The sequence below is a fragment of the Sphingobium sp. AP49 genome (assembly GCF_000281715.2).
In the GTDB taxonomy this organism is placed as follows: Bacteria; Pseudomonadota; Alphaproteobacteria; order Sphingomonadales; family Sphingomonadaceae; genus Sphingobium.
The window spans coordinates 4,461,286-4,506,188 of sequence record NZ_CP124576.1; the positions used below are offsets into that span (position 1 = coordinate 4,461,286).

Below are 44,903 nucleotides of genomic sequence, written 5' to 3' on the forward strand. Positions count from 1 at the left end.
CGAAACGCGCCAGCAATTCGTCGCCCCGGCTGGTGCCGACGCGCCAGCGCTGGATCGCCTCGTCCCATTTCAAGGATGTGATGAGGGTATGGAACAGCGCCTTGTCGGCAAAGTTGAACTTTTCCGCGATCTGGCGGCAATAGGCCTGGATTTCCGCGCCGTCGGCGAACTTCTTCGACGGCATGAAGCCGGTCTCTTCCAGCAGCGGCAGATAGCAATAGGCGTCATTGTCGCACTGGATGCCGGGATAGCGATTCCAGTACCAGACGCCGCCAAAATCGCCGCCATGGTCGATATTGCGGAAATTGGTGACGCCCTGCTTGGTCAGATGATAGCCGGCGAGCAGGCCGGCAAAGCCCGCGCCCAGCACCACAACGTCCAGTTCCTCGACGATCGGGTCGCGCGCGACGACCGGCATGTGCGGGTCGACGTCATAGCTGTGCGTCGTATCGTCGGTCGTGGGCTGATATTGCCCTTCCCGGTCGGCGCGCATCCGCTTGTCGCGCTCGGCGCGATATTTCTCGCGCAGGGTCGGGATATCGAATGTGTCAGCCGCAGGCGTCTGCGTCGGCTTGCAGGTCATGACCTCTCCTAGGGATCGCTGTTCTCGCCATTTTGTTAATCAACAGACCTGTTGACTTGCAATGGCGGAGCGACGGCCCGGCGCTGTTAGCGCCGTGGCGATCCCTTGGCGGCGTCTGCGGCCGCGACGAGAGAGGTAGATCAGTCGGTAAGCAGCGCGCCGATCAGGCGGCGCGGGCCAGCTTCTGTTCCTGGGCAACCGGGAAGGTCACGACATCGGCCGATGCAGGGGCGGCGGCGGGCGTCAGGCCGGCGATGTAGCGCTCGGCGGTGACGACATCCCGGCGATAGGAAAAATAGAGCGCGATAAGCGAGAACATGATGAACCTCTGAGAAAGCTATTTGCTGCGTCGCAGCATCGAGCTTCATCTGGTCTTCCCCGGCTTTTTTCGCAAATGCAAAGGCGCCAAGGCCAGTTGCACGAAACGACATGGACCGGTTGCGCACGTTGCAAACGCAACCGGTCCTAGAATGTCAGACCCGGCCGGTGACCGGGATCAGCGCGCCGGTGATCGGCGCGGCGGCGGGCGACAGCAGGAAGGCGATCACCCCGCCCAGCGCCTCGGGCGAGACCCAGCGGCTGGAATCTGCGTCGGGCATGTCGGCGCGATTGGCCGGCGTGTCGATGATGCTGGGCAGCACCGCATTCACGCGCACGCCTTCATCCTTCAGTTCCTCGGCCAGCGCCTCGGTCAGGCGCGCGACGCCCGCCTTCGACGCCGCATAGGCGCCCATGCCGGCGGCCGCCTTCACCGATGCGGCTGCACCGATATTGACGATCGCGCCGCCGCCATCGCGCAGCAGTGGCAGCAAGGCGCGAGTCGCGATCAGCGCGGTGCGGACATTCATGCCATAGAGCCGGTCCCAGGTGGCGACCGACCCGTCGCTCACCGTTTCCCAGCTGAAGCCGCCGGCGATGTTGACCAGTGCGTCCAGTCCACCCAGCGCCTCGCCGATCTTGTCCGCCGCGCCGGCCACCGCCTGTTCGTCGGACAGATCGACTCCGCCCAGCGCCAGGTCGACGCTGCCGGCCGGCACATCACCCAGGTCGATGCCCGCCACCGTCCAACCGGCCGCACGCAGCACCTGCACCGCCGCCCGGCCCAGCGCACCGGCCGCACCGGTTACCGCCACCACTCCCGCCATCATCATCCCCTTTCGATATCCTTGCGTCAGATCCCGGACATGCAGAGATATTTGATCTCGACATAGTCCTCGATGCCATGGCGCGATCCTTCGCGGCCCATGCCCGATTCCTTGATACCGCCAAACGGCGCGACCTCGGTCGAAATGAGGCCGGTGTTGATGCCCACCATGCCGACCTCCAGCGCCTCGCCCACGCGCCAGGCGCGCGCCAGGTCCCGGGTGTAGAAATAGCCCGCGAGGCCCACCTCGGTTGCATTGGCGAGCGCCACCGCCTCCTCTTCCGAGTCGAACAGGAAGATCGAAGCCAGCGGCCCGAACGTTTCCTCGTCGGCCAGCTTCATGTCCGGCGTGCAGCCACTGATGATGGTCGGCTCGAAGAAGCTGTGGCCCAGTGCATGGCGATGCCCGCCGCTCACCAGCGTGCCGCCCTTGGCCAGCGCATCGGCGACATGCTCCTCGACCTTCTCGACCGCCTTCTCGTCGATCAGCGGCCCCTGGGTCACGCCCGCCTCCGTGCCCGGCCCGACCTTCAGCTTGGCGACGGCGGCCTTCAGCTTTTCGGCAAAGGCCGGCGCAACATCGCGCTGCACCAGGATGCGGTTGACGCAGACGCAGGTCTGGCCGCTGTTGCGATATTTGGACGCGATCGCGCCTTCGACCGCCGCATCCAGATCGGCATCGGCAAAGACGATGAAGGGGGCATTGCCGCCCAGCTCCATCGACAATTTTTTCATCGTCGGCGCGCATTGCGCCATCAGCGTCTTGCCGACCTCGGTCGATCCGGTGAAGCTCAATTTGCGCACCAGCGGGTTGCCGGTCAGTTCCGCGCCGATCACCCGCGACGATCCGGTGACGACGTTGAACACGCCCTTGGGCACGCCCGCCCGTTCGGCCAGCACGGCGAGCGCCAGCGCGGTCAGCGGCGTCTGGGTCGCGGGCTTCAGCACCATGGTGCAGCCCGCCGCCAGCGCCGGCGCCGCCTTGCGCGTGATCATCGCTGCCGGAAAATTCCACGGCGTGATCGCCGCGACCACGCCGACCGGCTGCTTGATGACGACGATGCGGCTGTCGGCGCGATGGCTGGGAATGATCTCGCCATAGATGCGCTTGGCCTCTTCCCCGAACCATTCGATGAAGCTCGCCGCATAGGCGATCTCGCCCTTGGCCTCGGTCAGCGCCTTGCCCTGCTCACGAGTCAGGATCATGGCCAGATCGTCCTGATGCTCGATCAGCAGCTCGAACCAGCGGCGCAGGATGCGCGATCGCTCGCCCGCGGTCTTCGCCTTCCAGGCCGGCAGCGCCGCCTCGGCTGCCTCGATCGCCGCGCGCGTGCCCGCCTCGTCGATCGCGGGAATGCCGGCCAGCCGCTCGTCCGTCGCCGGGTCGGTCACGTCGATGCTGGCGGTGCCGATCCACTGGCCGTCGACATAGCATTGTTCGCGCAGCAGGCTGGGGTCGGCAAGGGCTATGGTCATCGGATCACCTTCTTCGGCAGGATGCGGGGCTACAGGCGCAGGGCGCGCCCGCCGCTGCGTCCAACGCAGCATGGCCCCATTTCGATGCGAAGGTGGGATGCGGGGCAGGCGGCGTCAACGTGGACGAAATGTCCCCGACCAAGGATCGACCCCGCGATGCGCCCTAATCCGGGATGCGCGGTTCCCGGCGGTTGACCAATGGCCTCAGATAGGAGGGATCGCTGGCGTCCCGCGCGGGGGCGCCATTGGCATTCAGGTCCGGCACATCGCCAAAGGGCAAGGGCAGGGTCGGCACCAGCCCGGACCATTCGATCATGTTGGTGCGCAGCGCGATCTTCCACTGCCCGCCCCGCCGTTCCAGCCGGTCGATATAGCGGCCACCGGCGATCCAGTTGCTCTCGTCCCGGTTGCGGCCGACGAACAGATAATAGGTTTCGGCATGGGCGCTGTCGCCGTCGATATCGATCGTCATGTTGAGCAGATTATGATGCGTCGCCACCTGTCCGCCTTCATGCAGGGCAGAGGCCCACGCATAGAGCGCATCGGGCGCGCCGACGAAGCTGCCCGCCGCGACGGTGGCATCGTCATGAAAGGCGGACAGGAACAGGGCGCGGTCGAACCGGTCCATGCCCCGGCTGAACCGGGTCAGGCAGTCGACAATGTCCTGCCGGTCGAGCAGCGCATCCATCCGCGCCTGGCGATCCGCGTCCATCCTATGCCTCCGTCCGCGGGGCGATCGGCTGCCAGATCGGCGCGCCACGCTCGGCCCGCAGCGACGGGATGGTCTTCCCGTCGACATCGGTGATGCCATAATCCTGCGCCAGCTCCGCCGTGATGAAGGTGCCGCCCGATCGCGCCATGATCGCCGGATCGGCCAGCAGCGCGGCGATCACCCGGCCGGGAAATTCGGGCGAGCAGCCGACCAGCGGATTGGTCACGGTCAGCGCCTTCATCGCCGGATTGGCGGCGATGTTGCGCTGTGCCCGCTCGGTCATGGTCAGCCCCTGCCACAGCGAGAGCGAGGCGACGCCATGGGGCTGCAATTCGATCGCCATGTCCCGCGCCATCCGGTCGACCGCCGACTTGCACGTGCCGAACACCACGCCATAGGTATAGGTGACCCCGACATAGCCCGATATCGCGACGATCAGGCCCGATCCCTGCGGCACCATCATCTGGGCGGCATGGCGCGCAGCGACGAAGTTGGATCGCACGCCGACATCGACCATGTCCCAGTTGGACAGCGGCTTTTCCCAGAAGCTGCCCGGCACGGTCAGATCCTCGGGGATGGCAAAGGCGTTGTTGACCAGCAGGTCGAGCCGCCCCTGTTCGCGCTGCACCTGGTCGAACAAAGCGGCGACCTGCGCATCGTCGCCATGATCGACCTGCACGGCAATGCCCCGGCCGCCGCGCGCATCGCATTGCGCCGCCGTCTCGCCGACCGTGCCGGGCAATTCATGATCGCCCGCATTGACCGTGCGCCCGGTGACATAGACGGTCGCGCCCTGCTCGGCGAGCGCCAGCGCCATCCCCTTGCCGATCCCCCGGCTTGCGCCGGTCACGATCGCGACCTTGCCGTCCAGCGGTTTCATGATCCTCTCCCTCAGTCGGTTTCGCGCGCGAAGAAGCGCACGCTATGATCGCCGTTCGCGCGACCGGTGAAATGCGGGGCGCTGAACGCCATGCCCATCACCCCCTGGCTCCAGTCGGCCGACAGGCCGATATCCTGCACCCAGTCATAGAGCATGGTGCGCCGCGCGATCCGCCACTGGCCCTCGCGCCGTTCGAAAATGTCGAGATAGCGGCCGCCGATCATGACGTCGCGTTGCGCGTCGCCCATGTCGATACGATGATAGGATTGGACCTGCGTCTCGACCCGCGCCGCGTCGCCCTCCAGGTCGATGAAGCTCTGCCCCAGCAGATGCTGGGTGCACAGGATCGCGTCGGCGCCGGGCACCACCCAGGCGAGATAGGCATCGAAATCGCCGGCGAACACGCCATAGTCGGTGCTGCCGTCAGGCCAGCAGCTTGCCCGGATCAGGTCGGCGTCGCGTCGGTCCTCACCACGCGCCAGCCGGGCGAGACAATCGCGGATCGCCTCCCGGTCCAGAATCGCCTGCAATGGCGTGGTGGCATTCTCCATCCGGCCCTCTCCTTCCCGCCCGTCGCTGCGGGTCGTGTGTCCATGGCCCGGTCATAGGCGCGCGCCATGGCGCACCGCTTGACCAATTCGGACAGGAGAAAGCCGGGCAGCCTCAGCCGCGCGGAGCGAGGCCGGCGATTAGCAGGTCGACCTGTGCCGCTGCTATCGCCTCCGCGCTCATCGCCCCTTGCGGATCGCGCCAGCGCGCCGCCCAGTTGAGCGCGCCAGCCAGGGTGAAGCCGGCCAGCTTGACGTCAACCGGGGCGATCGATCCGTCCGCCACGGCGTCGGCGATCAGCCCGCGCATGGCAAGGTCGATGTCGCGTTTGCGCGATCGGAACAGGATAGCCCCCTCTGCCGACAGGCATTCGTCACCCGTCCGCACCACGCAGGCGCCGAAATCATCCATGATCACCGCGCCATAGCGTCGCAGAAAATAGGCAAGCCGCGCCCGGCCATCGCCGCTGCCCGCCCGCGCCTCGGCGGCCGCCGCACTCAGCATCTCCAGGCCACGGGTGACGCATTCGATCAGCACCTGCTCCTTATTGCCCAGATAATGATAGATGGTCGGCTTGCTGACCCCAAGGCTGGCGGCAACATCGTCCAGCGACGTCGCGTGGAAGCCGCGCGCATTGAACATGCGCACCGCTGCAAGCAGCACCGCTTCCCGTTTTTCCGCCCGCTCCCGCACCTTTTCCTCCGCCGTGCGGAAGGGGGACGGGATCGCCGCTGCGCTTTTTACCGACACCTGTTGATCCTTCATGGCGCCTGTTGACAAGAAATCCGAACAGGCGCAACCTACTCATGAGTATAGGAGAGACGCAAGCGTTTATGCTGACCGAAATCCAGAGCGCCATTCGCGATACCGTAAGGGATTTCGCGCAAGCCACGATCCGCCCGCATTCGGCCCGGTTCGAGGCGGAAGGCGGCTATCCCCGCACGCTGTTCGAGGAGATGGCCGGCCTTGGCCTGTGGGGCATGACCGCGCCCGAAGTCTTTGGCGGGGCGGAGGCCGACTCGGTCTCCTACGCCCTCGCTCTGATGGAACTGGCCGCCGCCGACGGCGCGCTCTCCACCATCGTCTCGATCCAGAATTCGATCCTCGTCTCGGGCCTGCTCAAGGATGGCAGCGAGGCACAGAAGGCCCGCTTCCTGCCGGACCTGATCGGCGGCCGCACGATCGGCGCCTTTGCGCTCACGGAAAGCGACGCCGGCTCCGACGCTTCGGCCGTGCGCACCCGCGCTATCAAGGTCGACGGCGGCTGGCGCATAACCGGCGCCAAGCAGTTCATCACCTCGGGCAAGATTGGCGGGGTGGTGATGATCGTCGCCGTGACCGATCCCGACGCGGGCAAGAAGGGCCTGTCGGTCTTCCTCGTGCCCACCGACCGTCCCGGCTATTTCGTCGACAAGGTCGAGCACAAGATGGGCCAGGGCGCGTCGGACACCTGCGCGCTGCGGTTCGAGGATATGTTTGTCGAGGATGATCTGCTGATCGGCCAGCCAGGCCAGGGCTATCGCATCGCGCTCGCCAATCTGGAGACCGGCCGCATCGGTATCGCCGCCCAGTGCGTCGGCATGGCGCAGGCCGCGCTGGAGATCGCCGTCGCCTATGCCAAAGACCGCAAGAGCTTCGGCAAGCCGATCATCGATCATCAGGCGGTCGGCTTCCGCCTCGCCGACCTCGCCACCCGACTGGAGGCCGCGCGCCAGCTCGTCCTGTCCGCCGCCGCGATGAAGGATGCCGGCCAGCCCGCCTTGACCCAGGCGTCGATGGCCAAGCTGTTCGCCTCCGAAACCGCCGAAGCGGTGGTGTCGGGCGCGATGCAGACTCTGGGTGGCTATGGCTATCTTGAAGAATTCGGAATTGCGAAAATCTATCGCGATGTCCGGGTGTGCCAGATTTACGAGGGCACGTCGGACATCCAGCGCATGGTCATTGCGCGCAGCCTTTAAAAGGAGAATTTGGATGCAGGATGATCCGGTAGTCATTGCGAGCTATGCCCGCACCCCGATGGGCGGTTTTCAGGGCGCGCTGTCGGCACTGAAATCGACTGACCTTGGCGCCACCGCCGTCAAGGCCGCGGTCGAGCGGGCCGGCGTCGCCACCGACGCCATCGATCGCATCTATATGGGCTGCGTGCTGCCTGCCGGCCTCGGCCAGGCGCCCGCGCGCCAGGCGGCGCTCGGCGCGGGCCTTGGCCTCAATACCGAGGCAACGACCGTCAACAAGATGTGCGGTTCGGGCATGCAGGCGGCGATCATGGCGCATGAGGCGCTGGCATCGGGCGCGGCCGACATCGTCATCGCCGGCGGCATGGAGAGCATGACCAACGCGCCCTATGCCCTGCCCAAGCATCGCAGCGGCGCCCGCATCGGCCATGACCGCATCATCGACACGATGATGATGGATGGCCTGGAGGACGCATACGAACCCGGCAAGGCGATGGGTGTGTTCGCCGAAGAGGCGGTGCGCGACTATCAGTTCACCCGCCAGGACCAGGACGATTATGCCATCCGCTCGCTCGACCGTGCCAATGCGGCGATCGGCAGCGGCGCCTTCGTCCGCGAAATCACCCCGGTCATCGTTTCGGGCCGGGGCGGCGACACAATCATCGACACCGACGAACAGCCCGGCAAGGCCCGGCCGGAAAAGATCCCCGGCCTCAAGCCCGCCTTCGTCAAGGATGGCACCATCACCGCCGCCAATGCCTCGTCCATTTCGGATGGCGCCGCCGCGCTGGTGATGACCCGCCAGAGCGTCGCGGAAAAGCAGGGCCTGAAGATCGTGGCCAAGGTCGTCGCCACCGCCGGCCATGCGCATGAGCCCGCCAAGTTCACCACCGCGCCGGTGCCCGCCATGCGCAAGCTGCTGGAAAAGGCCGGCTGGTCGGTAGAGGATGTCGACTTGTTCGAGGTCAACGAAGCCTTTGCCGTGGTCGCGATGATCGCCGCCAAGGAACTGGGCATCCCGGCCGACAAGCTCAACGTCAATGGCGGTGCCACCGCGCTCGGCCATCCGATCGGCGCATCGGGCGCGCGCATCGTCGCCACCCTGCTCGGCGCGCTGGAAACGCGCGGCCTCAAGCGCGGCGTCGCCAGCCTCTGCATCGGCGGCGGCGAAGCGACCGCCATGGCCGTCGAACTCGTATAATTCTGCCGGGAGAGGACAGATAATGGATATCAAGGGACTGGCCGCCATCGTCACCGGTGGCGCCTCCGGCCTGGGCCGTGCCACCGCGACCATGCTCGCCGCGCAGGGCGCCAAGGTCGCGATCTTCGATCTCAATGAAGACGCCGGCAAGGCGGTCGCCGCCGAGATTGGCGGGCTTTATGTCGGCGTCAATGTTGCCGACGATGCCAGCGTCACCGCCGGGCTCGACACGGCGGAAGCCGCCCATGGCACTGCCCGCATCCTCGTCAACTGTGCCGGCATCGCTCCGGCCGTGAAGACGGTGGGCAAGGAAAATGTGCCCCACCCGCTCGACAGCTTCGCCAAGACGGTGACCGTCAACCTGATCGGCACCTTCAACATGATCTCCAAATTCGCCGCCCGCGCGGCAGCGGCCGAGGAGATTGACGGTGAGCGCGGCGTCATCGTCAACACCGCCTCGGTCGCGGCCTATGACGGCCAGATCGGCCAGGCGGCCTATTCCGCGTCGAAGGGCGGCGTGGTCGGCATGACCCTGCCAATCGCCCGTGATCTGGCCCAGCACAAGATTCGCGTCATGACGATCGCGCCGGGCATCTTCCTGACGCCGATGCTGGAGGCCTTCCCCCAGCATGTGCAGGATGCGCTGGGCGCGCAGGTGCCCCACCCCAGCCGCCTCGGCAAGCCGGCCGAATATGCCCAGTTGGTCGAATCGATCGTCCGCAACCCGATGCTGAACGGCGAGGTGATCCGCCTCGACGGCGCCATCCGCATGGCGCCACGCTGATGAGCGGGTCGGGCAGCGGCGTGACTTTGGCGATCGCCGACGGCATCGCCCGGATCACGCTGGATCGTCCGGCGGTCGGCAATGCAATCGACCTGCCGCTCGCCCGCGCGCTGCTCGACGCCGCCATCCGCTGCGAGGGCGATACGGCGGTCCGCTGCGTCGTCCTCACCGGCAATGGCAAGCTGTTCTGCGCCGGCGGCGATGTCGGCCTGATGGGCGGCGCGGGGGCACAACTCCCCACCGTCCTCACCGAACTCATCGCCACCTTCCACGCCGCCGTCACCCGTCTCGCCCGCATGGCCAAGCCGCTGGTGACTTTGGTCAACGGTCCGGCGGCGGGCGCAGGCTTCAGCCTGGCCATCCTCGGCGATGTCGTGCTGTCGGCCCGCTCCGCCCATTATACCGCCGCTTACGGCGCGATCGGCCTCACCGCCGATGGCGGGCTCAGCTGGCTGCTGCCGCGCCTCGTCGGCCTGCGCCGCGCGCAGGAAATCATCCTCACCAACCGCCGCATCAAGGGCGAAGAAGCCGAAGCGATCGGCCTTGTCACCCGGCTGGTCGATGACGATGCGCTGAAGGCCGAAGGGCTGGTGCTCGCCGCCCGCCTCGCCGACGCCCCGACCGCCGCCTATGGCGCCGCCCGCACCCTGCTGCACGACAGTTTCGACACCGGTTTCGAGACCCAACTCGACCGCGAACTCCGATCGATGGCGGTCGCCGGCGCCGGCGAGGCACAGGAAGGGCTCGCCGCCCTGCTCGCCAAGCGCACCCCGAATTTCAGAGGAGCCTGACCCATGGCACAAGCTTATATTGTCGAAGCCGTCCGCACCGCGGGCGGCCGCGCCCGCAAGGGCGGGCTGATCGACGTCCACCCCGCCGATCTGGGCGCCACCATTCTCAACGCGCTGGTCGACCGCACCGGCATCGATCCCGCCGCTATCGAGGACGTCATCGTCGGCTGCGTCAGCCAGGCGGGCGAACAGAGCTTCGCTTTTGGCCGCAACCTCGTCCTCGCCTCCAAGCTGCCCGACAGCGTGCCCGCCGTGACGATCGACCGTCAGTGCGGTTCGTCGCAGCAGGCGCTGCATTTCGCGGCGCAGGCGATCATGTCCGGCACCCAGGATCTGGTGATCGCGGCCGGCGCCGAAAGCATGACCCGCGTGCCGATGGGGTCCAACTTCCAGCTTCACGCCGCCGCCGGCCTGGGCGATGGTCCCTGGCCCAAGAGCATCCAGAAACGCTATGGCGTCGCCGAATTCAGCCAGTTCCATGGCGCCCAGGCGATCGCCAACAAATATGGCTTCACCCGCGAGGATATGGATGCCTATGCGCTCGCCAGCCATGCCAAGGCGGCGGCCGCGATCGACAGCGGCGCCTTCAAGGCGGAGATCGTCCCCGTCCTGACGCCCGAAGGCCTGTTCGACACCGATGACGGCGTGCGCCGCGGCGGCACGATGGAGGCGATGGCCAGCGTCAAGACGCTGGAGGAGGGCGGCACCATCACCGCCGCCAATGCCAGCCAGATGACCGACGGCGCGTCGGGCGTGCTGGTGGCGAGCGAAGCGGCGATCAAGCGCTTCGGCCTCACTCCGCTCGCCCGCATCGTCAACCTGACCGTCACCGCCGGCGATCCGGTCATCATGCTGGAAGAGCCGATCCCCGCCACGCAAAAGGCGTTCGCGCGCTCGGGCCTCAAGCTCGACGATATCGACCTGTTCGAGGTGAACGAGGCCTTCGCTTCCATCCCCATGGCCTGGCTCAAGGCGATCGGCGCCGATCCGGCCAAGCTCAATGTGAATGGCGGCGCCATCGCGCTCGGCCACCCGCTCGGCGCATCGGGCACCAAGCTGATGAGCACCTTGATCCATGCGCTCAAGGCCCGGGGCAAGCGCTATGGCCTGCAGACCATGTGCGAAGGCGGCGGCATCGCCAATGTGACGATCGTGGAGGCACTCTAATGGCTTTGAAGACGCGTTTCACCGAGCTGTGCGGCATCGAACATCCGATCGTGCAGGGGGGCATGATGTGGGTCGGCCGCGCCGAACTGGCCGCCGCCGTCTCCAATGCCGGGGGCCTGGGCATCCTGACCGCCCTGACCCAGCCGACGCCGGACGACTTGCGCCGCGAAATCGATCGCTGCCGGACGATGACCGAAAAGCCGTTCGGCGTGAACCTCACCATCCTGCCCTCGGTCAATCCGCCACCCTATGCGGAATATCGCCAGGCGATCATCGACAGCGGCGTGAAGATCGTCGAGACCGCCGGCCACAAGCCGCAGGAACATGTCGACGATTTCAAGGCGCATGGCATCATCGTCGTCCATAAATGCACCGCCGTCCGCCACGCTTTGTCGGCCGAGCGGATGGGCGTCGACGCCATCTCGATCGACGGCTTTGAATGCGCCGGCCATCCAGGCGAGGATGATATTCCCGGCCTCATCCTGATCCCGGCGGCGGCCGACAAGCTCAGCATCCCGATGATCGCCAGCGGCGGCTTCGGCGACGGGCGCGGCCTCGCCGCCGCGCTGGCGCTGGGCGCGGAAGGCATCAATATGGGCACCCGCTTCTGCGCCACGGTCGAGGCGCCGATCCACCAGAATGTGAAGCAGTTTCTGGTCGACAATGACGAACGCGGCACCAACCTCATCTTCCGCAAGTTCAAGAATACCGGCCGTGTCGCCAAGAACAGCGTGTCGGACGAAGTGGTCGAAATCTCGCTGCGCGAAGGATCGGTCTTCCCCGACATCCAGCCGCTGGTGTCGGGCGCCAAGGGCCGGGTCGCACTCGAAACCGGCAATCTCGACGCGGGCCTGATCTGGGCCGGGCAGATTCAGGGCCTGATCCACGATATCCCGACCTGCCAGGATCTCATCACCCGCATCGTCGACGACGCCACCGCCATCATCCAACGCCGCCTCGCCGGCTTCGTCACGCCGGAACTGGCAGCGGTGGGCTGAGACACCCATCTCTGTCTCACGTCATGCCGGGCTTGACCCGGCATCCCGCTTCCTTCCGCTAGCAAGGCCGGTATGACGAGGGAGACTTCGCCGCGCCAGCCCTAATCCTGTGCCAGCAGCAGCGCCGCATAAGGTGGCAAGTCCATCCCCGGCGTGGCATCGCCGATCGCCGCAATGATCTCGCCGCGCCCTTCCACTTCCTCTGGCCAGGGCGCGGGCGTCGGCGACAGGTTGAAGATGCAGGTCAGCGCCTGATCCTCTGCCACCCGGCGGAAGGCCAGGCACTGGTCATCCGCGCGCATGATGTCGAGCCGCCCATGGCGCAACGCCGGATTCGCCTTGCGCAGCGCGATCATCGCGCGGGTGAAGTGGAGCAGCGAGGCGGGGTCCCCCTCCTGCGCCGCCACCGCCCGCGCCACATTCTCCGCGCCCAGCGGCAACCAGGGCTCGCCATCGGTGAAGCCCGCCTCCGCCGCATCGACCGACCAGGGCAGCGGCGTGCGCGCACCGTCGCGCGACAGGGTCAGCGGCCAGTTGGCGATCGCCTCGGGGTCTTGCAGCTTCTCGAACGGGATATCGACCTGGGTGATGCCCAGTTCCTCGCCCTGATAGAGGATGACATTGCCGCGCAGCGCCATCAGCAGCAGCATCTTCACCCGCGCGAAGGCCGCCTGATCCTGCGGCGCACACCAGCGCGACAAGGCGCGCGGCGCATCATGATTCTCGAACGCCCAGCTCGGCCAGCCCATGCCCGGTTCGTCCGGCCAGCGCGCCAGCGTGTCGGCGATCAGGCCGGGGGTCAGCGCCGGGGCATAGAGAAAGTTGAAGCCATAGGCGCTGTTGAGATGATCCTCCCCAGCCGTATAAGCCTTCATCTCCTGCTCGGCGAGGTCGCCGCCCACCTCCGCCACGGTGAAGATCGCGCCATAGCGGTCGGTGAGGTCGCGTATGCGCGCGACGAAATCGACCACGCCGGGATGCGACTGGCTGTAACGGCGAATCTGATAGTCGAACGGCCGGGTGCGCGGCCCTTCCCCCTCGGGCGCGGGTGGATTGTCGCGCAATTCCGGGTCGTGCATCGCATGGTTGAGCGCATCGAGGCGAAAGCCGTCGACGCCCCGGTCCAGCCAGAATTGCATCGCCGCCAGCAGCGCATCCTGCACCGCGCCATTATGGACGTTGAGCTGCGGCTGGCTGGTCAGGAACTGGTGCATATAATATTGCCGCCGCCGCGCGTCCCAGGTCCAGGCCGGGCCGCCGAACACCGATTGCCAGTTGTTGGGCGGGGTGCCGTCGGCCCTGGGATCGGCCCAGACGAACCAGTCCGCCTTGGCATTGCCCCGGTCCTGCCGGCTTTCCGTAAACCAGGGATGCAGGTCGGAACTATGGGCATAGACCTGGTCGATCGTCACCTTGAGCCCTAGTGCATGCGCGCGCGCCACCAGCGCGTCGAAATCGGCAAGCGTGCCGAAGATCGGGTCCACCCCGCAATAATCGGCAATATCATAGCCGAAGTCGCGCATCGGCGAGGGGAAGAAGGGCGAAATCCAGATTGCGTCCACGCCCAGCCGGGCGACATGCTCCAGCCGTGCGGTGATGCCCGGCAGGTCGCCGATGCCATCGCCGTTCGAATCCTGAAAGCTGCGCGGATAGATTTGATAGAGGACCGCGCCCTTCCACCAGGGCCGATCGCCTGCATTACGACCGTCGGGAGCCATCTGCGCCACCCCATGTCCCAAGCCTGCGGCGCATCATGCCGCAACGCCAGTCTACACGGCAGACCCCGCAGGTGAAGAACTATGTTGCAGATGCGAAGAAATTAGGGCGTATGCCGGGATCGCGCCACGCTGGAGATCAGCTGGTTGATGACACACTCGTCCTGCGCGGCGGATGCACAAATGCCGCACAGCCAGTCCAGACACCGAGCCAGAAATGCCATGGCCCTCTCCTTCTTCTTTATGCGCGCAGAATAGCAGGATTCGCGGGCCTAGAAAAGCGGGAGAAGAGGGGGATCAGCGCCTATTGGTCGGCGCCGATCACCCGGTAGAGCAGGATGCGATTCTGCACCGCCGCCAGCTCAGTCGCGATCGCCGACTGCTGCGCGCTGTAGAGCGAGCGCTGGCTGGTCAGCGAATTGAGGAAGGTGTCGATGCCAGCCCGATAACGCTGGTCGGCCAGCGCATAATAACGTTGGTTCGCCGTCACCAGCGCCTGCTGCGCCGTCTGTTGCCGGTCGATCGTGCCGGCCCGCGCCAGCCCGTCCGACACTTCCTGGAAGGCGGTCTGGATCGCCTTTTCATATTGCGCGACATAGAGGTCGCGCTGCGCCTTGCTGTAATCCAGATTGCCGCGCGCCGCGCCGCCGAAGATCGGCATGCTGGCGGACGGTGCCCCCGACCAGGCAAAACCACCATCGCTGAATAGCGAAGACAGGGCAGAGCTGGCCACGCCGATCGCCGTGGTCAGGCTGATCTTGGGGAACATCGCCGCTCGCGCCGCGCCGATATCGGCATTGGCAGCCTTCAACTGATGCTCCGCCTGCAACACATCGGGCCGCTGCAACAGCACGTCGGAGGAGAGGCCGGCGGGCACCTTCGCGGTCGATTGCAACAGGCTGTCGAGCGATTGCGGCAACAGCGCCTCCTCGACCGGCGCACCGACCAGCAGTTCCAGCGCGTTGCGGTCCTGCGCCACCTGGGTGACATTCGCCTCTATGTCCGAGCGCGCCTGCTCGACCGTCGTCTCGGCCTGATGCACGTCCAGCTTGCCGGCGAGGCCCGATGAATTGAGCATCTGCGTCAGTTTCAGGCTGCGCTCGGCGCTCGCCAGCGTCTGGCGCGATAGGGTCAGCAATTCCTGGTCCGCCGCCATCGTCGCATAGGCGTTCGCCGTCTCGGCGATCAGGGTGATGCGGGTCGACCGCATCCCTTCCTGCGTCGCCAGATAGGATTCGAGCGCCGATCGGGTCAGATTCTTGACCCGGCCGAACAGATCGATCTCGAACGCGCTGAAGCCGATATCGGCGCTATAATTATTCTGCCGATTGTCATTCTGGCGACTGAAGCTCGCCGCCGCATCGCCGGTGATCGTCGGCAACTGCGCTGCCCGCTCGACCTTATATTGCGCCCGTGCCGACTGGACATTGGCCAGCGCCACGCGCAGGTCGCGATTATTGGCCAGCGCCCGCTCGATCACGGTCTTGAGCCGGGTATCGCCGATCAACGCGGTCCAGGGCAGGCCCGCAGGCTCGGCACTGGCCGCGGCATAGGCCTCACCCGTGGGGAAGGCCGGCGCCACCGGCGTTTGCGGCCGGACATATTTGGGCGCCATGTCGCACCCGGCCAGCACCAGCGTCGACAGCGGCATCATCATCCATGCAGCGCGGGTCATGCGGGCACTCCGTCCACGGGCGCGTCCTGGGCCGGCGGCTCGCCGCCCGGCTTCTTCTTGTCCATGCCGAACAGGCGGGCGATCGAGACGAAGAAGAGCGGCACATAGAAGATCGCCAGTACCGTCGCCGTCACCATGCCGCCGACCACCGCCGTGCCGATCGCGACGCGGCTCTGCGCGCCCGCGCCGGTGGCGATGGCGAGCGGAATGACGCCCGCGATAAAGGCCAGGCTGGTCATCAGGATCGGACGGAAGCGCAGCCGGGCAGCCTCCAGCGCCGCTTCCAGCGCATTGCGACCGTTACGATGCGCCAGCTCGGCAAACTCGACGATCAGGATCGCATTCTTTGCCGCCAGGCCCATGGTCGTCAGCAGACCCACCTGGAAGTAGATATTATTCTCCAGCCCGCGCGCCCACACCGCGACCACCGCGCCGATCAGGCCGAGCGGGATGACCAGCAGCACCGCGAGCGGGATCGACCAGCTTTCATACAGCGCGGCCAGGCACAAAAACACGACCAGCACCGACAGCCCATAGAGCAGCGGCGCCTGCCCACCCGACAGTTGCTCCTGATAGCTGAGGCCGCTCCAGGCATAGCTGGTCCCCGCCGGCAACTGCTTTTGCAGCTCCACCATCCGGTCCATTGCCGCACCCGAGCTGGAACCGGATGCCGGCTCGCCCTGAATTTCGTAGGAGGACTGACCGTTGAAGCGCGCGACCGTGGTCGGCCCCATGGTCCAATGGGTTGAGGCAAAGGCGGAGAAGGGCACCATCTCGCCCGTGCTGCTGGAGCGCACCTGCCAGTTCTGGATATCGGTGGGCAGCGCGCGATAGGGGGCGTCTGCCTGCATATAGACGCGCTTCACCCGACCGCGATCGATGAAATCGTTGACATAGGTGCTACCCCAGGCCGAGCTCAGCACATCGTCGACGTCGCTCTGGGTCAGCCCCAGTACGGCCAGCTTCTCGGTATCGATATCGACCTTGAGTTGCGGCGTATCCTCCAGCGTCGCGGCGCGCACGCCCGACAGGCTGGGGTCGGCATTCGCCGCCTTGAGCAACTGGTTACGCAGTTCCAGGAAGTGCGCACGGCTGAGACCGCCCGTGTTCAACAGCTCGAAGGTGAAACCGTTGGACTGGCCAAGGCCGCGGATCGATGGTGGCGTCAACGCCAGCACCTTGGCATCGCGAATCGCCGACAACTGCTTGTTGGCACGCATGGCGATGCCACCGGCGCTGTTCGCCCTGCCATTGCGGTCGTCCCAGGGCGCAAGGTTGATGAAGCCCTGCGCCGTATTTTCGCCCTGCCCCTGGAAGCTGAAGCCCGAGATGATGAAGGCGAAGGCGGTATTGTCCTTCTCGTCGTTCAGGAAATAGCTCTGCACCCGCTCCACCGCATTGGCGGTGCGCGACGATTTGGCGCCGGCCGGCAGGGTGATCTGCACCATGACCTGGCCCTGGTCCTCGACCGGCAGGAAGCTGGTGGGCAAGCGCACGAACAGCAGCCACAGCAGACCCAGCACCACGACATAGCCACCCCAGAACAGCAGCCGCCGGTTGATGACCGCGCCAACCCGGCGCACATAGCCATGGGTCATCCGCTCGAACCAGCGGTTGAACTTGCCGGCGATACCGCGTTCGCGCTTTTCCTTGTCGATCGGCTTCAGGATGGTGGCGCACAGTGCGGGCGACAGCACCAACGCGACCAGCACCGACAGCAGCATCGACGAGACGATGGTGATCGAAAACTGGCGATAGATGACGCCGGTCGATCCGCCGAAGAAGGCCATCGGCAGCAGGACCGCCGACAGGACCAGTGCGATGCCGACCAGGGCGCTGCCAATTTCCAGCATCGACTTGATCGTCGCGTCGCGGGGCGACAGCCCCTCCTCCTCCATGATGCGTTCGACATTCTCGACCACGACGATCGCGTCATCGACCAGCAAGCCGATCGACAGCACCATGCCGAACAGGGTCAGCGTATTGATCGAATAGCCGAACAGCGCGAGCACGCCGAAGGTGCCCAGCAACACGACCGGCACGGCGATCGCGGGAATCAGCGTGGCGCGCCAGCTCTGCAGGAAGACGAACATCACCACGACGACCAGCAGCACCGCCTCGATCAGCGTCTGGATGACCTCGTTCACCGACAGCTTGATGAAGGGCGTGGTGTCGCGGGGGAAGGCGATGGTATAGCCGTGCGGCAGGTTCGACGACAGCTCGGCGACCTTGGTCTTCACCAGTTCGGCGGTCTTGAGCGCGTCGGCGCCGGGCGCGAGTTGCAGCGCCATGCCCGATGCGGGGTGACCGTTCATCAGCGCGGTGGTGGTATAGCTTTCATTGCCCAGTTCGACCCGCGCAACATCGGACAGATGCACCACCGAACCGTCGGTCCGGGTCTTCACCACGATGTTGCGGAACTGGTCCGGCGTCTGCAGGCGTGCGCGCGCGGTGACCGTGGCGTTGAGCTGCTGCCCCACCGGCGCGGGATCGGCACCGATCTGGCCGGCTGACACTTCGACATTCTGTGCCCTGATCGCCGTCTCGACGTCGGACGGCATCAGCTTGACGGTCGCCAGCTTGTAAGGATCGAGCCAGATCCGCATCGCATATTGCGAACCGAAGATTTGCGTCGCGCCGATGCCGTCGATGCGGGCGATCGGATCCTGGAAATTATTGACCAGATAATCGGCGATGTCGGACTGGGTCGCCTTGTCGGTGCGATCGTAGAGGCCGACCACCATCAGGAAGTCGGTCTGCGATTTGGTGACGGTCAGGCCCTGCTGCTGCACCGCGCTGGGCAGACGGCTCAGCGCCTGTTGCACCTTGTTCTGTACCTGCACCTGCGCGGTGTCAGGATCGGTGCCCTTCTTGAAGGTGACGGTGATGCGCGATTGCCCCGTCGCGGTCGACGAGGAGGAGAAATACATGAGGCCGTCGATGCCGGTCAGCTGCTGCTCGATCACCTGGGTGACGCTGGCCTCCACCGTCTCGGCCGACGCGCCCGGATAGGTGGCGCTGATACCGACGGACGGCGGCGCGATATCGGGATATTGCGCGATCGGCAGGCTCAGCATGGCCCCCAGGCCGGCCATCATGATACCGATGGCGATGACCCAGGCGAAAATCGGGCGGTCGATGAAAAAACGGCTCAGCACGCGGCGCTCCTACTTCGCGGCCTGGGTGGCGGGCACCGGCTTGACCTTGTCGTCGGGCTGCACCTTGTCGGTACCCTCGACGATCAGGCGGTCGCCCGCCTTCAGCCCCGACGTAATCAGCCATTTGTCGCCGATCGCCTGCGCCGCGACGACCGACCGGCGCTCGACCTTGTTGTCCTTCGTCACCACCAGCGCGGTGGCATCGCCCTTGGCATCACGGCTGATGCCCTGCTGCGGCGCCAGAATGGCATTGGGCACCACCGACTGGGGCGCGACCACGCGCACGAACATGCCGGGCAGCAGCAGACCGTCGGGATTGGGGAAGCGGGCGCGCAGGGTGATGGTGCCGCTGTCGGGATCGACGATCGGCTCGGCAAATTCGATCCGCCCCGCCTGGGGATAGGTGGAGCCATCGTCCAGCTTCAACCGAACGGTAGCACTGGCCGGCAGCGTCTGGCCCGACGCCAGCGACCGGCGCAGCGCGAGCAACTGCGCGCTCGACTGGGTGATATCGACGAAAATCGGGTCAAGCTGCTGGATCGTCGCCAGCGGATCGGTTTGACTCGCGGTGATGAGCGCGCCCGGAGTAAAGGCCGACCGGCCGATCCGGCCGCTGATCGGCGCACGGACCTGGGTGAAGGTCAGATTGACATTGGCGGTGTCGAGCGAGGCACGGGCCTGGCCGACGGCCGCCGCCGCCTGACGCGAGGTCGCGATCACATCATCGCGATCCTGCGCGCTCACCGCTTCGGTATCACCCAGCCCGCGATAGCGCTGCGCCTTGGCCTGTGCCGCCACAGCCGTCGCCTGCGCGCTCACCAGTGCCGCCTGGGCCTCGTCGCGCGATGCACGATAGAGACGCTCGTCAATCTGGTAGAGCGGCTGGCCCGCCGTGACCATCGACCCTTCGGTGAACAGCCGCTTCTGGATCACGCCAGTGATCTGCGGCCGGACCTCGGACTGCATCGTCGACACGGTACGCGCCGGCAATTCCGAAGACACCGTCACATTCTGGGCCGTCAATGTCACCACGCCCACTTCCGCAGGCCCCTTTTTGGGTGCCTTTTCCTGTCCGCAAGCGGTGATCAGGATGCATAATGCAATCGGTGCGACCCGGAGGCTCCGGCGCTCTGCGAAAATGGGCATGGCTTCACATCGTTACCGCCGGCAGGCAGCGCCGACGATCGCCTGATCGCGATTTGCGCGACAGCGTGCTAGACCAAGTTGATATCCTGACGCATCAACATGTCGCGCGATATCCGGTCGCGTATCGCTTTGTATCGCCCTGTATCAGCCCCAGGAGAGGCACAGACTTTTGCAATATTCGCCGCTAGAAGCGCAGCATGGCTGACCTATCCGATCCCCGCCGCAACACCGTCGTCGTCGTCGATGACGATGCGGACATTCGCGGCCTGATCGTCGACCAGTTGCGCCAGGAAAATTACGACCTGTTTTCTGCCTCTAACCTCGCTGAACTGCGCCAGACCCTGCACGACCAAACGGTCGACCTGATCGTCCTCGACCTCAATCTGCCCGACGGCGATGGCCTGTCGCTGTGCCGCGAGCTGCGCGCCGAGGGGTCGGGTATCCAAATCATCATGGTCACCGCGCGCGGCAGCGCGATCGACCGGGTACTCGGCCTGGAACTGGGTGCCGACGACTATCTGACCAAGCCATTCGAGCCACGCGAACTGCTGGTACGCATCCGCAATTTGCTGCGCCGTCCGCGCATGGAAGCGCCGCCACCGGCGGCCCAGTCGCGCTACGCTGTTTTCGGCCCCTGGCGGCTCGATCTGCTGCAACGTCGGCTGATCGCCCCGGACGACCGGCTTGTCATGCTCTCCTCCGCCGAATTCCGCCTGCTCTCCCATTTCATCGAAGAGCCCAATGTCGTCCTGGCCCGCGAAGCATTGCTGCCTGAACGGCGTGCCACCGCAGCCTTCGACCGCACCATCGACCTGCAGGTCAGCCGCCTGCGTCAGAAATTGGCCGGTGTCGCCGGCGGCGGCGAGCTGATCCTGACCGTCCGTGGCGAAGGCTATGTCCTTGCCAGCCCGGTGCGCTACGAATGATCGGCCAACCGGTGCAGCGGGTGCGCAATTTCTTCCGCTCGATGGCGGGCCATATCTTCGTGCTGCTGACCGTCGGCATCTCGCTTTCGGCCCTGCTTGCACTGGCCGTTTCGGAACAGGGCCGCCGCCATGATTTCGAGCGCGTCCGCCGCCAGCGCGTGCTGGCCAGCGCCTTCGACGTCGCCGACCGCCTGCGTCGCGATCCGGTCCGTGTCCAGAAGATGCTGGAGGACCGCGGCATCGTGGGCGCCTATATCGTGCCCGATGGCATTGCGATCAACGAACCGGATGCCGACCTGCAGGCCGCGCTGATCCAGCGTTTCGGCCCGCATTCGCAGCCGGAGGCCGGCCAGGTGCCCTTCGGCCTGTGCTTTCCCGACAAGGATGCCGGGCGCAGTCGGGCCGCCGGTCTGATCGACGCACCGCGCCCTGATTGCTGGATCGTCCGCCTGACCGATGCCGCCGGCCAGCGCCGGGCCATGGCGCTCACCTTCCCGCGCCTGGCCCGACCGCCCAGTTCGCTGTTCAGCCCGGATTATCTGGTCGTCATCCTGTTGTCCGCCGCCGGCCTCTCCATCCTGATCGGCCGGATCGCCGCCAAGCCGCTGCGTCGGCTGTCCCAGGCAGCCGAGGCCTTTTCCGTGTCGCGCGACCCGGAGGAGATTCCCGAACGCGGGCCAGAAGAGGTGCGCGCCGCCCTTTCCACCTTCAACCTGATGCAGCGTCGGGTGCGCGCCGGTTTCACCGAGCGGACGCAGTTGCTGGCCGCGATCAGCCATGATCTCCAGACCCCGCTCACCCGGTTGCGGCTGCGGCTGGAACTGGTCGAGAATGAGGAATTACGCGCCCGCCTGCTACAGGATCATGAGGCGATGCAGCGACTGGTGCGCGAAGGGCTGGACCTTGCCGCCAGTACCGAGACGCACGAGGAATGGTCGGTGATCGACCTCGATTCCCTGCTCGCCAGCATGGCCGAGGATGCCCAGGAACTGGACGCCCCGGTCCAGTTCGCCGCCGGCTGCGGCGCGTCCGTCCGCGCCAAGCCCAATGCGCTGACCCGCTGCATGAGCAATCTGGTCGACAATGCCGTCAAATATGGCGGTTGCGCGGAAATCAGCTGCATCCGCACGCCCGGCCATGTGACGATCGAGATTCGCGACCATGGCCCCGGCATCCCGCCGCAGGATCTCGACCAGATGTTCGAGCCCTTCACCCGCGGCGCCAGCAGCCAGCCGGGCGGCCGGCACGGCACCGGCATCGGCCTCACCATCGCCCGCTCGTTGGGCCTCAGCTTCGGTGCGATCGTCGCGCTGCGCAATGCGCCCGATGGCGGGCTGATCGCCAGTATCGAGATGAAGTCTGCCTAAACGGCGCCAACGACCATCAGCGCCAATGCCACCAGCAACCCACCCCGCGCCAGCCGGGGGCCATAGGTCAGCGCCAGCAGCACGGCACCCGCCAGCAGCGGCAGCAGGCCGCACCAGGTGACGATGCCGATCCCGTCTGCGTCGGCCAGAATCGCGCAGAACAACGACAGGCCGATGGCGCTCCAGCCAATCAGTGGCAGATGCCGGGCCAGCCCATGGCGCTGCCAGGGGCCGAGCAATACCGGTCCATGCCGCGTCATCGCTGCCGCCAGCGCGAAGAAGCCGATATAGAGCAGGCCCGCGACGATCATGCCGGCTGTTCCCGTATCCGCCGTCGCGCCGGCTTCGGCGCATGCCGCCGTCGCATCTGCTGCCGGACGACCAGCGCCAGCGCGCCGGCCATCACCAGGAACAGAAGATTGCCGGTCAGCAGAACCGGTTCGATCGACCAGATCGGGCCTAGCACCGCCGCCAAAACACAGGCAAAGGCGAATAATCCCATCATCAGTGGCCAGCCGATGGCCGGTCGCAGCGCCAACCCGGCCATCACGGCCGCCGCTGCCGTCCACAACGCCACCGACACCTCGGCCTCGGGCCGCCCCGCCATGCCGATCGGCAACAGGCGATTGGCGATGAAATAGGCGACCGCGCCCAGCGGCACCCCGGTGATCACGCCGACATTCAGCCGTTCGAGGATGCGATTGCCGATCGACAGCGGCGCCCGCTCGCGCCGCTTGGCGATCCACAACACCATGCCGGTGGAGATCGCCAGCGTCAGCATCGCCCCACCCAGGACATAGAGCCAGCGCGTCGCCATCGGTGCGAAGCGGGCCATGTGCAGGCCATAGGCGACCTGATAGATACGCATCGCCGGACGCCGCTCTACCCAGCTCTTGAGCGGCTTGCCCGTGGTCCCGTCGAAACTTGCCTGGCCCCGCATATAACCGATCGTGTCGGCATCCGACTGGTAGATGGTGACGACCGATGCCGCGTCGCCCGGATTGAACACATAGACCCGGCCGATATGGCCGCCGCCAAATGCGCGCTCGGCCGCTGTCATCATCGGTGCGATCGGCGCCAGCGTCCCAGGCTTGCCGACCGCCGGGCGAGTCACCGCGCCGGGTGCCAGCGCCTCGTACATCTCCATCACGTTCGCGCCATAGCCTGCGCTGATCGGCCAGGGCATGTTGAGCGATGCCAGGGTCAGCAGGCCGGTGAAGGTGATCATCAGATGGAAGGGCATGGCCAGCACGCCGGTCGCATTATGCCCGTCGAGCCAGGATCGCTGGCCCTTGGCCGGGCGGAAGGTGAAGAAGTCCTTGAAGATGCGCTTGTGCGCGATGATGCCGGTGACCAATGCGACCAGCATGACCATCGCCGCCAGCGAGGCGAGCAGCCGGCCCCAGGGATAGGGAATTTCCAGCTCGAAATGGAGGCGGTAGAAAAACTCCCCGCCCAGTGTCTCGCGCGCGACTGGCGCGCCGGTCACCGGATCGAGCGCGCGATAGAGATAGTCCGTGCCCTGATCGTAGGACGCCTCGACCGTATTGGCCCGGCCATCGGGCGCGGTCAGATACCAGCCGGTGGAACCGGACGCATTTTTCGACAGCCAGCCGGTCGCCGCGACAATGGCGCTCTTGCTGTCCGCCTGCACCGTGACCTCGGGCCGCATCCACCGGCCGATCTCCGGCTTGAAGACGCTGAGCGTTCCGGCCAGGCACATGACGAACAGCACATAGCCTAGCAGCAGCCCGGTCCAGCCATGTAGCCAGGCCATGGCCTGCCGGGCGCCATCCCGGACCATCGCCGAAGCCCGGCTCATGCAAAGCCCCCGTTGGTCCAGACCAGCCCGGCCAGTGCGGCAGACAGCAGCACAACGCCGCCCAGCGCGAGAAAAGGCCCGCGCGCCAGAAAGGCCCAGACACTGACCGCTGGTGCGAACAGATAGGAGAACATGGTCGCCACCGTCACCGCTTCCAGCCGGCCCATCGGCAGGGTACGGGCCAGCAGCATCGCCGCCAGCGCCGCAACCGCATAGGCGCCGACCGTGCCCGCCAGGGTGCGCAGCGCGACATTGCCGCGATAGCGCCAGCCGCTACGGGCGCGCAGAGCCGCCGCTTTCGTCAATAATCGACGCTCAGCGTGAACACCGCCGTGCGCGGCGCGGCGTAGAAGGCCTGGCCCCACATCAGGCTGCCCAGATACTTCTTGTCGGTGACATTCTTCACGTTCACGCTCGCCCGCAGATGATCGACCAGCCGGATGCCCGCCATCAGGTCGAGCACGGCATAGCTCTTCTGCTTAACGACCACATCGCCTGTGTAAACTTCGCCGTCATAAACGTCGGTCAACGTCGTGTTGATCGCATTCTGCCAGCGCATCTGTGCGCCCAGCTTCAGGTCGTTGAGCTGTGGCACCTGATAGGTGGTGGCCAGTTTCAATGACTTGGTCGGCAGCCAGGTGCGGGTGTCGTTGCCCTCGTCATCCTCGATATCATATTGGGTATAGCCGCCGCTCAGCGTCCACTGGTCGGTGATCTTGCCCGCCACTTCCAGCTCGAAACCGGTCGAGGTGGTGTCGACGCCGGCATAATAGCTACCGCCGGCCTTGCCCGGTCCATCCTCGCCAAAGGTACCGGCATAGTCGGCCAGCCCCTTCTGCTTGGCGCGGAACACGGTGGCCGTGGCATAGAGGCGATCGCCGAACCAGCTGCTCTTGATGCCGCCCTCGATGCTGGTGCCCTTGGCCGGGTCCAGCTTGCGATTGGTCGCGTCGACCTCCGCCTGCGGATTATAGATGTCGGTATAGCTGGCATAGAGGGTGACATTGGGCGTCACGTCATAGAGCAGGCCGAGATAGGGGCTGATCTTGTGGTCGTCGCGCGCCTGGTCGGTGCCATAGGAAGTGCCGGACGACTTGATCCACATCGCGCTGGCGCCAACCACACCCTTCAGCTGGTCGGTGAAGTTGAGATGCGCTGCGCCATAGAGGCGGGTCAGTTCGTCGCTATATTTGGCGGCCAGATACTCGCCCGGATAGTCCGGCTCGGTCACCTGCGCGCTGCCCCAGTCATAGACAGACGGATAGACCAGTGCCGTGTCCTCGGCGAAATTCTCCCATTCCTTGGCATTGGACTTGGCGTAGGACAGGCCCAGGACCAGCTTGTGCTCGCGGCCCAGCAGGCTGAACGGTCCAGACGCGCTAAAATCGCCCAGATATTGCTTATAGTCGGACGGGTAGATCCCCGCCATGCCATAGACGCCCTCGCCGGTCTCCTTGTCGGGATAGCCATAGGCATAGAGCAGCTTCGCATTCTCCTGGAAGCGCTTGTAGGTGAACATGCCGCTCAGCGTCCATTGGCCCATCGTATAGACCAGTTCGCCAAAGCTGTTCTGGTCCTTGGTGTTCCAATAGGTCCAGTCGGCCGAGGTCGTCGCCGAGCGCGGATAGTCGATCCGGGTGCCGTCGGTGAAGACCAGCGGCATCGCCCCCCACAGCACGCCGTCGGCGTCATTTTCCTGGCGGGTATAACCGACCGTCGCCTTGAGATCGGGCGTCACCTGCCAGGCGATGATCGCGCCATAAACATCCCGATTGATATGGTTATAGTCCAGATGGGTGTCGCGATCCTCATGCGCATAGATGAAGCGCGCCGACACCGTATCGGTCACCGGTACATTGACGTCGCCTTCGACCCGCCACAGGTCGCGCGATCCGAGCTGGGCCGTACCCTTGGCCTGGAAGGTGTCGAGCGGCCGCTTGCGGACATAGTTGATCGTCGCCGATGGGTTGCCGATGCCGGTCATGATCGCATTGGCGCCACGCACCGCCTCGACATTCTCGAACAGCGCGGTGTCGAGATCGCCGAACTGGATGCCCCAGGCCAGCGGCAGGCCGACGCCATCGACCTGGAAATTGGACACATCGAAACCGCGCGAGTTGAAATAGGTGCGGTCCGTCTCGACGCGCTCGACATTGATGCCGATCGTCTGGTCGAGCAGGTCGTTGACGTTGGTGATCGCGAAATCCTCGATCCGCTCGCGATTGATGATCGTCACCGACTGCGGCGTCTCGCGCACCGACAGCGACAGCGCGGTCGCGGAACTGGACGGCTGGTTGGCGGCGGTCACGACGATGCGCGATGCCTCGTCCGCCGCCGTGTCGGCCTCGGCTGCCTGGGCCGTGGCACAAGGCAAAGCGACAAGGGCCATGCTGCTGCCGAGCAGGACGTGGCGGAAGGACAGGCGCATTTCATTTCCCCAAATTCGTCTCTATCAGCGCGGCCGGTAGGCATCTCCAGAATGCGAGTCAATCGCATTAGCATTGCATCGGCGCTACAATCGCGCAACAAAGATGAAATTTTGTTCATGTCCGGAACGAAGCTGGTCGGTTTCTCCTTTGTAAACTGGCACCTGCCCGTGCCTCCTGACCAGGGAGTATCCGACCATGACCAACACACCACCCCGCCGATCGATCGCCGCCCTGATATTGGGCATCGTCTTCGGCCTCATCGGGCTGGTGCTGACCGGCGGCGGTGCCTGGTTGCTGATCTCGGGCGGCTCGCCTTATTATCTCGTAACGGGCATCGCCCTCATCGTTTCAGGCGTGCTGCTGGCGCGCGGGCGCAAGGCCGGCGGCTGGCTCTACATTGTCATCTTCGCTGTCACTTTACTCTGGGCCTATTGGGAAGTGGGCCTCAATCCATGGGCGCTGGTGCCCCGCGTCGTCGCGCCGCTGGTCCTCCTGATCGCGCTGCAACTGGTCTGGCCGACGCTCGACCGCAGCGCCAGCCGCTGGCGCCGCGCATGGGTCGGTGTGGCTGTCACCTTCGTTGTCGCCATCGGCTTTTTCTGGAGCATCGCTAGCAACTTCATCCCGCCGGTGATGCTGGGGCTGCCCGACGCCCGCTATGCGATGACCGATCCCTCGATCGACACCACCGGCGCCGACTGGCCGGCCTATGGCGGCACCAACAGCGCCCGGCGCTATTCGCCGCTCGCCCAGATCACACCGGCCAATGTCGACAATCTCAAGCGCGCCTGGCTGATCCACACCGGAGACCTGCCGGCGTCGGCCCAGATCCGCAACACCTATGGCGCGGAAAACACCCCGCTCAAGATCGGCGACACCCTCTATGTCTGCACGCCCAAGAACATGGTGATCGCGCTCGATCCCGCCACCGGCAAGCAGAAATGGCGCTTCGATCCCAAGGTGTCGGACGATGCCATTCCCTATACCGCCGCCTGTCGCGGGGTCAGCTATTATGCCGTGCCCGGCGCAGCGGCCGACGCGCCCTGCGCCCAGCGCATCATCCTGGGCACGCTCGACGCGCGGATCATGGCGCTTGATGCCCGCACCGGCCAGCAGTGCCGCGACTTCGGCAGCAATGGCCAGGTCCGCATCACCGACGGCATGGGCAGCGTCCCTCCGGGCTATGTCTCCATCACCTCGCCGCCGACCATCGTGCGCGGTGTGATCGTCACCGGTCATCAGGTGCTGGACGGACAGGATCGTTGGGCGCCGTCCGGCGTGATCCAGGCCTATGACGCCGTGACCGGCAAGATGCGCTGGGCCTGGGACATGATGCACCCGGAACGCAGCGGTCCGCCGCCCGCCGGCCAAACCTATGCGCGCGGCACGCCGAACATGTGGACGATCGCCTCGGGCGACGAACAGCTTGGTCTCGTTTATCTGCCGATGGGCAACAGCGCCGCCGATTATTACAGCAGCCTGCGCCGGCCGGAGGAAAATCGCTACGCCACCTCGCTGGTCGCGATCGACGTGATGACCGGCAAGCCACGCTGGAATTTCCAGGCGGTGCGCAAGGATGTGTGGGACTATGATTTCGGCGCCCAGGCGACCCTGATCGACTTCCCCACGGCGCGCGGCCCGGTGCCGGCCATGCTGCTGCCCAGCAAGCAGGGCGACATCTATGTGCTCGACCGCCGCACCGGCCGGCCGCTGACCCCGATCGGCGATATCAGGGCACCACAGACCGGCGTCGAGCCGCAGCAGCGCGCCGCCACCCAGCGCATCTCGCTCTACCACACACTGCGCAAGCCCGACCTCACCGAAAAGGATATGTGGGGCATGTCGCCGATCGATCAGATGATCTGCCGCATCCAGTTCCGCCGGGCGAGCTACAAGGGCTTCTTCACCCCGCCCGAGGCCGACAAGCGCTCGATCGAATATCCCGGTTATAATGGCGGTACCGACTGGGGCGGCATCGCCGTCGATCCGGCGCGCGGGGTGATCGTCGCCAATTATAACGATATGCCCAACTATGTCCGGCTGGTGCCCCGCAAGGAGGCCAACAAGAAGGGCTGGGCACCGCGCGACCAGGCCCGGGGCGCAATTGGCGGGGCGGAGGGCGCGGGCGATCCGCAGGCACACACCCCCTATGCGATCGACGTCAATGCCGGCTGGCGCCTGCCCCTCACCGGCCTGCTGTGCAAGCAGCCCCCCTATGGCGGGATCCGCGCGATCGACATCGCCACCGGCAAGACGATCTGGGATCGCCCCTTCGGCACCGCGCGGACCAACGGGCCGTTCGGCATCCCCTCCATGCTGCCACTGACCATCGGCACGCCCAATAATGGCGGGTCGGTGGTGACGGCGGGCGGACTGATCTTCGTCGCCGCGGCGACCGACAATCTGATCCGCGCGATCGACCTCAAGACCGGCAAGACGCTGTGGCAGGATGTGCTGCCCGCCGGTGGTCAGGCGACGCCAATGACCTACAGTCAAAATGGCAAGCAATATCTGGTCATCATGGCCGGCGGCCACCATTTCATGCAGACCCCGGTGGGTGATGAATTGATCGCTTATGCCCTGAACTGACGGGCCTTGCCGCCGCTCCTGCCTACAGGGCGAGAGCGGCGGTCAGCATCAGTGCCTGCGCCTGATCCTCCGGCCGTGCTGCGCCAGAGGCTTCGGTGCGTATCAGCCGGCTGCTCGCCAGCCGGTCGGGATCGGTCAGGTGCAGGCCGATGCGCATCGGCCGACGCACGGCCAACACATAATCGATCCCGGCCTCCAGCCGCATTCCATCATCTTCCGGCATCAGCGCCGGCGCGCTGCTCTGCGCCGCCGCGATCCGACAGCGCCATGGTCCCTTCGCCCACATTCCTTCCAGCATCAGTTGCTGTTCCTGCACACGGCCGACCTGATCTTGGCGCAGCTGGGCCAGATGATAGCGTGCTGACAGGCGCAGCGCCGGTGTCAGTTGATGCTCGGCCCGCATCGCCAGACCCCGTACATGCGCCGACCCGCGATTGACCGGCAGATAGCCGTTTTCGACAAAGGCCAGCCGATCCTCGACATCGCCGTCAAAGGCATCGACCGCCAGCGTCAGGGCGGGCGCCACCGCCCAGTCGCCCCCCAGCCGGACACGGCGGTCCCGTTCCGGCCTGAGGTCCGCCTGCAACGACCGGAACCCCTCCCGCGTCAGCCCCAGCGCGCCCGACAGGCCGATCCCGGCATAGGCCTGGATCGTCTCGCGATAGTCCGCCCGCAGGGTGATGCCCGGCGCGGCGTCATAGGCCAGCCGCCCCGTCGGCAGGAACAGATCGCGGCTCTTGATCTCGTCACTGCCATAGAGCGCCGTGACATTGGCGCCGCGATTGTTGAGCTTGGCCCCCTGCCAGCCCAGCTCGGCCTGCAAACCGTCCGCCAGCGGCAAACTGCCATGGGCGTCGACCAGCATCAGACTGCTGCGCGGCTGGGCATCGCCGGACAGGTCGGTGGGCAGGGGCACCGTACCGATCCGACGAGCGGGCAGCGCCATCATCCGGTTGCGCTTGCGTTGGACGGCGATGCCGATCGCCGCAGGTTCGGCCGGAGAAGGCGCCAGTTCGACCGCATAAATGCGCGCCGATTTCGGTGTGCCCCCCACCAGTGCGGGCAGCAGCGAGAAACGCAGCGGCCGCTTCAGCATGAAACTGCCATGGTCGGGAGCGATCGTCTGCGCCGATACCGGGATGGCAAGTGCTGCCAGCGGCATCAACATCCAGCGGATCAGCGCCATGACGCCACGGCCTCCCGACTGGCCAATTGGACTTTGTCACCGTCCGGCGCATAGGCGATCATGTAACCGAAATGGTCGGACAGCGGCGCGCCCTCCGCCTCCGTGCCGAAGGGCACGGCGGCATGGACGACGGACATCGGCCGACCGCCGCCGTCGCGGGCAAAGAGCCAGTCCTTGCCGCGCGCGCTCGCCTGTTCCAGATCGGCATGATTGCCGACATCGGTCAGGACGCGATCGGCAAGCGCCCTTCGCGCACCGCCCAGATGCGCCGCGACAAAACCCATACCCACCCGCGCCCATCGCGCGAAGAAGGCCTGGAAGCGGTTGCTGTCGCCGCCGATATTGAGGTCGCCGCCCAGGATCATCGGTTGTCCGGCAAGCACATGGGCACGCACGAAATCGGCCAACAACCCGGCCTGTCGATCGAACGCCTGTTGCGACCGGGCGATCGCCACGCCCGCCGCCTTGCGTGCGTTGAGATGGGTGTTGACGATGCTGACCGGCCGATCGAAGCCGGGCACCGCCAGATGGGCGATCAGCACCCCTTTGTTCGCCAGGCAATCGAAGCCGGCGCAGGCGAAATCGGGATAGGCCATGCGATCGATGCCAACGATCGGATAGTCGGACAGGATCAAAAGGCCGCTGTTCAACTGCTTGGGTGCCGTCTCGCCCCGGTCCCAGCGCGCCGCCTGCAGAAAATTGCGGTCGTCCGTCCTCGCCGCAATCGCCGTGCGCAAGCCGCTGTCCGGCCCGATCGCCACATGCGCATAGCCGGCACGACGCGCCAGTTGCACGGCCTCCGGCGAAAAAGCCTCCTGCAGCAAAACGATGTGCGGCTGGCGCCCGGCCCGCCGCAACGCCGCCAGCCGTTCGGCGATGCGGCCCAGCGCCTCGTCCCGGCCAAAGGCGACCGGCCAGGGCAGGCCCATCACATTATAGGTCATCACCGACAAGGGCATGTCCGGCTGCGGCGCGGTCACCGCCGGTCCGGCAGCGTCGCTCTGCCGGCTTTCACCCTGCGATCCCGTGGCGGCCAATACCGCCAGGCTCGCGACCAATATGGCACGCAAAGGCTTCGCCATCCCTCATTCCCCTGCGCCCGTCATAACGAGCGGATGAGTCATGCCGGTGTCGTTCGCGCGGCAGCCGGGTTAAACTTTGAAGGCGGCAATGGTCATCGGAGCGACGCGGGACTGTCATCTTCGCTGTCGGCTTGCCGCCCACAGGATCCTGCTGATAGGGCGAAGGTCCACCCGTTCAGACGGTAATGAAGAGGATCCTATGGCCTATTTCCGGCGTGTTGACGCCCGGCACTTCACCCCGACCGAACTGGTCGGCGGCGCCTGGAACGTGACGGAACAACATGTTGCCCCTGCGATCGGTCTGCTGGCCCATGCGATCGAGGTGGATGCCAAGGCGCGTCGACCCGATCCACTGCAACTGGGTCGCCTATCCTATGACATATTGGGCACCATCCCGCTCGACACGGTCGAGATCGACGTCACCGTCATCCGCCCCGGCCGCACCATCGAACTGGTCGAGGCACGGCTCAGTCACAACGGCCGAACGGCGATCCTGCTGCATGCCTGGCTGGCCCAGGCCTATGATACCAGCGCCATCGCCGGCGGCGGCTTTGCGTCGATTCCCGGCCCCGAGACCATGGCGCCGTGGAACGGCACCGGCGAATGGCCCGGCGGCTTCATCGCCAGCATCGATGCCCGCCGCCAGCCTGTCGCGCCGGGTCGCGCCATTGGCTGGATCCGCACACCCCATGCGTTGATCGAGGATGAAGCGGTATCGTCGCTCGCCCGTGCCATGGGACTGGTCGATACCGCCAATGGTCTCGCGCCACTGGTGTCGACCGCCGACGCGGCCTTCCCCAATCTCGATCTTACCGCCCATATCTTCCGTGCGCCGGTCGGCGAATGGCTGGGCTGCGACGTCACCGTCTCGTTCGGCGCCCACGGCATCGGCCTGACCCACAGCATCCTACATGACCGTGAGGGTGCGATCGGCACTGTCTCGCAATGGCTAACGATCCGCCCGCGCTGATCAGCCGGCAAACAGCCCGGCGTCGAATGCCGCGCGTTCCAGTTGCTCACGGAAATCGGGATGGGCGATGGCGATCAGCGCCCTGGCCCGCTCGCCCACCGACTTGCCCTTGAGGTCGGCCAGGCCATATTCGGTGACGATCAGATGCGTGTCCATGCGCGGCGTCGTCACCGGCCCGTCGAGACGCGGGGTGATCCGGGAAATCGTGCCCTTGGCCGCGGTCGAATGGCAGGCGATGATCGATCGGCCGCCGCGCGAAGCATAGGCGCCGCGCACGAAATCCACCTGTCCGCCTGTGCCGCTGAACTGCCGCCCGTTGACGAATTCGGAATTGCAGGCGCCGTGGAAGTCGACCTGCAGCGTCGCGTTCACCGAGACCATATTGTCGTTGCGCGCGATCAGGAACGGGTTGTTCACATAATCGACCGGATGCGCCTCGACGGCCGGATTGTCGTGCAGAAAGTCGTACAGCGCCTGATCGCCGAGCGCGAACGTGTAGATCGCCTTGCCGGCATGGATCTGCTTGCGGCTATTGTCGACCACGCCCGACTGCATCAGCCCGGCCAGGCCCGTGGTCATCATCTCGGTATGGATGCCCAGATGACGATGGCTCGCAAGGCCGGCGCACACTGCCTCTGGCAGCGCACCGATCCCCATCTGCAGGCAGTCGCCATCGCGGATCAGACCGGCGACGGTAGCACCAATCGCGTCATCGACCGCCGTGCGGGTGATGGCCGGCAGAGTCGGCAGCGCGACATCATGCTCGACCAGCGCGGTCACCGCCGACAGGGGGATCATGCAGTCACCCCGTACATAGGGCATATGCGCATTCACCTCCAGGATGATCCGGGTGCCCGGTTTGCGCGCCACCGCCAGCGCATAGTCGACATCGGTTCCCAGGCTGAAATGGCCGTCCGCATCCATCGGCGCGACCGTCGCGATCAGCGTGTCGACGCCGACATGCTCGACCATGGCGCGCGGCACCTGGCTGAAATGGCAGGGCAGGAAATCGACCATCGGCAGATGCGCCTCGCCATGCTGGCGATCCAGCGCCCGTTCGACGCCGCTGTGAAACAGGCTCATCGGCGCGATCCGGTCGCGTAGCGCGAAGTCGAACACACTGGCCCCGGCAATCCCGGTGCAGAGCATATAATAAATGCGCAGGTTGGCGACCGAACCGGACTGGGCGCGTTCGGCCAGGGCGGTGAGCAGGGCGGGCGGCTGGCCGGTCCCCAACGCCATGCAGATTTTGGCGCCCGACGGGATCAGCGCCGCCGCTTCCTGCGCCGAACGCCGTTTCTGCCCATATAATGCCTGGTCGCCCTTTGGGGTCATGGATCGCCTCTCTCCTGTGGTCGATCCACGCCTTATAGCCCGCCGCCATCGCCGTGCCAGTTTTTCGCCCGGACGGCACAGGGGCAGGTCCGGTCGCCCGGCCTGCCCCCGTCATCCTCCCCCCGAAGGAAATGTCAGCCCATGGTCGGGATGACGAAACTCTGATCCAGCACCGCGCCGCCGCTCGGCCAACGCTGGGTCACGGTCTTGACCCGCGTGTAGAAGCGCACGCCATCCATGCCATATTGGTTCATGTCGCCAAAGCCCGAACGCTTCCAGCCGCCGAAGCTGTGATAGCTGACCGGCACCGGGATCGGCACGTTGATGCCGACCATGCCGACCTCAACATTGGCGCAGAAGCGGCGGGCGAAATCGCCATTGCGGGTAAAGAGCGCGACGCCATTGCCATATTGATGCTTCGTCGGGTAGCTCAGCGCTTCCTCGAAACTTTCGGCGCGAACCATCTGCAGGACGGGGCCGAAAATCTCCTCATTATAGCTCTTCATGTCAGGCTTCACATGATCCAGCAGGGTCGGCGCCAGGAAGAAGCCATCCTCATAACCCTGCAGCGCGAAGCCACGGCCGTCGATCACCAGCTCGGAGCCTTCATCGACCGCCATCTGAATATAATTTTCGATCCGCGCCTTGTGCGCGGCGCTCACCACCGGGCCATAATGGGCGTCGGGATCGCTCGGCACGCCGACGCGCAGCCCGGCGATGCCCGCCTCCAGCTTGGCGCGCAGCGCCACCGCCGTCTGCTCACCCACCGGCACCACCACTGGCAGCGCCATGCAGCGTTCGCCCGCCGAACCATAGGCCGCGCCCAATATGTCGGCGACCGCCTGGTCCAGATCGGCGTCGGGCATGACGATGCCGTGATTCTTGGCCCCGCCCATGCACTGCATCCGCTTGCCGTTCGATGCGCCACGGCCATAGACATATTGGGCGATGTCGGAGGAGCCGACGAAGCTGACCGCCTTGATCGCGGGATGGTCGAGGATCGCATCCACCACCTGCTTGTCGCCATGCACGACGTTGAGGATACCGGCCGGCAGTCCCGCCTCCATCGCCAGTTCCGCCAGGCGCACCGGGACCGAGGGATTGCGCTCGCTGGGCTTGAGGATGAAGGCATTGCCGCAGGCGATCGCCGGGGCGAACATCCACATCGGGATCATCGCCGGGAAGTTGAACGGCGTAATACCCGCCGCGATGCCGATCGGTTGGCGCAGCGAATAGACGTCGATGCCCGGCCCCGCCCCTTCGGTATACTCGCCCTTCAGCAGATGCGGGATGCCGCAGGCGAATTCGACCACGTCCAGGCCGCGCTGGATATCGCCCTTGGCATCGGAATGGACCTTGCCATGCTCGACCGACAGCAGTTCGGCCAGTTCATTCATATGCTGTTCGATCAGCGCCTTGAGATTGAACATCACGCGGGCGCGGCGCTGCGGGTTCATCGCCGCCCAGGCGGGTTGGGCGGCCTGGGCATTGGCAACCGCTTCATCCAGCTCGCTCGGTGCTGACAGGCGGACCTGCGCCTGCACCTGGCCGGTGGCGGGATTGAAGATGTCGCCCAGGCGCGTCGACGCCGATGCGCGATGCTGCCCCCCGATGAAATTGTCGACTATGCGCATACTGCCCTCTCGAAACGGATCGCCCCGGCCATAAAGGAGGATCGGAAGGGCCGGAACCGGCTGGCCGATTTGATCGCGGGGACGGTGGATCGGCGCTGCGCTTGCCCGGTCGGCGCTTCTTTCGCATGGCTCATGGATCGACAGCGGAGCGAGCATGGCCGGGACAGGAGCAGGACGGCGGATCACCGCCGCAGGATGGGACATACGCTGGGACGCCGATCAGGCGGCGCAGGCCTATGCCGATGGCTGGTGGCGATCGGACACCGCTGCCGATGCGCTGGCGAACGCTGCCCGCGACACGCCCGATCGCATCCTGCTGATCGACGGCGACCATTGCCTGACCGCCGCCGGCCTGCACGATCAGGCCCAGCGACTGGCGCAGGCCTTGCTGGCGCGCTTTCCGGTCGGCAGTGTCATCTCCTTCATGCTGCCCAACTGGCAGGAGGCGGCGGTCATCTATATGGGCGCGACCCTGGCCGGCATGGTCGCCAACCCGATCCTGCCGTCGCTGCGCGACCATGACCTGCGTTTCATCCTGGCGGATGTGGACAGCCGGATGATCTTCGTACCGCAAAGCTTCCGCGGCCATGATTATGGCGCGATGCTGGAACGGGTCGCGGGGGAGATGGAAAGGCCGCCGGAGATCGTAATCGTTCGGGCGGAAGGCAGCAAAGCTAGTGCATATGACGCGCTGCTGACTTCGGCTCCGACCGGCCGGCCTCTGCCTGTGCTGGACGCCGACGAGGTGCGGATGGTCATGTATACCAGCGGCACCACCGGCCGGCCCAAGGGGGTGATGCACAGCCATAATTCGATCAATGCGCTGATCCGCCAGATCGGCCGCCACTGGCTGGTCGCACCGGGCGATCGCTTCCTGGTGCCGTCCCCCATCAGCCATATTGGCGGGTCTATCTACGCATTCGAAACACCGCTGCTGCTGGGCGCGACGGCGATCCTGATGGAACAGTGGAACCCGGAGGATGCGGTGCGGATCATGGCCGAGGCCGACTGCACCCATATGGCGGGCGCCACCCCCTTCCTGCAGCATCTGCTGGCGGCGGCGCGCACGGCGGGCACGCGGCTGCCGGCACTCAAATTGTTCATCTGCGGCGGGGCGTCGGTGCCACCGGCGCTGATCCGCGAAGCCGCCGCCTATTTCGAGCGCGCCGTGGTCAGCCGCGTCTATGGATCAACCGAATTGCCGGTTACCACGGTGGGCGTGATCGACCGGGCCGATATCATTCATGCCGCCGAGACCGACGGCCGCCCCGCCATCGCCACCGTCCGCATCGCCGAAGATGGCGAGATCCGCGCGCGCGGGCCACAGATGATGGTCGGCTATATCCACAAGGAGGATGAGGCCGCCAGCTTCGACGCGGAGGGCTATTATCGCAGCGGCGACCAGGGCGCCTGGATCGATGGCGACCATCTGGTGGTGACCGGCCGGATCAAGGACCTCATCATCCGCAATGGCGAGAATATCGCGCCCAAGGAGATCGAGGATCTGCTGGTCGGCCATGATGCCATTGCCGAAATCGCGATCGTCGGCATACCCGATCCACGCACCGGCGAGCGGGCCGTGGCGGTGATCGTGCCGCGCTCCGGCGCCAGGCCCGACGTTGCCACGCTGGCCGACCATCTGGCCGGTCATGGTGTTGCCCGCTTCAAATATCCCGAGGCGGTGGCGCTATGGGATGCGCTGCCCAAGAATGACGCCGGCAAGGTGCTGAAGCAGCAGATCCGCGCCCGGCTGGTGGCAGAAGCTACGCCGGCGGCGTCGTAGGACAATTGGTCCGCTGGCCGCACCGGGCGCTATCGGGCATGGCCGCCGCCATGTTGCGCCAAGCCTCTGCTGTCCTGCTGCTGACCCTCAGCCTGATCGGCTGTGCCGACGATCACCGCGCCGAGCGGCTGAAGGCGGCCGGCCCCAATCCGACGCTGGAAAAGCTGATGACGGTGGCCGATGCCAAGGCGGGTGCGCGACTGTTCGGTCCCTGTGCCGCCTGTCACACCACCAGTACTGGCGGCCCTGATACCGGCGGCCCCAATCTGCATGGCATTTACGGCCAACCGATCGGCCAGCACAGCGCCTGCTTCAGCTATACCGCCGCACTCCGCGCCAAGGGCGGCCATTGGGACGACAAGGCGCTCGACGCCTGGATCGCCAATCCGCAACAGTTTGTGCCTGGCACCAAGATGCAGTTCAGCGGCATCCCCGACCCGCTCGCGCGCGCCGACCTGATCGCCTATCTGCGCAGCCTGTCGGATTAAGCGGGCCAGCCAAGCTACGAATTTTTTGGGGTAGCTGGCGCCCCCGGGGCTTCGTACACCTGCCCCCATGAACAGCGGGATGACAGACGGCGTCCAGGCGCTGACCGAGAAGGAAAAGCAGACGCTGCGCCTGATGGTCCGGGGCCATGACGCGAAATCGATCGCGCGCAGCCTGGACCTGTCGGTCCATACCATCAACGAACGGCTGCGCGATGCGCGACGCAAGATGGCGGTGTCGAGCAGCCGGGAGGCCGCCCGCATCCTGATGGAGGTCGAGGGAGAGCCCGACATTTCGTCCCCCGATTTTCTGGGGGACAGAGAAATCGGGGCAGACGCCGTCCCGGCCGAAGCGGATCAGGTCGGGGCGCCGATCGTCGGCGTGGGGCCGGCCGGTCGCCGGCCCTTGATCCTGTTCGGAGTGTTGCTCATGACGCTTGTCCTTGGCCTGCTGGCGCTGGCCGCCCTGCCCGATGCCTCCCCCGCCCCGCAATCGCCCCCGGCCGCTGCCCAAGCCCACAATATGGAGGTCGTCGATGCAGCGCGCCAATGGTTGGCACTGATCGATCAGGACAAATGGGAAGAAAGCTATCGTGGTACCGGCAGCGCCTTCCAGAAGCTCAACACGGTGCAGGTCTGGACCGAGGTTTCGCAAAAGATGCGGGGCAGGTTCGGCGCGCCCATGTCACGCAGCCTGCTCAGCCAGGAAGAGTTGCCCGCCCCGCCGCATGGCTATGAAGTGGTGAAGTTCCGCGCCAGCTACGCCAAGCAGGCCCAAGCAATCGAGACGGTGACGCTGGATCGCGAGGATGGTGCTTGGCGCATCGTCGGGGTGACGATCGAATAGGGATGGTGGCGGGGCGCACACAGGGCGCGCCCTGTGCGCTTATTCCCCCGCGACCGCGCGGCCGAAGCTGTAGCGGATATGATCGACATGACCCTCCAGCCCGAAGACCAGCGGATCCTGACTGTCCATGATTGCGTCGATCCGGGCGCCGATATCCTCCGGCGTCCAGCTGGGCTGATAGACGCCCTTGCTTTCGGCGATGAAGGCGCGGGCGACGCGGCCGGCGATCGACACCAGCATCTCGCCGGTGACCGAGCAGCTTTCATGCGCCAGCCAGGCGACGACCGGCGATACCAGTTCCGGCCCCATCGGCGGATATTGGGTGATGTCGAGCCCTTCGGCCATACGAGTGACGGCGCCAGGCACGATGATGTTGGATTTGACCCCTTCGGCCTCCCCCTCCAGCGCCAGCACATTGTTGAGGCCGATCATGCCCGATTTGGACATGCCATAATTGACGCAATCCCTGTTGCCATACAGGCCGCCGATCGAGCTGGTGAGGACGATGCGGCCATAGCGCGCCTTGCACATGTGCGGGAAGGCGGCGCGGGCGACGTGGAAGGCACCGCGCAGATGGACGTCGAGCACGGCGTCGAAATCCTCCTGGCTGAGGTCCTGCATCGACCCGTAGCGGACATTGCCGGCATTGTGGATCAGCCCGTCGATCCGGCCATAATGGTCGAGCGCCGCCTCTATGATGGCGCGGCCGCCCTCCGGCGTGGCGACGCTGTCGGTCGAGGCGATCGCGTCGCCGCCCTGCGCCTTGATCGCAGCCACCACTTCGGCCGCCGGGCCGGCATCGATCCCCTCGCCGCGCACCGCGCTGCCCGGATCATTGACCACGACCCTGGCGCCACGCGCGCCGAGCAGCTCCGCATAGGCGCGGCCAAGCCCCCGCCCGGCACCGGTGATGACGATGACGCGATCGTCGTAGCGCAGTTCGGACATGAGCGGGCCTTTCGCTTGATTATGCAGATGATGGCGCAGGGGTGACGCGACGCGCGCGCGGGTTCAAGCCAAGGCGGTGAGGCATCGCCACGGCGGTTCGCCGATGCCCGGCGAAGCGGATAAGAGCGGGGCAGGACAGGCTAGAGGACAAGACGGATGCAGGTAGCGATCATCACCGGTGCGGGCAGCGGCATCGGGCTGTGCACGGCGAAGATGCTGCATGACGCCGGCATGGCGATCGTCGGCGTCGGCCGCGATCCGGCTAAGCTCGCGACGCTGGAGAGCGAAATCGGTGATCCGGCGCGGGTCGCGACCCTGTCGATCGACGTCACCGCTAACGATGCCCCGGCGCGGATCGTGCAGTTGGCACTCGATCGCTTCGGTCGCATCGACTTCCTGGTCAACAACGCCGGCGCCGGTAGCCCCAAGCCGCTGCACGAAACCGACGACGCGACGCTGGACGGGTTCCTGGACCTGATGCTGCGCGCGCCCTTCCGCCTTGCGCGCGAGGCGATCGTCCATATGGGCGAGGGCTGTGGCATCGTGAACGTCACCTCTACCTATGCGGTGATCGGCGGGCGGCGCGGCGGCGCCTATTCGGCGGCCAAGGGCGGCCTGGACGCGCTGACCAAGCATATCGCCTGCGATTACGGCCCGCAGGGCATCCGGGCCAATTGCGTCGCGCCCGGCGTCACCATGACCGATATGGTGCGCCACCGGTTCGAGGACGAAATGTTCAAGCGGGTGAATGTGGAGACCACCCCCTTTCCCCGGCTGGGAGAGGTGGAAGATGTGGCCAGCACCATCGCCTTCCTCTGCTCGCCAGGCGCCGCCTTCATCAACGGCCAGACTATCGTGGTGGATGGCGGCTGGACCTCGACCAAATATCTCTCGCCGCGCGCACTGACGACGAAATGGGTCGAGGCGGAGTAAGACTACTCTTTGGCTGACCGCTCGGTTAGGGCGGGGCATGGCCGATAGCCCAATCCTCTATTCCTTTCGCCGCTGCCCCTATGCGATGCGGGCACGGCTGGCGCTGCTGGCGAGTGGGCAGGCGGTCCAGCATCGCGAAATCCTGTTACGCGCCAAACCCGCCGCGATGCTGGCAGCCTCCCCCAAGGGCACGGTACCGGTGCTGATCCTGCCCGATGGTCGGGTGATCGACGAAAGCCTGGAGATCATGCGTTGGGCGCTGGGTCGGCATGATCCCGAAGCCTGGCTGAACGGCGACGATGCGGCACTGATCGCGATCAATGACGGGCCGTTCAAACGGCATCTGGATCGCTACAAATATACCGAGCGCCATGGCAGCGACCCGATCGCGCATCGGACCGAGGCGGCGGGACTGCTGGATGCGCTGGACGCGCGGTTGCGGAAACAGGCCCAACTCTGTGGCGCGCGGCGCGGCATGGCCGACATGGCGATCTTTCCCTTCGTGCGGCAATTCGCGGCGGTCGAGCCGGAGTGGTTTGCCGCGCGACCCTGGGCCGCGTTGCGGAACTGGCTGGCCGGGCATTTGGGGTCCGACCTGTTCGCCCGCGCGATGGTGAGACATCCGTTATGGGTGGAGACGGAGACCGGCTAGGCCGGGCCGCAACAGGCGTCGAGGCAGATCTGGCGCAGCAGGGCGATGACGTCGCCGCATCGTTCGGCGGGGATGGACCGGCCGATCCGTGCCTCATGTGCATCGAACGCCGCGCAGACCCTGCCGTGCAGCGCCAGGCCCTCTACGGTCAGCGACAACGGGATCGCGCGGCCCTTGCCTGCCCCCTTCTCCAATATGCCGGACAGCACCAGCTTGTTGATGAGCGGCACCAAATTGGTCGGCTGGGCGCGCAGTGCGCGGGCAATGTCGCTCTGGCTGCAGCCCGGATTGGCGCCGATCAGCCGCAGCAAAGTCGCCTCGCCCGGATTGAGGCCAAGCGGCGCCAGCGCCTCGCCCAGTGCGCCGGTAACCGCCGCCGCGGTGCGGCGCAAATGGAAGCCCAGCATCCGGTCGAGCGGGTCGGCAAAGGCGCTGTCGGGATCGATCATCACTGCGCCGGTCTAGCCCTCTTGCCGTGCCGGCTCAAGTCGATATGTTATGCACCATAATATAAGATGGAGAGGAGCGACAGTCATGACGATACGATTTGCCTTGCCGTTTGTCCTGCTGGCCCTGGCCGGTACGGCACCGGCCCAGACGCCGCCCAATAGTCCTGCCGCCTCCGGCACGATCGATCCGGATGGCACGGTCAACGTCCCCGCCTTCCGCCTGCCGCCCTCCATCTATCTGAGCGAGGCGGCCAAGAAGGCGCTACCGCGCACGCCGACCGATCCGGAAGAACCAATGATGCGCGCAGTCGCCGCCGGGCAGGCCGGCGCGCTGCGCCAGCGCATGCCGCAACTGGTCGCGCCGCGCATCGATGCGCTGAAAGCGATGTACAAGGTGACGATACGCGACGAGCAGATCGCCGGTATTTCGGCCGTGCGCGCGACCCCGGCAGCCGGCGTCGCGCCGGGCAACCGCAGGAAGATATTGCTCAACCTGCCGGGCGGCGGCTTCATCATGGGGGTAGCCGGCGGCACCGGCATGATGGAATCGATCCCGCTCGCAGGCCTGGCCGGGGTGGATATTATCTCCATCACCTATCGCCAGGCGCCGGAAACCACCTGGCCTGCAGCGACCGAGGATGTGACCAAAGTCTATCGCGAACTGCTCAAAGCCTACAAGCCGCAGGATATCGGCATCTTCGGCTGTTCGGCCGGCGGATTGCTGACGGCCGAGGCGGTCGCCTGGTTCATCCATGAGAAGCTGCCGCTGCCCGGTGCAATCGGCATTTTCTGTGCTTCGGGCGATGCGCGCTGGGGCGGCGACAGCCGCGCTTTCGGCCGACCTTTTCAGGCACTGCCGCCGCGCGACGATGTTCGCGCCTATTTTCAAGGGGCTGACCTTACCAATCCACTGGTATCCCCGATATTGGCACCCGCGATGCTCAAGCTGTTCCCGCCGACGCTGCTGATCACCGGCACCCGAGCCTTCGAGATGAGCGCAGCGGTCAACACCCATCGCGAGCTGGTGAAGGCCGGGGTCGATGCCGACCTGCATATGTGGGATGGCCTGGGCCATGCCTTTTTCTACGACCCTACCCTACCGGAATCGCGCGAGGCCTTCGACGTCATGACCGCCTTCTTCCGCGACCGGCTGAAGCTGGCGCGCTAGGCTGCGATCGCCCGTCGGCAAAATTCCCAGATCTCGGCCGCCAGCGCCTCGCGATGCTGGCGGTCGGGTGTGGCGGCCTCCTCGGCCAGCAACTGGCTGTGCACCGTGGTTGAAACGAGATTATAGACCAGCAGTGCCATCCAGGGGGCCGGCCCCTGCCGCACTTGCCCCTGCGCCATGCCTTGCGACAGGATCGTGGCGATCAGGTCGATGAGCGGGCTTACCGCCTTTTGCAGTTCAACCGGGCGCGCTTCGGCCAGGCGCAGATGCTCGCGGCTGAGCGCGGCGCCCCGGCGCTGGCCCACCTGCCATTCCCCGCCCATCGCCGCCCGGCCGATGACGATGCCCGCCACGATATGATGCAAACGCGCGAGCGGATCAGGCAGGTCACGCACCTGGTCACCAAACTGCTCGGCCGCGCGGCGCAGCGTATGGGCGAACACCGCCAGGACCAGATCATCCTTGCCCGCGAATCGATCATAAAGGGCGCGCCGCGCAAGCCCGGTCCGCTGCAACACGGCGCGGATCGTCAGCCCCTCCAGCCCCTCCTCGTCAAGCAAGTCATAGGCGGCCGCCACGATCTGCTGGTTGCGATCATCCAGTTCCATGATCGCGTGGTCCGCCTGCGACGCCCGGTACATCCTCGTCGATCCTCTTTGCATTAATCGCTTTCCATCTAGCAGGCCGCAGCTATAGTGCCAGCATTGAGAACGCTGTTCTCTTCGCGATTAAAATTATGGGAGAGTGAAATGGCGACGGTCCTCTTTGTCGAGGCCAGCGGCGCGGAACATCGGATCGATGTGCCGACGGGCGAGAATCTGATGCGCGCGGCGCTCAATGAGGGGTTGGATGGCATGGTCGGCGAATGCGGCGGCGGGCTCGCCTGCGCGACCTGCCATTGCTATGTCGATGACGACTGGGCCGACCGGTTGCCCCCGCCCGCACAGACCGAGCAGGATATGCTCGAATGCACGGCCAGCGAACGCCGCCCCAGCAGCCGCCTGGGCTGCCAGATCGTCGTTACCGATGCGCTCGACGGGCTGGTCGTTCACCTGCCCACGGCGCAATATTGAGGATCCGGATCATGGCCACGACCCAAGCATCGTCGATTACGGAAATTCCGGCTCATGTCCCGCCCGAACTGGTGCGCGAGATCGGCCTGACCACCGGCCCCGAATTTCTCGCCGCACCCCATGCTTTCATGGCAAAGCTGCACGAGACGCATCCGCCGATCTTCTACAGCGTCAATCCGCTGATTGGGAACAGCTGGTGCACGATCAAGCATGAGGATGCCTTTTTCGCGCTACGCCACCCTGAATATTTCACCACCGCCGGAGCCACGCCCTTCCCGCGCGATCCCAATAATTATTTCCATTTCATTCCGCTGGAGATCGATCCGCCGCATCATCGCAAATATCGCGCGATCCTCGATTCGACCTTTTCGCCGCAAAGCGTGCTGCGGCTCGAAGCCTATATGCGCAGCCTCACCAACGACCTTATCGACGGCTTCATTGATGCGGGCGAGGTGGAATTCACCACCGCCTTTGGCCGACCGCTGCCGGTATCGATCTTCCTCGACCTGATGGGTTTGCCACAGGAGATGCGGGATACCTTCGTCGGCTGGGCCGTCGACCTGCTCCATTCGCAGGATCGCATGACCGCCGGCCTGGCCATGCGCGGGATCGAAGCCTATCTGGCGCAGGTGATCGTCGAGAAGACAGCCAAGCCCGATGACGGCGTCATCAGCACGATCATCCAGGCGCGGCCTGGTGGCGAGCCGCTGACCGAGCGGGAGATTTTTGGCTTTACCTTCTTCCTGTTCATCGCCGGACTCGACACCGTATTCGCGACGCTCAACAATATCTGGCTGTGGCTGGCGCAAAATCCCGACCGCCGCCGCGAGATCATCGCCCATCCCGAACAGATCAACGCCCAGGTGGAGGAATTGCTGCGAGTTTTCTCCGTTACCTTCTCTGGCCGGACCCTCACTCAGGATCTCGAGATGCGCGGGGTGCAGATGAAAAAGGGGGACAAGTTCAACAGCATCTTGCCGGCCTGCAATTACGACCCGGATGTCTTTCCCGACCCGATGCGGGTCGACTTCAACCGGCCACGTAAGCCCATCCTGGCCTTTGCCGGCGGCGTGCACAGCTGCATCGGTGCGCATCTGGCGCGGCTGGAGGTGAAGGTTGCATTGCAGGAATGGCTGCATCGCATTCCCGACTTTGCGGTGCCGCCGGATAGCCAGATCAGCTATTGGCCAGGCGGTGTTGTCGGCCCTAAACTGCTGCCCTTGATTTGGTAGAGTGCAGGCACAAAAAAAGCCCGGCTGAACGCCGGGCGGTGATTTTTGGTGTTGGTTGC

Annotated in this window: 41 protein-coding genes (1 of these 41 running past the window's edge); 18 read left to right on the forward strand and 23 right to left on the reverse strand. The window is 65.7% G+C overall.

The features are described 5' to 3' along the window. From PMI04_RS21045 to PMI04_RS21080, 8 genes are all read right to left on the reverse strand, one after another. Nucleotides 1-583, reverse strand: the beginning of a protein-coding gene (locus tag PMI04_RS21045; protein ID WP_007715462.1) for an NAD(P)/FAD-dependent oxidoreductase. It extends 1,247 nt beyond the left edge of the window; only the first 583 of its 1,830 coding nucleotides appear in the window; the start codon lies at nt 581-583; its stop codon lies beyond the left edge, outside the window. A gap of 163 nt (nt 584-746) precedes the next feature. Further along, entirely contained in the window at nt 747-902 is a 156-nt protein-coding gene (locus tag PMI04_RS21050; protein WP_007715463.1) for a hypothetical protein, read from the reverse strand. 154 nt (nt 903-1,056) lie between these two features. Further along, entirely contained in the window at nt 1,057-1,734 is a 678-nt protein-coding gene (locus PMI04_RS21055) for an SDR family NAD(P)-dependent oxidoreductase (RefSeq protein ID WP_007715464.1), read from the reverse strand. A gap of 20 nt (nt 1,735-1,754) precedes the next feature. Beyond that, nucleotides 1,755-3,203 carry an NAD-dependent succinate-semialdehyde dehydrogenase gene (locus PMI04_RS21060; RefSeq protein WP_007715465.1) on the reverse strand — a complete coding sequence of 483 codons (1,449 nt, stop codon included), beginning with the start codon at nt 3,201-3,203 and terminating at the stop codon, nt 1,755-1,757. Nucleotides 3,204-3,366: 163 nt separating this feature from the next. After that, a complete protein-coding gene (locus PMI04_RS21065; RefSeq protein WP_007715466.1) occupies nt 3,367-3,915 on the reverse strand; it encodes a nuclear transport factor 2 family protein in 549 nt (182 codons plus the stop codon). A gap of 1 nt (nt 3,916) precedes the next feature. Continuing rightward, nucleotides 3,917-4,795 carry an SDR family NAD(P)-dependent oxidoreductase gene (locus PMI04_RS21070; protein ID WP_007715468.1) on the reverse strand — a complete coding sequence of 293 codons (879 nt, stop codon included), beginning with the start codon at nt 4,793-4,795 and terminating at the stop codon, nt 3,917-3,919. An 11-nt stretch (nt 4,796-4,806) separates the two neighbouring features. Further along, nucleotides 4,807-5,346, reverse strand: a complete 540-nt coding sequence (locus tag PMI04_RS21075; RefSeq protein ID WP_007715471.1) for a nuclear transport factor 2 family protein — start codon at nt 5,344-5,346, stop codon at nt 4,807-4,809. Nucleotides 5,347-5,458: 112 nt separating this feature from the next. Next, nucleotides 5,459-6,109, reverse strand: coding sequence for a TetR/AcrR family transcriptional regulator (locus PMI04_RS21080; RefSeq protein WP_238536018.1), 651 nt, complete (start codon nt 6,107-6,109; stop codon nt 5,459-5,461). A 68-nt stretch (nt 6,110-6,177) separates the two neighbouring features. On the opposite strand from PMI04_RS21080, the gene PMI04_RS21085 reads away from it, so the two are divergent. The 6 genes from PMI04_RS21085 to PMI04_RS21110 are packed head-to-tail and all read left to right on the forward strand — an operon-like array spanning nt 6,178 to nt 12,240. Beyond that, the gene (locus PMI04_RS21085) at nt 6,178-7,302 is read left to right on the forward strand and encodes an acyl-CoA dehydrogenase family protein (RefSeq protein WP_037487530.1); all 1,125 of its coding nucleotides are present in this window, start codon (nt 6,178-6,180) and stop codon (nt 7,300-7,302) included. A 13-nt stretch (nt 7,303-7,315) separates the two neighbouring features. Further along, nucleotides 7,316-8,500, forward strand: a complete 1,185-nt coding sequence (locus PMI04_RS21090; RefSeq protein ID WP_007715478.1) for an acetyl-CoA C-acyltransferase — start codon at nt 7,316-7,318, stop codon at nt 8,498-8,500. A 22-nt stretch (nt 8,501-8,522) separates the two neighbouring features. Continuing rightward, nucleotides 8,523-9,284 (forward strand): 3-hydroxyacyl-CoA dehydrogenase, encoded by a 762-nt coding sequence (locus tag PMI04_RS21095; protein WP_007715480.1) that lies wholly within the window; start codon nt 8,523-8,525, stop codon nt 9,282-9,284. Continuing rightward, on the forward strand, nt 9,284-10,075 hold the full coding sequence (locus PMI04_RS21100; RefSeq protein ID WP_007715483.1) for an enoyl-CoA hydratase-related protein: 792 nt from the start codon (nt 9,284-9,286) through the stop codon (nt 10,073-10,075). Before PMI04_RS21095 ends, PMI04_RS21100 begins: the two co-directional genes overlap by 1 nt. Before the next feature lie 3 nt (nt 10,076-10,078). After that, on the forward strand, nt 10,079-11,242 hold the full coding sequence (locus PMI04_RS21105; protein ID WP_007715485.1) for an acetyl-CoA C-acetyltransferase: 1,164 nt from the start codon (nt 10,079-10,081) through the stop codon (nt 11,240-11,242). After that, nucleotides 11,242-12,240 carry a nitronate monooxygenase family protein gene (locus PMI04_RS21110; RefSeq protein WP_007715487.1) on the forward strand — a complete coding sequence of 333 codons (999 nt, stop codon included), beginning with the start codon at nt 11,242-11,244 and terminating at the stop codon, nt 12,238-12,240. The genes PMI04_RS21105 and PMI04_RS21110 overlap by 1 nt, the downstream gene beginning before the upstream one ends. Before the next feature lie 101 nt (nt 12,241-12,341). Here PMI04_RS21110 and PMI04_RS21115 read toward each other — a convergent pair whose 3' ends face one another. From PMI04_RS21115 to PMI04_RS21130, 4 genes are all read right to left on the reverse strand, one after another. Then, nucleotides 12,342-13,958, reverse strand: a complete 1,617-nt coding sequence (locus PMI04_RS21115; RefSeq protein ID WP_007715489.1) for an alpha-glucosidase — start codon at nt 13,956-13,958, stop codon at nt 12,342-12,344. 301 nt (nt 13,959-14,259) lie between these two features. Further along, nucleotides 14,260-15,630, reverse strand: a complete 1,371-nt coding sequence (locus PMI04_RS21120) for an efflux transporter outer membrane subunit (RefSeq protein ID WP_007715493.1) — start codon at nt 15,628-15,630, stop codon at nt 14,260-14,262. Further along, nucleotides 15,627-18,788 carry an efflux RND transporter permease subunit gene (locus PMI04_RS21125; protein WP_007715496.1) on the reverse strand — a complete coding sequence of 1,054 codons (3,162 nt, stop codon included), beginning with the start codon at nt 18,786-18,788 and terminating at the stop codon, nt 15,627-15,629. The genes PMI04_RS21120 and PMI04_RS21125 overlap by 4 nt, the downstream gene beginning before the upstream one ends. A 9-nt stretch (nt 18,789-18,797) precedes the next feature. Then, the gene (locus PMI04_RS21130; RefSeq protein ID WP_007715498.1) at nt 18,798-19,934 is read right to left on the reverse strand and encodes an efflux RND transporter periplasmic adaptor subunit; all 1,137 of its coding nucleotides are present in this window, start codon (nt 19,932-19,934) and stop codon (nt 18,798-18,800) included. Nucleotides 19,935-20,131: 197 nt separating this feature from the next. Between PMI04_RS21130 and PMI04_RS21135 the strand changes: the two genes are divergently transcribed. Together PMI04_RS21135 and PMI04_RS21140 are read left to right on the forward strand one after the other, a co-directional pair. Next, entirely contained in the window at nt 20,132-20,860 is a 729-nt protein-coding gene (locus PMI04_RS21135; RefSeq protein ID WP_007715500.1) for a response regulator transcription factor, read from the forward strand. Continuing rightward, on the forward strand, nt 20,857-22,227 hold the full coding sequence (locus tag PMI04_RS21140; RefSeq protein WP_007715502.1) for a HAMP domain-containing sensor histidine kinase: 1,371 nt from the start codon (nt 20,857-20,859) through the stop codon (nt 22,225-22,227). The genes PMI04_RS21135 and PMI04_RS21140 overlap by 4 nt, the downstream gene beginning before the upstream one ends. Here the strand turns inward: PMI04_RS21140 and PMI04_RS21145 are convergent. Genes PMI04_RS21145 through PMI04_RS21160 form a run of 4 tightly spaced genes read right to left on the reverse strand, consistent with a single transcriptional unit; the run spans nt 22,224 to nt 26,477 of the window. After that, the gene (locus tag PMI04_RS21145; protein ID WP_007715503.1) at nt 22,224-22,538 is read right to left on the reverse strand and encodes a DUF3325 family protein; all 315 of its coding nucleotides are present in this window, start codon (nt 22,536-22,538) and stop codon (nt 22,224-22,226) included. The genes PMI04_RS21140 and PMI04_RS21145 overlap by 4 nt on opposite strands. Further along, complete coding sequence (locus tag PMI04_RS21150; RefSeq protein ID WP_007715506.1) at nt 22,535-24,049, reverse strand: PepSY-associated TM helix domain-containing protein; 1,515 nt, start codon at nt 24,047-24,049, stop codon at nt 22,535-22,537. Before PMI04_RS21150 ends, PMI04_RS21145 begins: the two co-directional genes overlap by 4 nt. Further along, nucleotides 24,046-24,354, reverse strand: a complete 309-nt coding sequence (locus tag PMI04_RS21155) for a hypothetical protein (RefSeq protein WP_007715507.1) — start codon at nt 24,352-24,354, stop codon at nt 24,046-24,048. Before PMI04_RS21155 ends, PMI04_RS21150 begins: the two co-directional genes overlap by 4 nt. Then, nucleotides 24,351-26,477, reverse strand: coding sequence for a TonB-dependent siderophore receptor (locus PMI04_RS21160; RefSeq protein WP_007715510.1), 2,127 nt, complete (start codon nt 26,475-26,477; stop codon nt 24,351-24,353). Before PMI04_RS21160 ends, PMI04_RS21155 begins: the two co-directional genes overlap by 4 nt. A 196-nt stretch (nt 26,478-26,673) precedes the next feature. Between PMI04_RS21160 and PMI04_RS21165 the strand changes: the two genes are divergently transcribed. After that, the gene (locus tag PMI04_RS21165) at nt 26,674-29,067 is read left to right on the forward strand and encodes a membrane-bound PQQ-dependent dehydrogenase, glucose/quinate/shikimate family (RefSeq protein ID WP_007715512.1); all 2,394 of its coding nucleotides are present in this window, start codon (nt 26,674-26,676) and stop codon (nt 29,065-29,067) included. Nucleotides 29,068-29,089: 22 nt separating this feature from the next. Here the strand turns inward: PMI04_RS21165 and PMI04_RS21170 are convergent, their stop codons facing one another. Next, entirely contained in the window at nt 29,090-30,253 is a 1,164-nt protein-coding gene (locus PMI04_RS21170) for a TonB-dependent receptor (RefSeq protein WP_007715514.1), read from the reverse strand. Beyond that, on the reverse strand, nt 30,244-31,335 hold the full coding sequence (locus PMI04_RS21175; protein WP_007715515.1) for a sphingomyelin phosphodiesterase: 1,092 nt from the start codon (nt 31,333-31,335) through the stop codon (nt 30,244-30,246). The genes PMI04_RS21170 and PMI04_RS21175 overlap by 10 nt, the downstream gene beginning before the upstream one ends. Before the next feature lie 199 nt (nt 31,336-31,534). On the opposite strand from PMI04_RS21175, the gene PMI04_RS21180 reads away from it, so the two are divergent. Further along, entirely contained in the window at nt 31,535-32,305 is a 771-nt protein-coding gene (locus PMI04_RS21180) for a thioesterase family protein (protein ID WP_007715516.1), read from the forward strand. Here PMI04_RS21180 and PMI04_RS21185 read toward each other — a convergent pair whose 3' ends face one another. After that, nucleotides 32,306-33,640, reverse strand: a complete 1,335-nt coding sequence (locus tag PMI04_RS21185; RefSeq protein ID WP_007715518.1) for an acetyl-CoA hydrolase/transferase C-terminal domain-containing protein — start codon at nt 33,638-33,640, stop codon at nt 32,306-32,308. Nucleotides 33,641-33,774: 134 nt separating this feature from the next. Continuing rightward, nucleotides 33,775-35,274, reverse strand: coding sequence for a CoA-acylating methylmalonate-semialdehyde dehydrogenase (locus PMI04_RS21190; RefSeq protein ID WP_007715520.1), 1,500 nt, complete (start codon nt 35,272-35,274; stop codon nt 33,775-33,777). Nucleotides 35,275-35,428: 154 nt separating this feature from the next. Here PMI04_RS21190 and PMI04_RS21195 point away from each other — a divergent pair, with 154 nt between their 5' ends. The 3 genes from PMI04_RS21195 (at nt 35,429) to PMI04_RS21205 (ending at nt 38,389) form a co-directional block, all read left to right on the forward strand. Next, nucleotides 35,429-37,057: an AMP-binding protein gene (locus PMI04_RS21195; RefSeq protein WP_283184828.1), complete on the forward strand. Its 1,629-nt coding sequence runs from the start codon at nt 35,429-35,431 to the stop codon at nt 37,055-37,057. Between the two features lie 50 nt (nt 37,058-37,107). Next, complete coding sequence (locus PMI04_RS21200) at nt 37,108-37,545, forward strand: cytochrome c family protein (RefSeq protein ID WP_037485859.1); 438 nt, start codon at nt 37,108-37,110, stop codon at nt 37,543-37,545. A 67-nt stretch (nt 37,546-37,612) separates the two neighbouring features. Continuing rightward, nucleotides 37,613-38,389, forward strand: a complete 777-nt coding sequence (locus tag PMI04_RS21205; RefSeq protein ID WP_007707659.1) for a DUF4019 domain-containing protein — start codon at nt 37,613-37,615, stop codon at nt 38,387-38,389. Nucleotides 38,390-38,428: 39 nt separating this feature from the next. On the opposite strand, the gene PMI04_RS21210 is transcribed toward PMI04_RS21205, so the two are convergent. Beyond that, nucleotides 38,429-39,337: an SDR family NAD(P)-dependent oxidoreductase gene (locus tag PMI04_RS21210; RefSeq protein ID WP_007707666.1), complete on the reverse strand. Its 909-nt coding sequence runs from the start codon at nt 39,335-39,337 to the stop codon at nt 38,429-38,431. Nucleotides 39,338-39,493: 156 nt separating this feature from the next. On the opposite strand from PMI04_RS21210, the gene PMI04_RS21215 reads away from it, so the two are divergent. Both PMI04_RS21215 and PMI04_RS21220 read left to right on the forward strand, forming a co-directional pair. Continuing rightward, nucleotides 39,494-40,270: an SDR family oxidoreductase gene (locus PMI04_RS21215; protein ID WP_007707667.1), complete on the forward strand. Its 777-nt coding sequence runs from the start codon at nt 39,494-39,496 to the stop codon at nt 40,268-40,270. A 37-nt stretch (nt 40,271-40,307) separates the two neighbouring features. After that, on the forward strand, nt 40,308-40,922 hold the full coding sequence (locus PMI04_RS21220; RefSeq protein ID WP_007707668.1) for a glutathione S-transferase: 615 nt from the start codon (nt 40,308-40,310) through the stop codon (nt 40,920-40,922). Here the strand turns inward: PMI04_RS21220 and PMI04_RS21225 are convergent. After that, entirely contained in the window at nt 40,919-41,371 is a 453-nt protein-coding gene (locus PMI04_RS21225; RefSeq protein ID WP_007707669.1) for a MarR family transcriptional regulator, read from the reverse strand. The genes PMI04_RS21220 and PMI04_RS21225 overlap by 4 nt on opposite strands. 85 nt (nt 41,372-41,456) lie before the next feature. Here PMI04_RS21225 and PMI04_RS21230 point away from each other — a divergent pair, with 85 nt between their 5' ends. After that, entirely contained in the window at nt 41,457-42,539 is a 1,083-nt protein-coding gene (locus PMI04_RS21230; protein ID WP_007707670.1) for an alpha/beta hydrolase fold domain-containing protein, read from the forward strand. Here the strand turns inward: PMI04_RS21230 and PMI04_RS21235 are convergent. Then, nucleotides 42,536-43,180 carry a TetR/AcrR family transcriptional regulator gene (locus PMI04_RS21235; protein ID WP_007707671.1) on the reverse strand — a complete coding sequence of 215 codons (645 nt, stop codon included), beginning with the start codon at nt 43,178-43,180 and terminating at the stop codon, nt 42,536-42,538. The genes PMI04_RS21230 and PMI04_RS21235 overlap by 4 nt on opposite strands. Nucleotides 43,181-43,288: 108 nt before the next feature. Between PMI04_RS21235 and PMI04_RS21240 the strand changes: the two genes are divergently transcribed. Both PMI04_RS21240 and PMI04_RS21245 read left to right on the forward strand, forming a co-directional pair. Beyond that, nucleotides 43,289-43,612 (forward strand): 2Fe-2S iron-sulfur cluster-binding protein, encoded by a 324-nt coding sequence (locus PMI04_RS21240; protein ID WP_007707672.1) that lies wholly within the window; start codon nt 43,289-43,291, stop codon nt 43,610-43,612. Nucleotides 43,613-43,623: 11 nt separating this feature from the next. Then, nucleotides 43,624-44,844 (forward strand): cytochrome P450, encoded by a 1,221-nt coding sequence (locus tag PMI04_RS21245; RefSeq protein ID WP_007707673.1) that lies wholly within the window; start codon nt 43,624-43,626, stop codon nt 44,842-44,844. The last annotated feature ends 59 nt before the right edge of the window (nt 44,845-44,903 follow it).

Bases quoted from the DNA above. Each gene is read 5' to 3' on its own strand.
- PMI04_RS21180 (WP_007715516.1), top strand. From the start codon at position 31,535: ATGGCCTATTTCCGGCGTGTTGACGCCCGGCACTTCACCCCGACCGAA.
- PMI04_RS21215 (WP_007707667.1), top strand. From the start codon at position 39,494: ATGCAGGTAGCGATCATCACCGGTGCGGGCAGCGGCATCGGGCTGTGC.
- PMI04_RS21060 (WP_007715465.1), bottom strand. From the start codon at position 3,203: ATGACCATAGCCCTTGCCGACCCCAGCCTGCTGCGCGAACAATGCTAT.
- PMI04_RS21095 (WP_007715480.1), top strand. From the start codon at position 8,523: ATGGATATCAAGGGACTGGCCGCCATCGTCACCGGTGGCGCCTCCGGC.
- PMI04_RS21120 (WP_007715493.1), bottom strand. From the start codon at position 15,630: ATGACCCGCGCTGCATGGATGATGATGCCGCTGTCGACGCTGGTGCTG.
- PMI04_RS21110 (WP_007715487.1), top strand. From the start codon at position 11,242: ATGGCTTTGAAGACGCGTTTCACCGAGCTGTGCGGCATCGAACATCCG.
- PMI04_RS21225 (WP_007707669.1), bottom strand. From the start codon at position 41,371: ATGATCGATCCCGACAGCGCCTTTGCCGACCCGCTCGACCGGATGCTG.
- PMI04_RS21175 (WP_007715515.1), bottom strand. From the start codon at position 31,335: ATGGCGAAGCCTTTGCGTGCCATATTGGTCGCGAGCCTGGCGGTATTG.
- PMI04_RS21220 (WP_007707668.1), top strand. From the start codon at position 40,308: ATGGCCGATAGCCCAATCCTCTATTCCTTTCGCCGCTGCCCCTATGCG.
- PMI04_RS21200 (WP_037485859.1), top strand. From the start codon at position 37,108: ATGTTGCGCCAAGCCTCTGCTGTCCTGCTGCTGACCCTCAGCCTGATC.
- PMI04_RS21145 (WP_007715503.1), bottom strand. From the start codon at position 22,538: ATGATCGTCGCGGGCCTGCTCTATATCGGCTTCTTCGCGCTGGCGGCA.
- PMI04_RS21160 (WP_007715510.1), bottom strand. From the start codon at position 26,477: ATGCGCCTGTCCTTCCGCCACGTCCTGCTCGGCAGCAGCATGGCCCTT.
- PMI04_RS21140 (WP_007715502.1), top strand. From the start codon at position 20,857: ATGATCGGCCAACCGGTGCAGCGGGTGCGCAATTTCTTCCGCTCGATG.
- PMI04_RS21105 (WP_007715485.1), top strand. From the start codon at position 10,079: ATGGCACAAGCTTATATTGTCGAAGCCGTCCGCACCGCGGGCGGCCGC.
- PMI04_RS21240 (WP_007707672.1), top strand. From the start codon at position 43,289: ATGGCGACGGTCCTCTTTGTCGAGGCCAGCGGCGCGGAACATCGGATC.
- PMI04_RS21080 (WP_238536018.1), bottom strand. From the start codon at position 6,109: ATGAAGGATCAACAGGTGTCGGTAAAAAGCGCAGCGGCGATCCCGTCC.
- PMI04_RS21150 (WP_007715506.1), bottom strand. From the start codon at position 24,049: ATGAGCCGGGCTTCGGCGATGGTCCGGGATGGCGCCCGGCAGGCCATG.
- PMI04_RS21235 (WP_007707671.1), bottom strand. From the start codon at position 43,180: ATGTACCGGGCGTCGCAGGCGGACCACGCGATCATGGAACTGGATGAT.
- PMI04_RS21070 (WP_007715468.1), bottom strand. From the start codon at position 4,795: ATGAAACCGCTGGACGGCAAGGTCGCGATCGTGACCGGCGCAAGCCGG.
- PMI04_RS21090 (WP_007715478.1), top strand. From the start codon at position 7,316: ATGCAGGATGATCCGGTAGTCATTGCGAGCTATGCCCGCACCCCGATG.
- PMI04_RS21075 (WP_007715471.1), bottom strand. From the start codon at position 5,346: ATGGAGAATGCCACCACGCCATTGCAGGCGATTCTGGACCGGGAGGCG.
- PMI04_RS21210 (WP_007707666.1), bottom strand. From the start codon at position 39,337: ATGTCCGAACTGCGCTACGACGATCGCGTCATCGTCATCACCGGTGCC.
- PMI04_RS21050 (WP_007715463.1), bottom strand. From the start codon at position 902: ATGTTCTCGCTTATCGCGCTCTATTTTTCCTATCGCCGGGATGTCGTC.
- PMI04_RS21130 (WP_007715498.1), bottom strand. From the start codon at position 19,934: ATGCCCATTTTCGCAGAGCGCCGGAGCCTCCGGGTCGCACCGATTGCA.
- PMI04_RS21245 (WP_007707673.1), top strand. From the start codon at position 43,624: ATGGCCACGACCCAAGCATCGTCGATTACGGAAATTCCGGCTCATGTC.
- PMI04_RS21170 (WP_007715514.1), bottom strand. From the start codon at position 30,253: ATGGCGCTGATCCGCTGGATGTTGATGCCGCTGGCAGCACTTGCCATC.
- PMI04_RS21055 (WP_007715464.1), bottom strand. From the start codon at position 1,734: ATGATGATGGCGGGAGTGGTGGCGGTAACCGGTGCGGCCGGTGCGCTG.
- PMI04_RS21115 (WP_007715489.1), bottom strand. From the start codon at position 13,958: ATGGCTCCCGACGGTCGTAATGCAGGCGATCGGCCCTGGTGGAAGGGC.
- PMI04_RS21065 (WP_007715466.1), bottom strand. From the start codon at position 3,915: ATGGACGCGGATCGCCAGGCGCGGATGGATGCGCTGCTCGACCGGCAG.
- PMI04_RS21165 (WP_007715512.1), top strand. From the start codon at position 26,674: ATGACCAACACACCACCCCGCCGATCGATCGCCGCCCTGATATTGGGC.
- PMI04_RS21190 (WP_007715520.1), bottom strand. From the start codon at position 35,274: ATGCGCATAGTCGACAATTTCATCGGGGGGCAGCATCGCGCATCGGCG.
- PMI04_RS21230 (WP_007707670.1), top strand. From the start codon at position 41,457: ATGACGATACGATTTGCCTTGCCGTTTGTCCTGCTGGCCCTGGCCGGT.
- PMI04_RS21185 (WP_007715518.1), bottom strand. From the start codon at position 33,640: ATGACCCCAAAGGGCGACCAGGCATTATATGGGCAGAAACGGCGTTCG.
- PMI04_RS21195 (WP_283184828.1), top strand. From the start codon at position 35,429: ATGGCCGGGACAGGAGCAGGACGGCGGATCACCGCCGCAGGATGGGAC.
- PMI04_RS21085 (WP_037487530.1), top strand. From the start codon at position 6,178: ATGCTGACCGAAATCCAGAGCGCCATTCGCGATACCGTAAGGGATTTC.
- PMI04_RS21135 (WP_007715500.1), top strand. From the start codon at position 20,132: ATGGCTGACCTATCCGATCCCCGCCGCAACACCGTCGTCGTCGTCGAT.
- PMI04_RS21205 (WP_007707659.1), top strand. From the start codon at position 37,613: ATGAACAGCGGGATGACAGACGGCGTCCAGGCGCTGACCGAGAAGGAA.
- PMI04_RS21100 (WP_007715483.1), top strand. From the start codon at position 9,284: ATGAGCGGGTCGGGCAGCGGCGTGACTTTGGCGATCGCCGACGGCATC.